Here is a 54,273-nt window from a genome sequence, read left to right as displayed (position 1 = left end):
AGTCGTTCCACTTTGCCTGAGGAAACGGAGATTTGATCGCGGCGCCGATTACCTGCCAGACCTTCAAATTTGCCGCCATGTCGTACCGGCTGAGGAAACCGGCGGGAGCAACATCGGTCAGATGCTTCTTCCAGTGGCGGACCAGCGAAAACTCGGTGACCAGAAATCGCTGGTCAGGCCGAAGCCGTTGCAGCACATAATCGACGAAAGGCCGGGAGTCTTCGATCGAAGCCACATGGGGATGGATGTCCACGCCCCTTATGTCCGGCTCACTTGCAGCGTAGCGGACCCAGCGGTCGGTTGCAGCGGTGTGATTCTTTGCCCTCTGCAGACCATTGAGCGCACCAAGATATAGCTGCGTCGAACAGTTGGCCCCGCAACTGTCGCGACGGAAGGCTATTACTTGCTTGGTGATGTATTCGTAGAACGCGTTCAAATTCTCGTTGCGGTCCGTGCGGCGGCTCTCGATGAACGGTTCGTTTCCGATGACCAGAATGTCCACCCGGCCCATCACCGCATTCAGCAGTTTCGTCACCCGCCGCATCTCCCGGGCCATTTGAGGTGTTCCAGGCTTGGGAAAGGCCCGCCTCTGATACGGGAATTTCATGTTGAGCACGACTCCATAACCGCGTTCCCTCGCCTGCAGAAACTTGCGAATTCCGGGATCGTCCATGGGCGCTTTTTTGTCGGCCAGCGGCATCGCATAGAAGCCGCGCACCCATTTTGTCTGACCTAGCTCCAACTCGTCGAACCGCAAATCCGCGAGATGCTCATTGAAATTCGCCCCGAGCGCGCCTTGCGGGTCTTTCGCCTCCGCTCCCCCGAGACTTACGGCCAGCAGCAAGCCGGCAATGAGCGTTCTGATCCGTAGCGAGCGCCACATAGGAGTCTTTCCTGTCGCCTCAACTGTGTTCAACGAACATCCCAGAGAAAAGTTGCCCCATGTTTAAGCCGCGCAAATACCGGGAACCGGTCCCCGAGCCTTCCATCGAAAGAGGAACTGCATTATAGGCCCAAGCAAACAATCGGCAGCGCCCGTTGGGCCGAACGAAGAAGAAACCGGACAGAATGACCATTCGCAACGACATCGCCATCACGCCTGACCTGATCGCCGCCCATGGCCTGAAGCCGGATGAGTATCAGCGCATTCTCGACCTGATCGGCCGCGAGCCTACCTTCACGGAGCTCGGCATTTTCTCGGCCATGTGGAACGAGCATTGCTCCTATAAATCCTCCAAGAAATGGCTGCGCACGTTGCCCACGTCGGGGCCGCAGGTTATCCAGGGGCCGGGCGAGAATGCCGGCGTCGTCGATATCGGCGATGGCGATTGCGTGGTCTTCAAGATGGAAAGCCACAACCACCCCTCCTATATCGAGCCCTATCAGGGCGCGGCGACAGGCGTCGGCGGCATCTTGCGCGACGTGTTCACCATGGGCGCGCGTCCCATTGCTGCGATGAACGCGCTGCGCTTCGGCGCGCCTGATCATCCCAAGACCCGGCATCTCATCTCCGGCGTGGTTTCCGGCATCGGCGGCTATGGCAATTCCTTCGGCGTTCCGACGGTCGGCGGCGAAGTGAATTTCGACAAGCGCTATAATGGCAATATCCTCGTCAACGCCTTTGCTGCCGGTCTCGCCAGGACCGACGCGATCTTCTATTCCAAGGCCGAAGGCGTCGGCCTGCCGGTTGTCTATCTCGGCGCCAAGACGGGCCGCGACGGCGTCGGCGGTGCGACAATGGCATCAGCCGAATTCGACGAGTCCATCGAGGAGAAGCGCCCGACCGTGCAGGTCGGTGACCCCTTCACCGAAAAGTGCCTGCTCGAAGCCTGCCTAGAACTGATGGCGTCGGGCGCGGTCATCGCCATTCAGGACATGGGCGCGGCGGGCCTCACCTGCTCGGCGGTAGAAATGGGCGCCAAGGGCGATCTCGGCATCGAGCTCAACCTCGACCATGTGCCGGTGCGCGAAGAGAACATGACCGCCTATGAGATGATGCTCTCCGAAAGCCAGGAGCGCATGCTCATGGTGCTGAAGCCGGAGAAAGAAAAGGAAGCCGAAGCGATCTTCCGCAAATGGGGCCTCGACTTCGCCATCGTCGGCAAGACGACGGACGATCTGCGCTTCCGCATCCTGCATCAAGGTCAGGAAGTCGCCAATCTGCCGATCAAGGAACTGGGCGACGAAGCGCCGGAATATGACCGTCCGTGGAAAGAGCCGGGCCGCCATGCGCCGCTAAGCCCCGAGAGCGTACCGGAGGTTACGGATTACGCCGCCGCGCTGCTCAAGCTCATTGGCTCGCCCGATCTTTCCTCGCGCCGCTGGGTCTATGAGCAGTATGACACGCTGATTCAGGGCAATTCGCTGCAGATTCCGGGCGGCGATGCCGGTGTCGTGCGCGTCGACGGCCACGAGACCAAGGCCCTCGCCTTCTCCTCTGACGTGACGCCGCGCTATGTCGAGGCCGATCCGTTCGAAGGCGGCAAGCAGGCCGTCGCGGAGTGCTGGCGCAACCTCACCGCCGTGGGCGCGGAGCCGCTGGCGGCGACAGATAACCTCAATTTCGGCAATCCGGAGAAGCCGGAAATCATGGGACAACTGGTCAAGGCCATCGGCGGCATCGGCGAAGCCTGCCGGGCCCTCGCCTTCCCCATCGTCTCGGGCAATGTCTCGCTCTATAACGAGACGAATGGCGAGGCGATCCTCCCCACCCCGACTATTGCGGGCGTCGGCCTCATCCCCGACTGGAGCAAGATGGCCCGCATCGGCGGGATGGAGGAAGGCGACGTGCTGGTGCTGCTCGGCGGCGACGGCACGCATCTGGGCCAATCCGTCTATCTCCGCGACCTGCATGACCGCGCCGATGGCCCGCCGCCCCCGGTGGACCTGGGCATCGAGAAGCGCAATGGCGATTTCGTCCGTTCGGCCATCCGCAACGGCCAGCTGACCGCCTGCCACGACCTCTCCGATGGCGGCCTTGCCATCGCGCTCGCGGAGATGTGCATCAAGTCCGGCAAGGGCGCGTCGGTCAATATCGGCGAAGGCCCGCGCCATGCGCTCCTCTTCGGCGAGGACCAGGCCCGCTACCTCGTCGCCGCCAAGCCCGACATGGCGCGGCTCATCACGCTCAACGCCGAAGGCGCGGGCGTACCCTTCCGTACACTGGGCACTGTCGGCGGCACCGCGCTTGCGGTCGAAGGCGTACTCAGCGTTACGGTCGAGGCGCTGACGCACGCTTATGAAGGCTGGTTCCCGGCCTATATGGGCGGCGCGGCGGAATAGCACCCAAGACACGGATTGACGCTACCGGCCATCCTCTCCATATCATGGTGAGGATGGCATTCCGCGACTCGAAGACGAGAATCAAATGCGGGATCGACCGCCTGCATGGGGAGACGACAAATGGCAATGGACGCACGCGACATTCAGAAAATGATCGAGGACGCGATTCCCGACGCGAAGGTGACGATCCGTGACCTCGCCGGCGATGGCGACCACTATGCTGCCGAAGTCGTCGCCGAAAGCTTCCGCGGCAAATCCCGCGTCCAGCAGCACCAGATGGTCTACGACGCCCTCAAGGGCAATATGGGCGGCGTGCTGCACGCGTTGGCGCTGCAGACGAGCGCGCCGGAGTAAGACGTCCCAAAGGCTGTTGCGGGACAGCGCTTCTTCTCAAGCGCCTCCTTCTCCAGCCGTCATCCTCGGGCTTGCCCCGAGGATCCATGGCTGAGTAGCACTGACGTTTTCGTCGCATCTACGCATTCCAGCAAAGGTGCGATCAATATGCCCGCCATATTCAGCGATCCTGTCGAGAGTGATAACTCCGTTTCCGCCCTTAGCCGTGGATCCTCGGGTCAAGCCCGAGGATGACGGTTGGATAGAGGAAATCGCTGATAGTCGAGCGCCGCACTTGCCAAGGCGCTTTTCTGATCAGCGATGGTCCTCTCTCAATCAGACGACAACCGCCGCTGATTTTACATCTTAAAATCCCGCTTTCAGGCTTCCCTTCAGCGCCTCCAGCACAAGGCGGGACAGTTCCGAATGAATATCCGCCCGCGAGCGCTTGCCGCTGTCTTCACAAACCGGGTCGATTTCCTTCATTGATTTCAGCAAATCGGCGCTGCCTTCCTTGCATTCGGGCAGAAAGCTGAAATGATTTGCGTCTTTCACCGTCACATAAGTCCCACGCGGCGTGAGCGAAGCGAGTTTGTCCGCGATGACACCCGGCGGTATTTCGCTCCCACTGCCCAGATTGATGAAATGCATCGGGATGGCGATTTCCTTGAGGCTTTGGGAATCATAGGCCTGGGCAAGGCCCGGATCGATCAGCACGGCCGTCTTGATGCGGCGGTCGAGGTTGGATTGCTCGAAACGGGTTCTGTCGATTTTGCGCAGGTCGACTTTGTCTACCTTGACCATTTTACCGCCGACATAGCCCTTGCCGCCTCCGAACCAGGCACAATCCCATTTCGTGTAGTTGTCGCAATAGCGGGCAAAGGCTTCGAGATTGGCCCGCGCGCCTGCGATTTCCATGGCGGCGGTTCCTCCCAGCGAGAAGCCGACCACACCAATGCGGTCCGGGTCAATGGTGTTGCGCCATTGCGGATCGGTCGTCAGCCTGTCCATGATTGCGGTCAGATCCTGCGTCCGTTCCCATATTTTGGGTGTGTCGGCAGGGGTCGAATCGCCACTGGTCGTACCGGGATGATTGGGACCAGCCACAACAAAGCCTGCTTTCGCCAGCTCTGTCGCCAGCCAGCCCATTCCCTCGGCACGGCCGCCCGATCCGTGTGACAGCAGAACCAGTGGAAAGCGCCCTTTGGCGGCGGGCGCGTCCCGGAATGCCTGCGAGCCCTTGAACAACGCGTTGTCGCCGATCAGGACCGAAGTGCCGCCGGTTTCAGCGGGATACCACACCGTAACCGCTAGTTCTTGGCCGCGTTGCGGGGCGGCTACGCCGATCTGCCGTACGCCCGCCTCGTCTGCATGGCAAGGCGCGACGGTGGCGCAAAGCAATGCCGCCAATGATAAAATATGAAGTCGCATAATTTTTTGCTCCGGGTTGATAACACCGGAAAACCCTTGCAGCCATCGCGCCTTTCCAGCGTCCTCGATCATGATCAAGGTCGCCTTCGATCGCATTCCAGGCCATGATGGACGGGTCAAACATCAGTCCGAAGCGTGCCGTGATCTTCATTCCCCTTCCCTTCGCCGTCGCCATGCTGCTTGCGATCCTGCTTGCCTCGCTGCTGCGTAACCATGGGTACGCCGGGGGCAACCGGCCGTTTCTGGCGCTGGTCGCGCTATGCGCCGTGCAGTCGGTCATCGTCGGCTTGCGCTGGGGGTATGACATCAGGGAGCTGCGTTATGTGCTTCCCGTGGTTGCCGGCTGCGTTCCGCCATTGGTGCTGGCCAGCTTTCGCAGCCTCATTCACCGCGATAAAAACTCCATACAGTGGCTTTCCATAGCCGGGCCGCCGGTGGGCATCGTCCTATTGCTGCTGCTGGCGCAGGAATGGATCGACGCGGCGCTGATCGCGCTCTTCATCGGATACGCGCTGGCTATCCTCAACCTTGGCCGCACGGGACCTGATAGCCTGGACGAGGCGCGGCTTGAAGGCGCGGTCGCGGCGCACCGGGCGCTTGTTCTCGCCGCCGCGTCGCTTTGCCTGTCGGCCTTGTTCGATCTGGCGATATTTCTCGATTTCGAATGGAGCAAGGGCAGGAATGCCGCGCTGCTGGTAGGAAACGCCAATCTGTTCTGGCTGCTTCTGCTCGGCGTCACGGCAATCATCGCCGCGCGGGCAAAAGCCGTTCCTCTCCCGGAGACGGAAGATACGGCGGCCATGGCGGCGCAGGATCAGGACGTGCTCGCCCGCATCGACCGGCTGATGACCGAGCAAAAGCTGTTTCGCGACGAGAACCTGACCCTATCGCGGCTGGCGCGGCGCGCGGGCGTTCCGGCGCGGGCGATCTCGGGCGCGGTCAATAGGCGGAAGGGCCGCAACGTATCGCAATATATCAACGACTTCCGAATCGCCGAGGCCTGCCGGTTGCTCGGCCAAACGGACATGCCGGTGACATCGGCGATGTTGGAGGCGGGTTTCCAGACCAAATCGAACTTCAACCGGGAATTCCGGCGCGTCACCTCTCTCAGCCCGGCGGCCTGGCGCGAGCAAAACCGGCAAAGGACGGCTCCCCTGTCAGGATAATCGCTTTCATCGCATTGCACCGCGGCGCGTCCTGCAATAAATATAGCTGAGCCATACTTACTTGCCGGGTTCTTCCCCGGCGCGGAAAGGAAGATCCCCATGAGCGGCATCAGCGAATTGATCGACAGCGAAGTCAAGAACAACGACGTCGTGCTTTTCATGAAGGGCACGCCCGGCTTCCCGCAATGCGGTTTTTCCGGACAGGTCGTTCAGATCCTCGACTATATCGGCGTCGATTACAAAGGCATCAACGTGCTTTCCTCGGACGAACTGCGCCAGGGCATCAAGGAATATTCCAACTGGCCGACCATTCCGCAGCTCTATGTGAAGGGTGAGTTCATCGGCGGCTGCGATATTGTGCGCGAGATGTTCCAGGCGGGCGAACTGCAGGATCTCTTCACCGGCAAGGGCATTGCCACCAAGGCAGCTTGACCGGCCGTTGAATTTCCCATTACCGGAAGTTACCGAGGCGCCGGCACTCCGGCGCCTTTCGCGTTGTTTGATTCATTACGCTTGAACGGGATATTACCGGACTGAAACGGGGCATCCCGGCGTCCCAAGCGCTTGTTTTCGTCGCATGACCCATCCGAACTGTCTGCCATTTGCCGGCGCGACGTTGGGTTCCGGATCATGCTTCAGCGGATTATGAGGACCGATTTTGCAAACGACACAATTGGAACGACCGAGGAAACAGCTCGGACGAGTGGAATTCATCGCGCTCATCGCTGCATTGATGGCGATCAACGCGCTTGCCATCGACATCATGCTGCCCGGATTGCAGGAGATCGGCGCGAGCCTCGGCGTCGCCTCGGAAAATCACCGGCAATATGTCATCTCCGCCTATTTTCTGGGCTTCGGCATCTGCCAGCTCGCCTATGGCCCGCTTAGCGACCGCTTCGGCCGCCGTCCGCCTCTGCTCTTCGGCCTTGCCATCTATATTATATCGGCGGTCGGCGCCGCGCTTTCGGACAGTTTCGCCGCCCTCCTCGCCTTCCGCGTGCTCCAGGGCGTCGGCGCGGCGGCGACGCGGGTCATAGCCGTCTCCATCGTGCGCGACACCTTCGGCGGACGCCAGATGGCCGAGGTGATGTCGCTCGTCATGATGGTGTTCATGATCCTGCCGGTCATCGCGCCCGCCACGGGGCAGATGATCATGCTCTTCGGCGAATGGCATCTGATTTTCGCTTCCATGGCCGTCATGGCGCTTGTGGTCATGGTGTGGACTTTTTCCCGCCTTCCCGAGACGCTGCATCCAGAGGATCGCCGCCCCTTCACGGTAAGCTCCATCATCGGCGGCTTCGGTATCGTCATCAGCAATCGCGTGGCGTTCTGCTATACGCTCGCCAGCTCTTTCCTGCTCGGCTCGCTCTTCGGCTTCATCAATTCGGCGCAGCAGATCTATGTCGATATCTATGAGCTAGGCAAATGGTTCCCGCTCGCCTTCGCCGGCGTGGCGGGGGCGATGGCGGTGTCTTCCTTTCTGAATTCGCGGCTGGTCGGGCGCTATGGGATGCGCCGCATCTCGCACGCCATGCTCATCGTCTTCACCCTTGTCAGCATGATCTGGCTGGTGCTGTCGCTGCGCGGGCCGGTTCCTTTCCCGCTCTTCATCACGATGTTCGCCACCATCATGTTCTGCTTCGGTTCCATCGGCGCGAATTTCAATTCGCTGGCGATGGAACCGCTCGGCGCCGTAGCGGGAACAGCGTCATCGGTGCTGGGCTTCACCCAGACGCTGATCGGCGCGACGATCGGTGCCATTATCGGGCAGACCTTCAACGGCACCACGACCCCTATCGCCGCCGGTTATTTCGTGCTTGGCGTCGTCGCCCTGATCTTCGTGCTCGCCGCCGAGCGTGGAAAGCTGTTCCAGCCGCACAATGCGCCGGTGGAGCACGTGGTGCATTTGGATTAGGAGTAAGGGAAATAGAAGAATAAGTGAGTAGGGAGATGGAGGGGAAACATACTCCCTTACTCCCTTATCCCTCATTCTCTAATTTCAGTCCCGCAAAATCGAACAATGTCCGATCCAGCAAATGGCTCGGACGGACATGGGCGAGCGCGCGGATCACGGTGTCCTTGCGGCCCGGCATGCGCTTTTCGATATCAGCGAGCATCGCTTTCATCGCGTTGCGCTGCAAGCCGTCCTGGCTGCCGCAGAGATCGCAGGGGATGATGGGAAACTGCATGGCGGCGGCAAATTTCTCCAGATCTTCCTCCGCCACGAAGCTGAGCGGGCGCAGCACCATCACGTCGCCCTCGTCGTTCAGGAGCTTCGGCGGCATCGCCGCGAGCCTGCCGCCATGGAAGAGGTTCATGAAGAAGGTTTCGAGAATATCTTCGCGGTGATGTCCCAGCACCAGCGCCGAGCACCCCTCCTCCCGCGCGATGCGATAGAGATTGCCACGCCTCAGCCGGGAACAGAGCGAGCAATAAGTCTGACTCTCCGGCACCTTGTCGGTCACCACCGAATAGGTATCCTGATATTCAATGCGGTGCGGTATGCCGTAGCGCGTGAGAAATTCCGGCAGCACATGCTTGGGAAAATTCGGCTGCCCCTGGTCGAGATTGCAGGCCAGAAGCTCCACGGGAAGCAGCCCGCGCCATTTTAAATCGAGCAGCAGCGCCAGCAGGCCATAGGAATCCTTGCCGCCCGAGAGCCCGATCAGCCAGCGCTCGCCGGGCCTGACCATGGCGAAATCCTCCAGCGCCTGCCGCGTCTGCCGCAACAGCCGCTTGCGCAGCTTGTTGAACGCCACGCTCGACGGCACATCGCGGAAAAGCGGATGATAGCTGCCGGTGTCGGATTCTGACAGGAGATCGGGGTCGTGAATTGTCATGTCCGTCGCTCATTGGCCAAACAAAAAGCCGCCCGGGAATCCCCGGGCGGCTCTTGTAAACGGTCCGAAGACTTAGCGCGAATAGAATTCGACGACCAGGTTCGGCTCCATGTGCACCGCATAGGGCACATCGGAGAAGGCCGGAACGCGGGCGAACTTCGCGGTCATCTTGTTGTGGTCGACTTCGATATAGTCAGGCACGTCGCGCTCGGCTAGCTGCGTGGCTTCGAGGACGATGGCGAGCTGCTTCGACTTCTCGCGCACCTCGATCACGTCGCCCGGCTTGCAGCGGTAGGACTGGATATTCACGCGGCGGCCATTGACGTTGACATGGCCGTGGTTGACGAACTGGCGCGCGGCGAAGATCGTCGGCACGAACTTGGCGCGGTAGACGATGGCGTCGAGGCGCGATTCCAGAATGCCGATCAAGGTCTCGCCCGTATCGCCCTTGCGGCGGGAGGCTTCCTCATAGACCTTGCGGAACTGCTTCTCGGAGATATCGCCGTAATAGCCCTTGAGCTTCTGCTTGGCGCGCAGCTGGACGCCGTAGTCCGAAAGCTTACCCTTGCGGCGCTGGCCGTGCTGGCCGGGGCCATATTCACGGCGATTGACCGGGGACTTAGGGCGGCCCCAGATGTTTTCGCCAAGACGGCGGTCGATCTTGTATTTTGCGGATTCGCGCTTGCTCATCGCATTTCCCTTTAAACAAAAGCAATCGAAGCCCTTGTGAGCTTCGATCAAGGAAACGCGCCCTCCTCTGCCCTCCGTTTTCGAGGACTGACAGGATAGCGCGCGCACGCATTGCGGCGGCCATCCACGGGACACGTCAATGAAACGCCAGAACCAAAGGCTCTTGCGCTGGCGGGTTTCTATGCAGGCGGAAGGCCGATGTCAAGCGGGCAGGCCGATTGCCTTACGCATTGTCACCAAGCGTGACGTGCCAAAACGCGGCATCATGGCAATATTGAGTTTGTCGAAAGAGGAGAGAGACCGCCCATGACCGATTTCCTCCGATTGCCGCTCGCATTCGCCGCAGCGCTCTGCCTGTTCACGTCCCCTGCTCTTGCGGCGCCGATTTCGGGGCCCGTCCCGGTCCCTCAGCCGAAGCCGGGAACGGAAGAAGAGAGCCGCCAGAAAAAGGAGCCCGCGCCGCAGGAAAAGCCGCCCGCTTCGGCTCAGCCTGAGAAACATGAAGATACACCGCAGCCGGAGGAAAAAGCCGCAAAGAAGGATGAGCGCGTCTATCAGACTGCCTGCCCGGCGCTCATGAAGGGCGACGTGCAGGGCAAGATTGTCGCGCCACTTTCAGACGGCATATGCGGGGAGCAATCCCCATTGTCGCTCACCGCTATCGGCAAGGACAATCCCTTGCGTTTCACCGCGCCGGTCACCACCAATTGCGCCATGGCCGCTACATTAGCAGAGTGGGCGGGGCATGTGCGCGCGGCGGCGTTGAAATCCTTCAACACCGAGATCGAGACCATCGGCACCGGCTCCGACTACCAGTGCCGCAAGGTGAATAACGGCTCCGCAGGCCGCACATCCGAGCACGCTTTCGCCAATGCGCTCGATATCATGTCCTTCCGCTTGAAAAACGGCCGGATAACGGAGCTTGCCACCGGCTGGAATGGCGATCCGCAGGAGAAGGAATTCTGGCGCGCGGTCCACAAGGCGAGTTGCGGCCTGTTCATGACTGTCATCGGCCCCGACGGCGATGCGGCGCACAAAACCAATCTCCACCTCGACCAAGGCTGCCACGGCAGCAATTGTACTTCACGTATCTGTCAGTAATGGAATGTCTTATTGATGTGGCATGTATTTCCGCGCGATAATGACGGTATGTCTTTCGATACGAGGAGTAATGCGATGAAGTGCGATAAATTACTGGTAATGGCAGCCGCTACCCTCATTGCCGTCGTAGGTACTGCTTACGCGGAAACGCCACCGAAAAGATCAAGCGATTTTCAACGCAACTACCAGACGCTGGTGAAGGACCAGCATGCCTCGCCGCAAGTGGCAAGCTGCATCGCCACGGGCTACGATCTCGTGGAAAGGAACAAGCGATTCGATCGCCTCGGGTTCACGGCGGAGGATATCGCCAAAGCAAAAACGAACCGCAAGGCGGGAAAGTTCAGCGCCGGCGACCCGACCAAAGTTTCCGCCGTCATCTCAATTCCCGGCGAGGCGCGGCCGCGCGCTGATACCACCAACTGGGCGACGATCACGCTGCGCTGCGGTGTCGTCAAGGGCCAGATCAAGGCCATCGAGATCAAAACCGCGAGCTGATTCTATTCGTTCTCCGCGTCGAATGCGGCTCGCGCCGCGCGCAAGGCTGCGCGATTGTGCGCCGCCCATGTGCCCAGCGTGTCGATTGGCCCGGCAAGCGAAGCGCCGAGCTCCGTCAGCGAATATTCCACCTCCGGCGGCGAGACCGGCTTCACTCGCCGCACCACCAGCCCGTCGCGCTCGAGCGAGCGGAGCGTGACCGTCAGCATGCGCTGCGAGATGCCCTCGATTGAGCGGCGCAGCGCGTTGAAGCGAAGCGCGCCTTCCTGAAGATTCAGGATCACCAGAATGCTCCAGGTATCGCCCACCCGGTCCAGTACCTCGCGGATCGGGCAGCCGCCCTCCCCGTCCGGCGCGAAGCCCGGCGAGGTGGAAAGGAGCGGCGCGCTCGCCTTTGGTTTCGTCGAGATCGTCATGCTTCAATCCTCCGAGGCGGTAACACCCATGTGCCCTGAATAGAAAAAAGTGCGTTCTTCACGGGCTTTAGCGCATCTTGTATGCAGTTACCATCGATAACCTGATTACGAAATCTACCCGAATAGATGAAAGGATCAATCATGGCGAAAATCGCCCTTATCGGCGCGACAGGCTTTGTCGGCGCCCCGCTTCTCGAAGAAGCCGTCTCTCGCGGCCATAGGGTCACGGCTCTCGTCCGTCGCCCTGAAAAAGTGCCGGCGCGGAAAGGTATCACCGCGGTAAAGGCCGATGTGCTCGATACCGACGATCTGGCGCCGGGCATGACATCGTGATTTCCGCCTATAACCCCGGCTGGGACGATCCTGAAATCCGCAAAACCCATGTGAAAGGCAGCCGCTCGATCAACGAAGCAGCGAAAAAGGCCGGCGTAAAACGCCTCATCGTCGTTGGCGGCGCGGGCAGCCTTGAAATCGCGCCCGGTCTGCAGCTCATCGACACGCCGGAATTCCCCGCCGAGTGGAAGGAAGGCGCGCTTGGCGCCCGCGACGCGCTCAACGAGCTTCGCGCCGAGACCAGCCTTGACTGGACCTTCGTCTCCCCCGCCATCCATCTGGAACCGGGCGAGCGTACCGGGCAGTACCGCCTCGGCGGCGATCAGCCGGTTTTCGATGACAAGAATGAGAGCAGGATTTCAACCGCGGACCTCGCCGTGGCGATCCTCGACGAGGCCGAACAGGGCAAGCATATCCGCAGGCGCTTCACGGCGGCTTATTGATGCTCCTGCCGGAGGAAGCTTTACTTCATCCGGCAGTTTTTTCCGTACCAGCCGTGCGCTTGCACATCGAGACCGGCATTCTCGCTTGTGGCATTGCAGATCGGAAAGCGCTCGTCCCCTGAACGCAAGATAGCCAGTTCCTTGATACGGTCGGTATCGGACTGGCCTTGCATACCGACAAGGCCTTCTATGGCCTCATTGAACTCGCGCTGTCGCTGGCGCTCCAGCTTTCGCATCTCGCGCTGGTTTCCCATGTTCATCATGCAATTGGCGAAATCTGGGGTATTGGTTCGGAAGCCATAACTTGCGCACTGCATACGATCTTGCTGAAGCTGCTCCAGGCGCCGTTGCTCCCGCCTCATGGCGCGCTCTTCCGGGCTGACGCAGCCGGAAACAACCGACAGTACAACAAGAAATATCGGCACCTGCCAATAAGCCATAGTATTTCTCCAGCCGTTATTTATATTTACCAGTATATTTATAATTATACTTAATATTTAATTACATTTAGGAATAAGACATCGGTTTCCTTCAGGTGACTTGAACACAAAAAGGTGCGTCCTTAACAAGGAGCGGGGCGCGCTCTATCTGCGAGCCAATCATTCTCACCGGAAAGGCTTGGCACGCATGGAACTCGGCATCTACACCTTCGCGGATATGGGGACGGACCCGAAGACCGGGCGCGCAATCTCCCCGGCTGAAAGGCTGAAAAACCTCATGGAAGAAATCGAACTTGCCGATCAGGTCGGGCTCGATGTCTTCGGAGTCGGCGAGCATCACCGCCTCGAATATGCCGCCTCCGCCCCCGCCATCGTTCTGGCCGGCGCCGCCACCCGCACGAAGACTATCCGGCTGACCAGCGCCGTTACGGTGCTTTCTTCCGACGATCCCATTCGCGTGTACCAGAGTTTCTCCACGCTCGATCTCCTCTCAGGCGGCCGGGCGGAGGTCATGGTCGGGCGCGGCTCCTTTATCGAATCCTATCCGCTCTTCGGCTATAATCTCAACGATTACGACGAGCTCTTCGCCGAAAAGCTCGACCTGCTTCTGGCGGTCCGCGCCAATGAGCGAGTCACATGGTCGGGCCGGCAGCGCGCGCCGATCAACGATCGCGGCGTCTATCCGCGTTCGCTGCAGGAGCCGCTGCCGGTCTGGATCGCCGTTGGCGGCACACCGCAATCGGTGGCCCGCGCCGGTTTTCTCGGCCTGCCGCTCGCCCTCGCCATCATCGGTGGGGATCCTGAACGGTTCAAGCCGCTGGTGGATCTATATCGCGAGGCGGGCGCCAAGGGCGGCCACGCGCCGGAGACTTTGCGCGTCGGCATCAACTCGCATGGCTATGTCGGCGAAGATTCGCAGAAAGCCGCCGACGAATTCTTCCCGCCCTATGCCGAAGTGATGAGCCAGATCGGCCGCGAACGCGGCTGGCCGCCCACCACCCGCGCCCAATTCGACGCCATGCGCGGCCTGCGCGGCTCGCTTCTGGTGGGCAGCCCGCAAGAGGTGATCGATAAGATTCTGCTCGAACACTCCTATTTCAAGCATGACCGCTTCATGATGCAGGCCGGGCTCGGCCATCTTCCGCATGACAAGATGATGAAGACGATCGAGCTGTTCGGTACGCGGGTGGCGCCGGAGGTGAGGAAGGCGTTGCGTTAAGCGACGTCGAGAGCCAGCCCAAACCCCTGCATCAATCTCCGCGTCGAAAAATCCGGCTGGCCGGAGGTGAAGATCGCGATGTCGTCGCCATGTTCCGGCTCGGCGCCGCTGACATTGAGCAGCGAGCAGGCGCGGCGGGCGATGGCTTCCGCGGGGTCGAGCCAGTCCACCGGCCAGGGTGCAAGGCGGCGGAAGACATTGGCCATGAACGGATAATGCGTGCAGGCGAGCACGACGATATCCGTGCGCCGCCCGTCCCGCTCGATGAAGCATGGCGCGATTTCGGCGCGCACCGCATCGTCGTCCGCCGCCTCGCCCCTGATATGCGCCTCGGCCATGCGGGCAAGATTCTGGCTGCCTACCAGATGCACATCGCATTGTGTGGCGAAGGATTGGATCAGGTCGCGCGTATAGGCCCGCTTTACCGTGCCCGGCGTCGCCAGCACCGAGACGAGGCCGGAACGCGTCCGCTCCGCCGCGGGCTTGATCGCAGGCACGGTGCCGACGAAGGGCGTCGAAGGGTAGGCGCGGCGCAGATCCTCCAGCACCAGCGTCGAGGCGGTGTTGCAGGCGATGATCGCGATTTCCGGCTGGTGCCGAGCAAGGAGATCGCCGAACAGCGCCACGATACGCCCTTTCAGCGCACCCTCTTCCCACCCGCCATAGGGAAAGCCCGCATCATCGGCCACATAGACGAAGCGCCGATCCGGCATCAGTACCCGCGCCTCACGCAAAACCGTCAGCCCGCCGATCCCGCTGTCGAACACCAATATGGGGCGGTCCGGCACCACGTCTGAGGCAATTCGGTTTAGCGGCTCGGCAAGGGTCATTCCTCTTTGTCCTTTTCGCCCTTCAATGGCTTTGGCTTCTCGCGTCCTTCCGGCGCGCCCGAGCCACGCGGTTTCTTGCGCGTGAAATAGTCGAGCGAGGTGAGAACGCCGCGCAGCAGCTTCACCTCGGCCTCGGCAAAGCCGGCGCGGGTCAGCACGGAGCGAAGGTTATGCACCATGATCTCCTTGCGCGCGGCGGGGCGGAAATAGCCGCGCACGTCAAGAGCTTCCTCCAGATGGTTGAAAAAACCGTGAAGCGTTTCCTTCTTCGCCGGCTCGAGCTCCGGCCCGCGGAAATTGGTGTCGGTCTCGTTCTCAAGCCCCGATTTCATCCATTCATAGGACATGAGCAGCACGGCCTGCGCGATATTGAGCGACGCGAAAGCCGGATTGACCGGAAAGGTCACCAGCTCGTCGGCGAGGCTCACCTCCTCATTGCTAAGGCCAAAGCGCTCGCGCCCGAAAAGGATGCCCGTCTTCTCTCCCGCCGTGAAACGGTGCCGCAGCGCCCTCCCCGCCTCCACCGGCCCGCGCACGGGCTTGAAACCGTCGCGCTCCCGCGCCGTAGTGGCGAAGACGAAATTGAGGTCCTCGATGGCCGAAGGCAAATCCGCATAGACCTTCGCCCCGTCGATCACATGATCCGCCTTGCTCGCCGCCGCTCGCGCCTTTTCATTCGGAAATTCCTCGCGCGGATTGACGAGCCGCAGCTCGCTAAGTCCGAAATTCGCCATGGCCCGCGCCACCATGCCGATATTCTCCGGCAATTGCGGCTCGACCAAAATGATGGCGGGGCCCTCGGCGATAAAGGGGCGATGTTTGTCCGTTCCGGCCATGGTAGTCTCTGAATGCGGTTGAAATGCCGCACTCACTGGCACAGCGGCAAAAAAAACTCAAATTTCGCTGCGTCCGATATGACGCTTTGCCTCGCTCGCTCCCGATGCTATAGGGGCGCGACCCATCAAAAGAGAGGCTTTTCTCCATGGCAAAGATCAAGGTTGCGAACCCGGTTGTCGAGCTCGACGGCGATGAGATGACCCGCATTATCTGGCAGTTCATCAAGGACAAGCTCATCCATCCCTATCTCGATATCGACCTGAAATATTACGATCTTTCGGTCGAGAACCGCGATGCCACCGATGATCAGGTCACCATCGACGCCGCCAATGCCATCAAGGAATATGGCGTCGGTGTGAAATGCGCCACCATCACGCCGGACGAGGCCCGCGTCGAGGAATTCAAGCTGAAGAAGATGTGGAAGTCGCCCAACGGCACCATCCGCAACATTCTGGGCGGCGTGATCTTCCGCGAGCCGATCATCTGCAAGAACGTGCCGCGCCTGGTTCCGGGCTGGACCAAGCCCATCATCGTCGGCCGCCATGCCTTCGGCGACCAGTATCGCGCCACCGACTTCAAATTCCCCGGCAAGGGCACGCTTTCGATCAAGTTCGTCGGCGATGACGGCGAAGTCATCGAGCACGAGGTCTATCAGGCGCCCGGCGCCGGCGTTGCGCTCGCCATGTACAATCTCGACGAATCGATCAAGGAATTCGCCCGCGCCTCGTTCAACTACGGCCTGCAGCGCGGCTATCCGGTCTATCTCTCGACCAAGAACACCATCCTCAAGGCTTATGACGGCCGTTTCAAGGATATCTTCCAGGAGATCTACGACGCCGAGTTCAAGGCCGAGTTCGAGAAGAAGAAGATCTGGTACGAACATCGCCTCATCGACGACATGGTCGCTTCGGCGCTGAAGTGGTCCGGCGGCTATGTCTGGGCCTGCAAGAACTATGACGGCGACGTGCAGTCCGACATCGTAGCGCAGGGCTTCGGCTCGCTCGGCCTGATGACCTCGGTGCTGATGACGCCTGACGGTAAGACGGTGGAAGCGGAAGCCGCGCACGGCACCGTCACCCGTCATTACCGCCAGCACCAGAAGGGCCAGGAAACCTCGACCAACTCCATCGCCTCGATCTTTGCCTGGACCCGAGGCCTCGCCCATCGTGCGAAACTCGACGACAATGCCGAGCTGAAGCGCTTCGCCGAGACGCTGGAGAAGGTCTGCGTCGACACGGTCGAAGCCGGCTACATGACCAAGGATCTGGCCCTGCTGATCGGCCCGGATCAGCCCTGGCTCTCGACCACCGGCTTCCTCGACAAGATCGATGAAAACCTCAAGAAGGCGATGGCTGCGCAATAAGCGCCGACGGCTATTTCCCTCCCCCTTGCGGGGAGGGTGGCCTGAAGGGCCGGGTGGGGGTGGTGACGCTTACGCTATTTTCTCCAGCAAAAGCGCGGACGTCACCACCCCCATCCGCCCGCTAACGCGGGCACCTTCCCCGCAAGGGGGAAGGAGGGTGCAGAGCCGGGTTTTCTTTTGCCGGAATCAGGCGCATCCTGTTCGAAAGAAGGAGGAAACCCCTATGGCTGAACTCACTCTTTACACAAACCCCATGTCGCGCGGCCGTATCATCAGGTGGATGCTGGAGGAGATCGGCGAGCCCTATGAGGTGGAAATCCTCGATTTCGGCCCGCCGATGAAGAATGAGGATTATTGCGCGATCAACCCCATGGGCAAGGTTCCGGCATTGCGCCATGGGTCGCATGTAGTGACCGAGGCGGCGGCGATCTGCGCGTATCTCGCCGATACCTTCCCGAAAGCCGGCCTCGCGCCGCGCGCCGATGAACGTGCAGATTATTATCGCTGGATGTTCTTCGCCGCGGGCCCCGTGGAAGCCGCGCTCACCAATCACGCGCTGGGCCTCGAGCCGCCGGCGGAGAAAAGCCGCATGGTCGGCTATGGCAGCTATGCCGCGGTCGTTGACGCGCTGGAACAGGCCGTCTCCCGTCACCCCTATATCGCCGGAGCGCGCTTCACGGCAGCGGATGTCTATGTCGGCTCGCAAATCGGCTGGGGCATGCAGTTCGGTACGCTGGAGGCGCGCCCGGCCTTCGCTGCCTATTGGGACCGGCTGAGGCAGCGCGAGGCGCTTACCCGCGCCGCTGCCCTTGACGATGCTGCCATAAAAGCTGGTGCTTGAGGCCTATTCTATAGAAAAGACTGAGCGAAACGCCTGAGCACCAGTGGGGGTAAAGGAGATCACCCGTCCTTTCTCCCGCCGCGCCCAGCCTTCTGCGATAAAATGATCGAGCAAGGCCGCGCCAAGACCGCCGGAAAGATGGTTGCGCCGCTCGCTCCAATCGAGGCAATGACGGCAGAGGGGCCGCTTGGCCTTTTCTAGCGCCGGGACATTAACTCCCATGGCGGAGAAGAAGCCTCGGCCCTTTTCCGTCAATGTCGGCTTCTCCTCGCCCTCTATCAGGCCGAGCCGGTAGGAGGCGTCTAGCATCTCGACGCCGCACTCGCCCGCCAGATGGTCGTAGCAGATACGCGCCTTGCGCAGCGCCTCATCCTTCGGCCCCGTGCGCACACGCACCGCGCCGGTGCGCTGGGCAAGACCCATCAGCCCCTCCAGCACCTCCGCCACATCCGGCCCCGACAGGCGGACATAGCGGTGCCGCCCCTGCTTTTCCATGATCGTTAGATTGGCCTCGCCGAGCTTGGCGAGATGCCCGCTCGCCGTCGGCAGCGTGACGCCTGCAACCCCGGCAAGCTCGCTGGCGGTAAGCGCGCGCCCATCCATGAGCGCGGTCAACATATTCGCTCGCGCCGGATCGCCGATAAGCGCCGCGATTTTTGCAATGACAGGACCGTCTTTCATAGTTCGATGCTAACCGAAGCATGAGCGGCGTTCAAGCGGTTACAAGGCGGGTCATCGCAAGCATGGAGTACCCGATGATTACCTGTTTCATCCGCTATGAGATCGACCCGTTCCGGCAGGATGCCTTTGCCGAATATGCGCGCAATTGGGGTCAGGCCATTCCCCGCTGCGGGGCAGAGCTGATCGGCTATTACGGCCCGCATGAGGGTTCGGCAACCGTGGCCTATGGCGTCTACAACATCGAAAGCCTGGCTGCCTACGAGGCCTATCGCGCGCGACTGGCGAACGACCCTCTCGGTCGCGAAAACTATGAATTTGCCAAGAAGGAGCGGTTCATCTTGAAGGAGGACCGGATTTTCCTGACCCGCGTCTCCGCCCCCCATGGGGAGCTCATCAAGCCATGATCGCCGTGATCTTCGAAGTCTGGCCCGCGGATGAGGCGCGCCGGGCGCAATATCTCGACGTCGCCGCCGAGCTGCGCAAGGAGCTGCTTGGTATCGACGGCTTCATCGCCATCGAGCGCTTCCAGAGCCTCACCGAACCCGGCAAACTCCTGTCGCTCTCCTTCTGGCGCGATGAGGAGGCGGTGAGGGAATGGCGAAACCTGCCCTCCCACCGCGCCGCGCAAGGGAAGGGCCGCGGCGGCGTGTTCGAGGATTATCGCCTGCGCGTCGCCCATGTCGTCAGGGATTACGGGCTCGACGCGCGTGGCGAAGCGCCCGACGATAGCCGGGCCGCGCATAGCCTCCCCTGAAATGACGGCAGGCTGGGATAACCCGGCCTGTCCCCTCCCCTTGCCCCAGATTTGCCCGGCTTCGTTCCGAGAAGAGGCGGGAGAGAGGGGAAATCAGATGATTCGTGGCATTCTGAAAATCGCCGGCCTTGCCATTGCGGCCTGTGCGGCCATCGCCTTTATCGTCAACACCAACTATCTTGCCGCCCCCGACCAGCCGAAGCCGCAAATCATCGCCCATCGCGGCCTTGGCCAGACCTTTTCGCGCGAGGGCCTCAGGAACGACACCTGCACGGCGGAGCGAATATTCCCGCCTGAGCACCCCTATCTGGAGAACACCATCGAAGGCTTCCGCGCCGCCTTCGCCGCGGGTGCCGATATTGTCGAGTTCGATGTCCACCCGACGACGGATGGCCAGTTCGCCGTTTTCCATGACTGGACGGTTGATTGCCGCACGGAGGGCACGGGCGTCACCCGAGAGAAGAGCCTCGCCGAATTGAAAAAGCTCGATATCGGCTATGGCTATACCGCCGATGGCGGCAAGACCTTCCCCTTCCGTGGCAAAGGCGTGGGCATGATGCCTTCGCTCGATGAGGTGCTGTCGGCTTTTCCCGACCGGCGATTCCTTATCAACATCAAAAGCAATGACGAGCGCGAAGGACGGCTTCTCGCAGCGCGCCTCAACGTTCTCCCCGCAGCGGAGCGGGCGAATATCATGATCTATGGCGGCGGCAAGGCGATCGACGCCTTCAAGGCCGCGAGCCCGGAGGCAACCGTTCTGGGCACTGACGGCGCAATCCGATGCTTCATCCGCCATGCGCTTCTCGGCTGGAGCGGCTATGTGCCGAAAGACTGCCGCCAGACGCTGTTCATGGTGCCGGCGAATTTCGTCCCGTATATCTGGGGCTATCCGAACCGGCTGGCTGCGCGGCTCGAAAAATACGGGACACTCCTTGTCACTATCGGCGATAACCACTGGGAGAAGTCTACGAGCGGCGTCGATGACGAAGCAACGCTGCAGCGCATTCCCGCCCGCTTCAACGGCGCGATCTGGACCAATCGCGTGGATCGGATCGGGCCGCTGGTTAAGGGATGAGAGCGGATTGGTTTGAGGGAGCCTGGCGCTTCCCAGAAGCTATTAGACGGGCTTCACAGTTTGATGGAAACGCCTAGTGTGCCCCATCCGATTGCACGCCGCGCCAAGCACCCCCTCACCGTCCGCTACGCGGCCACCTCTCCCCCGCAAAGCGGGGGAGAGGAGCGCCAGGCTTATCCAGCTTGGCGGCCAGGACAGGGGCTCTCGCGGCTCCCCTCAAAAGGTCATCGTCTGAAACACCACCGCCCCATACAGAAACGCCGACGCATCATATCGCCGGCGTTTCCTCTTCATCTCATAATAATCACCGGCTCAGCCAGCCAGCACGGCCTTCACCGCCTCGACAGCGGCATCTGCCTTTGCGCCATCAGGACCGCCTGCCTGCGCCATATCCGGACGCCCGCCCCCGCCTGCACCACCGAGCGCTGCGGATGCGGCGCGGACGAGGTCGACGGCGCTGAAGCGGCCGGTCATGTCTTCCGTCACGCCCGCCACGGCGCTCGCCTTGCCATCCTCGCCGACGCCGATGAATAGCACCACGCCGGAGCCGATCTGCTTCTTGCCCTCGTCGGCCAGCGGCTTCAGATCGCGCGGCGAGACGCCCGTCACCACCTTGCCGAGGAAATTGACGCCGTTCACGGTTTCAGCGCCATTGCCGCCGGAGGAAGATGCGCCGCCAAGCGCCAGCTTCTTGCGGGCGTCGGTGAGTTCGCGCTCAAGCTTGCGGCGCTCTTCGATCAGCGCGTTGACGCGCTCGAGCGCCTCGGCGGGGGTCGTCTTCAGCGCGGAGGCAAGGGCCTTGACCCGCTCGTCCTGCTCTTCGAGATAGCGGCGGGCCGCCTCGCCGGTCAGCGCCTCGATGCGCCGCACGCCAGCGGCGACCGCGCCTTCGGAGACAATGCGGATCAGCCCGATATCGCCGGTGCGGCGCACATGGGTGCCGCCGCAGAGCTCGACCGACCAGGCCTTGCCCGCCTTCGGGCCGTCCTCGGCCAAGCCCATCGACACGACGCGCACCTCGTCGCCATATTTTTCGCCGAAGAGCGCCATCGCGCCCTCGGCAATGGCGTCATCGACCGCCATCAGCCGAGTCGTAACAGGCGAATTCTGCAGTACGATGGCGTTGGCGGCATCCTCGATCTGCTTCAATTCCTCGGGGCCGATGGGCTTCGGATGCGAAAAGTCGAAGCGCAGGCGCTCGGGCGCGACGAGCGACCCCTTCTGCGCGACATGGGTGCCGAGCGTGCCGCGCAGCGCCTCATGCAGGAGGTGAGTCGCGGAATGGTTGGAGCGGATGCGGGTGCGGCGCGCCGAATCGACGGTAAGTTCCACCGCCGCGCCGGTCTTCGCCTCGCCTTTGGTCACACGGCCCAGATGGACGAAAACGCCGTCGCCCTTCTTCTGCGTGTCGGTGATTTGGATGGTGAAGCCTTCGCCCGAGATCGTGCCGGTATCGCCGACCTGACCGCCGGATTCGCCATAGAACGGCGTCTGGTTGACGACGACGGCAATTGCCTCGCCCTCCCCGGCGCTGTCGACAATCCCGCCGTCACGCACCAGCGCCGTGATGACACCTTCGGCCTTCTCGGTCTCGTAGCCAAGGAATTCCGTCGCGCCGACCTTGTCGCGCACGGAGAACCACACGGTTTCCGTCGCCGCCTCGCCGGAGCCCGCCCAGTTGGCGCGCGCCTCGGCCTTCTGGCGCTCCATGGCCGCGTTGAAGCCCTCGACATCGACGCCGATGCCGCGCTGGCGCAGCGCATCCTGCGTCAGATCGAGCGGAAAACCATAGGTGTCGTAGAGCTTGAAGGCGGTGTCGCCGTCGAGCTGGGCGCCCTCGCTCAAATTTTCGGTCGCCTCGCCGAGCAGCCCGAGCCCGCGCTCCAGCGTCTTGCGGAAGCGGGTTTCCTCGAGCTTCAGCGTCTCGGAGATGAGCGCCTCGGCGCGGATCAGTTCCGGATAGGCCTGGCCCATTTCGCGGATGAGCGTTGGAAGAAGACGCCACATCAGCGGCTCGCGCGCGCCAAGCAACTGCGCATGGCGCATGGCGCGGCGCATGATGCGGCGCAGCACATAGCCGCGGCCCTCATTCGACGGCAGCACGCCATCGGCGATGAGGAAACTCGAGGCGCGTAAGTGATCGGCGATGACGCGATGGCTCGCGCGGGCGCTGCCTTCGGCCTTCACGCCCGTCGCCTCCTCCGAGGCGCGGATCAGCGCCTTGAAGAGGTCGATGTCGTAATTGTCATGCACGCCCTGCAGCACGGCGGCTATGCGCTCCAGCCCCATGCCGGTGTCGATCGAGGGACGCGGAAGCGCCACGCGCTCCTCCTTCGTCAACTGCTCGAACTGCATGAAGACGAGGTTCCATATCTCAATGAAGCGGTCGCCATCTTCTTCAGCGCTTCCTGGAGGGCCGCCCCAGATATGATCGCCATGGTCGTAGAAGATTTCCGAGCACGGGCCGCAGGGGCCGGTATCGCCCATCGCCCAGAAATTGTCGCTGGTGGGAATGCGGATGATGCGCTCGTCGGAGAGCCCCGCGATCTTCTTCCAGTAATTCGCCGCGTCGTCGTCGGTGTGATAGACGGTGACGAGGAGCTTGTCCTTCGGCAGGCCGAATTCTTTCGTGATCAGCTTCCAGGCAAGGCCGATCGCCTCCTCCTTGAAATAATCGCCGAAGGAGAAATTGCCCAGCATCTCGAAGAAGGTGTGATGACGCGCGGTATAGCCGACATTGTCGAGGTCATTATGCTTGCCGCCGGCGCGCACGCATTTTTGCGAGGTGGTGGCGCGGCTATAGGGGCGCGTTTCCAAGCCGGTGAAGACATTCTTGAACTGCACCATGCCGGCATTGGTGAACATCAATGTCGGATCATTGCGCGGCACGAGCGGACTCGACGGCACGATCTCATGCCCGTTCTTCTTGAAATATTCGAGAAATGTCGACCGTATCTCGTTGACGCCGCTCATGTTCCAACCTTTGGGGGCTTTGACCTGTCCTTCTCGCGACAGGCTTCGCCTTCTTGAAATGCTCCTTCGGCGCTTTTAGCGATGCGGCCTATCCCTGTCCAGACAATCCGGAAAGCGAAAGAGAAGCGCAGTAAATGCGTCCGATATCTTCAGCAAAACAGAAGCCCGCCTCTCATCGAGGAGAGGCGGGCCGCACGAGAAAGACAGGTGATGCAGGGGCCTCAGATATCCCCGGCGTCGCCGTCGCTATCGTCATCGCCCGGACCGTTCTCCAGAAGCTGCTCGGCGATGAGGCCGGCATTCTGGCGCAGGGTCAGCTCGATCTCACGCGCCACTTCCGGATTGTCCCTCAGGAACAGCTTGGCGTTCTCTCGGCCCTGGCCCAGGCGCTGCGAATTATAGGAGAACCATGCGCCCGATTTCTCGACCACACCGGCCTTGACGCCGAGGTCGATCAGTTCGCCCACCTTGGAGACGCCCGCGCCATAGAGAATATCGAATTCCACCTGCTTGAAGGGCGGCGCCAGCTTGTTCTTCACCACCTTCACGCGGGTCTGGTTGCCGACCACCTCGTCGCGCTCCTTGAGAGAGCCGATGCGGCGGATATCGAGCCGGACCGAGGCATAGAATTTCAGGGCGTTGCCGCCCGTCGTCGTCTCGGGCGAGCCGAACATGACGCCGATCTTCATGCGGATTTGGTTGATGAAGATGACCATGCATTTGGAGCGGGAAATGGAGGCGGTCAGCTTGCGCAGCGCCTGGCTCATGAGACGGGCCTGCATGCCCGGCAGGGAATCGCCCATCTCGCCCTCGATTTCCGCGCGCGGCGTCAAGGCGGCGACGGAGTCCACCACCAGGACGTCGATCGCGCCGGAACGCACCAGCGTGTCGGTGATCTCAAGCGCCTGCTCGCCCGTATCGGGCTGCGAGATCAGCAAGTTTTCCAGATCGACGCCGAGCTTGCGTGCATAGACGGGATCGAGCGCGTGCTCCGCATCGACGAAGGCGCAGATACCGCCCTTCTTCTGGGCTTCGGCGATGGTGTGCAGCGCCAGCGTCGTCTTGCCCGAGCTTTCCGGACCATAGATCTCGATGATGCGTCCCTTGGGCAGGCCGCCAACGCCGAGCGCGATGTCCAGAGAAAGCGATCCGGTCGATACCGTTTCGATCTCGACCGCCTGCTCGTTGCTGCCGAGCCGCATGATCGATCCCTTGCCGAACGCCCGCTCGATCTGAGAGAGCGCCGCGTCCAGAGCTTTAGTCTTGTCCACTGATTTTTCCTCAACAAGCCGCAATGAATTCTGAGACATGTTACACTAGCCCCCTGTGGTGGATGAAGCCCGGACAGTCCGTTCTTGGTAAACTATTTGTATTCGTTTTGTTCCCATTTTGCAAGCACATCAAGCCATTGAATAATCAAATTATTATAAAAATGTTCCATATACGTTCCATCTAAAATACGGGCCGCTTCGTTAACAAAAATCGCGAAGCGGCAAGCGATTTTAATCCGCTCCGCTCCTGTTGACGATTCGCCCCAAACAAAACGCGGCCCCGAAGGACCGCGTCTCGATAATGTTCGATGCGAGTGGTGCGGATCAGTAACCGCCGTAGCCGCCACCCGGCGCACCATAGCCGCCGCCCTGGGCGTAGCCGCCGCCCTGCCCGCCATCGGTGAGCGGCGAGATCTGGATTTCGACGCGGCGGTTCTGCGCGCGGCCTGCTTCCGAGGCGTTGGAGGCGATGGGGCGCGTGTCGCCGAAGCCGGTGACGGCAAAGCGGCGCTGGTCGATGCCTTGGGCGCCGAGATAATTGGCGACAGACTGGGCGCGGCGCTGCGAGAGCTGGAGATTATAGGACGGGCTGCCGGTCGAATCGGTGTGGCCGTAAATGTCGACCAGCGACTGGTTGAACTTGCGCAGCACGATGGCGACGGAGTTCAGCGTCGGGTAGAACTGGCTCTTCACCTGATCCTGGTCGGTGTCGAAGGTGATGTTCGACGGCATGTTCAAGATGATGTTGTTGCCATTGCGCGTCACCGAGACGCCGGTCCCCTGCAATTGCGCGCGCAGCTCGGCTTCCTGGCGGTCCATGTAATTGCCCACGGCACCACCGGCGAGCGCGCCGAGGCCGGCGCCGATCAGCACGGCATTGCGCTGCGCGCGGCTCGATCCGCCGACCGCGAGGCCGCCCAGCGCGCCGACCGCTGCGCCCAGCGCCGCGCCGCCGGCGGTCTTCGAAATCTTCTGCTCGCCCGTATAGGGATCGGTCGTGCAGCCCGCGAGAAAAGTGACCGCGACGGCGGCAATTGTAAGCTTCTTGATCATGACAGAATCGTCCCCGGTTATATGCGGTGCCGCGATCATAGAAACGATTGCGGCGAGAAGGTGGAACTTGGTTAATGATATTGACCCCATAGTCAAGTTACGATGACATGGTCAAATCGAGGAGATGAAAATGTCTGCACACGAGAAGCCGGTGGCGGTGATAACGGGCGGCGGGCGCGGCATGGGCGCCGCGATTGCGCGCAAGCTCCATGAGCGCGGCTATCGGCTGGCTCTGATGTCGCCCTCCGGCAGCGCCGTCGAGCTGGCGGAGGAATTGGGCGGCATCGGCATCAAGGGTGCGGCGGAAAAGCTTGCCGACCTGGAAGCGCTCGTCGATGCAGCGGCAAGCCGCTATGGCCGCATCGATGCCGTCGTCAACCACACGGGCCATCCGCCGAAGGGCGACCTTCTCGACATTACCGACGAGGAATGGACACTCGGCAATGAGATGATGGTGCTGAATGTGGTGCGCATGGCGCGACTGGTGACGCCATTCATGCTCGAACAGGGCAAGGGCGCGTGGGTCAACATCACCACCTTCGCCGCGTTCGAGCCGACACTGAAATTCCCTGTCTCCTGCGCCTATCGCGCAGCGGTCGGCGCTTATACCAAGCTCTATGCCGACCGCTACGCGGCCGACAATATTCGCATGAACGCGCTGTTGCCGGGCTATATCGACAGCTACGAGCAGACCCCGGAGACGTTAAGCACCGTTCCGATGAAGCGCATCGGCACGGTGGAGGAAATTGCCGCGACGACGGCGTTCCTGCTCTCCGACGATGCCGGGTATATTACCGGGCAGAACATTCGGGTGGACGGCGGGATTACGCGGCATGTATGAGCGCCGAGCCCAACTCATGTGGCACAGGGAGCAGATTGCGTTTTGACAGAACCACCTGCGCACCCTTTTTGTCGTTGTTGTAATGGATAGGGAGAGGAATGGATCCCAGTGACAAGCACTGGGATGACGGATGGGTTGGTTGTTCTCGGTAGTCTCCAACCGTTCCGCATGCCACAATGGTTCTCCAGTTGGGCGAATCCCTCTCCACTCCGTCATCCCAGTGCTTGTCACTGGGATCCATTCCTCTACCTCTCCCCGACATCAACGGCCCAAAACGGGAAATTTGGGCGGATAAGCTTCTCTTTGCTCACCAGCGCTCAACCTCGACGCCCACCCCGCCCGGCCCGAGCTCAAGCTTTTCCACCCGCACGACCACATGCGTCACGCGCGGGTGCGCCAGGATAAAAGCTGCGATTTCTTCCGCGAGCGTTTCGGCAAGTTCCACATGTCCGCGCGCGACGATGCTCCTGATCCCGTCCATGATGAGATCGTAGGAAACGACATGGCGCATTTCAGTGGGCATGCGCGCCACGCGGCGCACATTCGCGGTCACGTCGAAGCGCACCTTCTGGGGCTTGCCATGCTCGAAACTATAGGCGCCGATATGCACAGGCAGGACGAAGTCGCGCACAAAAATCTTGTAAGTTCCGAGGTCCTCCCCCTCCTCCGGCTGAGAGATAAGAGGCTTTTCGGCGCGGCGCGTTTCTTTCTTGGGGATCAGCGCCCTGATTGCCGCCAGCCCTTCGGCATCGAACCCGCTGAATCCGAGAAAATCCGGATTATAAACCAGAAGCCGGGGAATATCAGGCGCTTCCAGTCCGCCGGCCACGCCCGCGATGAGGGAATGTTCGTGGGCATCTTCGATGAAGGCACTTATCTGCTCGAGGCTTAGATAATCGAGCAGCCGCTCGTCCGGTCTCCCTGTATCGAGCATAAGCCCATGAAAACCGGCGGCGGCGACGGCTGCAGGCAGATCAGCCGGATAGGTATGGCTGGCATGAAGCACACCGATTAGTTTCGTGCTCCTTGCGAGGCCGCGCAGCGCTTCAATTGAGGACGATAATTGCTCTGAAGGAAATAAGCCGATCCTGATATAATCGACGCCCGTTTCTGCGATTTTCTGTGCTTGCCGCAGGATTGCCGGCGAGCCCGTGGAGAGATCGCCAGACATTGCACTCACCGCCCGGAGACCTGCAACGAGCTTGACGACATCGCTGATAGTTGCCAACGTCACGGCAGCGCCGTCCCCGCTCGTGGGGTCGATGATATCGGCCCCGCCTTTCACGGCAATTTCGGCTTCCTTGCGGTCCCGCACGCTCGCCAGCATCTTGGTCATCGGCAGTCCTCTGGCCGCTCAAACATTCTCCATATGCCAAGAGCATGACGCCGAACGATAATCAAGAAGCAGCTTCGGCCGCCTTGCCGATGCGCCTATATTGAAAGCCCGTACCGCCGGTCACACTGCCCAGCCTCGCCGCCTCTTCGATCAAAGCCCCCATGCGCTGGTGCAGGGAGGATTTGATGCAGGCCGGGTCGGTGGCGGAAGCGTCACCGGCAATCGCCATGGCCTGGCAGCGGCAGCCGCCCCAATCCAGTTCCTGCCGGTCGCAGCTGCGGCAGGGCTCCGCCATCCAGCCCGTTCCCCGAAAAGCGTTGAAGGCAGGCGAATCCCGCCAGATATCGCCTAACGTCCAATCGCCAAACCGCTCGAAGGACAGCGATTTGATGGTATGCGCGGCGTGGCACGGCAAAACCGTCCCATCCGGCGCCACCATGAAGGCGTCACGCGCCCAGCCGCCCATACAAGGCTTGGGATAGATAGCAAAATAATCGGGCACGACGAAATCGATGGTGAGAATACCGCGCAACCGTTCCTGCGCCTCCTCCACGATCCGCACCTGCCATTCGACGGATTCGCGGTCCGGCATCAGGGCCTCGCGATTGAGGAGCGCCCAGCCCGCATATTGCACATTGGCGATTTCCAGCCGTTCCGCGCCGAGCGCCAGCGCCATCTCGATGAACGCGGGCACCTCGTGGATGTTGTGGCGATGGATCGGTGCGTTGATCGTCAACGGCAAGCCGGCCGCACGCACACGCTTCGCCGTCTCGATCTTCTTTTCATGCGCCTGCGTGTGGTTGCCGATTTTTGCGGTGGTTTCCGGCTTTGCGCCTTGGAAGCTCAATTGCACATGATCGAGCCCCGCTTTCGCAAATTCCTCGATCCGTCCTTCCGTGATACCTACCCCAGCGGTGATCAGGTTCGTGTAGACGCCGCGTCGCGCCAGACAGGCAATGAGTTCGGTCAGATCGCTGCGCAGCGTCGGCTCGCCGCCTGAGAGATGGACCTGCAGGACGCCTAGGTCCGCCGCCTCCTCGAAAAGCGCCAGCCAGCCTTCAGTTGCCATTTCCCTGTTGGCCTTCAAAAGCTCGACCGGGTTGGAGCAATAGGCACATTGCAGCGGGCAGCGATGCGTCAATTCCGCAAGCATGGCGATGGGGGGCAGAATGGCTTCGGTCATAGGACGACTTTTACGCAAGCCCGGACGGAAAACCGCTTCACACTTTTCCTGGGCTTGCTCCAGCGTCACCAGAAACTTGTCCGACCATTCCTGTAGAAAGGCCGTCACGTCGCCCGCTATATCGGCTTCGTCCGCGCCATATTCGGCTGCGAGCGCGGCGATCATGTCCGCAACAGTCCGCGTCCCGTCGCACAGCTGGAGAATATCGAGACTGACCTCATTCGGCCAGAAAATCCGCTCCGGCGACAGCAGCGCCCAAGCACCGCGCACCGGATCATAATGCAGCCGCGCATGGCGATTGAGCGCGGGGCGAGACTGCATCGACACGATGGCACGGGTGCGGGCGGCTTCCATTCACTCCTCCCTCATCCTGAACTTGTCGAAGGGTCGAACGCGCCGGGCGGTATATGGCCCGGCGTGCCATAGGCATAATCGAGCGCGTCGAGCATTGCCCAGAGAATATCGCATTTGAAGGTGAGCGCGTCGATAACCGCCTGCTGCTTTTCCGGCGTGGTGGCGTGCTCCATCACATAAGCGAGCGCAAAATCGGCGTCGCGCGAGGCCTGCACCGGGCGCGGCTTGAAATAGGCAAGGATATCCTCGGTCACATAATCATATTTGACCAGCATGGCGGGCACCCGCTCCCCGATGATGACGGGCGAGAAGAGCTCGGTCAGCGAGGAGGCCACCGCTTCCAGCAGGCTTCTATTGCGGCAGAATGAAAGATACGCCCCGACCGCGAAGCGCGTGGCCGGCAGCGCCAGCCTTTCGCTCGTCACCATCTGAGCGTCGAGGCCCAGCCCCGTCGCGAGCTTCAGCCAGCGGGCGATGCCGCCGCTCCAGCCATCCGCGCCATCATGATCCTCGATGCGCTTGCGCCATTCAGCGCGGAAGGCCGGGTCTTCTGCTTTCGTCAGGATCGCCGCGTCCTTGCGCGGAATGACGGCCTGATAGCAATAGCGGTTGAGCGCCCAGGCCTGCATCTGCCCTTTGGTCAGTGCGCCGCTCACCATCTTATGGTGGAGAGGATGCAGATTGTGGTAGCGCGCCGCACCCACCGCTCGCAGCGCGTCTTCAAGCTGGGAAGGCGTCAGGCCATGTTTGGCGGCGCTGGCAAAATCCGTCAAAGCGCGATCTCCATTCCGTCATAAGCCACCTCCCATCCCGCCGCCCGTACCGCCGCATGTTCGGCGGAATTCTCGTCGAGGATGGGATTGGTGTTGTTGATATGCACATAGATGCGCCGCGCGGCGGGTACATCGGCAAGCTGCTTCATCGACCCCGCCTCGCCGGCGATGTGCAGATGCCCCATGCGCGCCCCAGTCTTGGCACCGACGCCGGCGCGGATCATCTCGTCATCATGATAGACCGTGCCGTCGAAAAGAAGACAGGCGGCCCCGGCAATGCGGATTTTCAGGGGTTGATCGATGTCGGCACAGCCGGGGATGTAGAGGGCCGTTTGGGCAGTCCCTTCAGCCTTTATCGCTACCCCGACCGTATCGCCTTCCTCGGTTCCAAAACCCTCCCGCGCCTCGTTCTCCAGAAACAGCGCCACCTTCCCCGGCACGGCGAAGGCTTCCATGACGATCCCGGTCGGCTTGCCCTCGGCATCCAAAATCTCCGTGCGCTCATTCAGGGCCAGCCTGCGCCGCGGGACGATCGCCCGGTCGAGCACGTTGAAGATCGAATTGGTTTCGAGGACGTTGAGCACCCGGTCCGTCGCATAGATGGCGAAGGGCTGGCGTTCGCGTAAGGATAGAAGCCCGGCAATATGGTCGACATCGGCATTGGTCAGCACCACCGCGCGGATCGGCGTCGCGCGCAAGGGTCCATCGGCTGGCGGCTGCAATTCCGACGTGGCGGCGATCTGCTGGCGGATGTCGGGGGAAGCGTTGAACAGCACCCAGTCCGTTCCATTGGCGCTCGCGGCGAGGCTCGACTGCGTGCGCTGGCGGAAGCCCGGCTCCCCTGCCCGCGCGCCCCGGCTGAAACGATAATTGCAGTTCCACTGGGGAAAACCGCCGCCTGCCGCGGAACCGATGATCTTCAAAAGCATTCCGCGCCCTTACCGCCGCTGGGGCAATTCCGGATAAATATCCGCCCCGCGCGATATGCCGCACGGGGCGGAAAACATTACTTCTTTGCCTTCAGCTCGGCGGAAAGATAACGGGACATTTCCATTCCGGCGGCGACCTGGCACATGGTCGGCTTTGTCCATGTCTTCTTCATGATTTCTCTCCTTTGCTTCAAGATCGTCCATCTAATCTTCTGATCATCATGCGCTCGCTGCGCACGATTCATTTTTTACCGCATGATCTTATCCGAAAAGTCTGCAACTTTTCGGGATCATGCTCTGGGGTGGATATTATAGCACGGCATGGCCGTCTTCACCCAGCGAGGATTCAAGCATCCCTGAAATAGGTTTGCAACTTCTTATCAGGCGGCTTGCGCGATGCAATTTCATGTAATATGTAAAGTTACATGAAACACGACAGCCGCCTCTCCTCCGTCCTCCACGCACTCCTTCACATGGCCGCCCATGATGGTCCCATGACCTCGGAGGCGCTGGCGCAATGCATGCGCACCAATCCCGTGGTCGTCCGCCGCACCATGGCGGGCCTGCGCGAGGCGGGGCTGGTGCGCTCCGAAAAGGGGCACAATGGCGGCTGGACGCTCGCGAGGGACCTCGAAAGCGTGACGCTACGCGACATTCACCTGGCGCTGGGCGAGCCGGCAGTCTTCGCCATCGGCAACCGCCATGAAAACCCGCAATGCCTCGTCGAGCAGGCGGTCAATGCCGCGCTGGACGACACATTCAACCACATCGAAGCCTTGCTGATGGAGCGGTTCAGCCGCCTCACGCTGGCGGAACTGGCCGCGGACTTCGCCAAGCGCTTCGCCGCACACAAGCAGAACAGAGCATGATCCCGAAAAGTTGCAGACTTTTTGGATGAGATCATGCGGCTAAGAAAAGGAAACCGGGATGCAGTATGACGTGATCATTATCGGCGGCAGCTATGCAGGCATGGCGGCAGCGCTGCAATTGGCGCGGGCGCGCCGGCGGATCATGGTGATTGATGCAGGCGTGCGCCGCAACCGCTTTGCCGAAACCTCGCACGGCTTCCTTGGCCGCGACGGTCACGCGCCCGGCGCCATCGCGCAAGAGGCGAAACAGCAGCTCCTCGCCTACCCCACCCTCAGATGGATGGAAGGCAAGGTGTCGAGCGCCGCCCGTGCGGGTGAAGGCTTCCATGTGAAAACCGAGGCCGGAGGCGCTTACGATGCGAAACGGCTGATCCTGGCGCTCGGCGTCGAGGATGTGCTGCCCGCCCTCCCCGGCCTCAGGGAGCGCTGGGGAAAGAGCGTCTTCCACTGCCCCTATTGCCATGGCTATGAACTGAACGAGGGCCATATCGGCGTCCTCGCTATGGGCCCGGCCTCCATCCATCAGGCGCTGATGCTGCCGGACTGGGGCAAGACGACCTTCTTCACCAACAACGTCTTTTCGCCCGACGCCGAACAACTGGCGCAACTGGCAGCGCGCGGCGCAAGCGTTGAGCCGACGCCCGTCACTGAAATCACGGGGCATGCAGACCTCAACCTCACCGATGGCCGCGTCATCCCCCTCGCCGGCCTCTTCACCGCCCCCGCCACCCGGCCCTCGAGCCCGCTGGCGGATGAGCTTGGCTGCGTGATGGAGGACGGCCCGCTCGGCCCCTTCATCCAAACGGATGGGATGAAGGCGACCTCGGTTCCCGGCGTTTTCGCCTGCGGCGACGCCGCGCGCGGCGCGGGCAATGTCTCGCTTGCCGTCGGTGACGGCGCGATGGCCGGCGCCGCCGCCCACCGCTCGCTCATGTTCTGAATGCCGCTTTAAAACGCGCTGAGCCTCTTGTTCGGAATCGCGCGGCGGCTTAAGCCTGAAACCATGAAAATAGCCACCTGGAACATCAACGGCGTCAAGGCGCGCATCGACAACCTTCTGCGTTGGCTGAAGGAGTCGGCGCCTGACATCGCCTGCCTGCAGGAAATCAAATCCGTCGACGAGCAATTTCCGCGGCTGGAGATCGAGGCGCTCGGCTATCATGTCGAGACCCATGGCCAGAAGGGTTTTAACGGCGTCGCGATTCTATCGAAAAAATCGCCTGACGAGGTGATGCGCGGTCTTCCTGGCGACGAGACCGACGAGCAGGCGCGTTTCATCGAGGCGGTTTTCTCACGCGAGGGCGGCGGGGTCATCCGTGTCGCCTCGCTCTATCTGCCCAACGGCAATCCGGCGCATACGGAAAAATATGCCTATAAGCTTGGCTGGATGAAGCGGCTCGAGCGCTGGGCGCAAAGCCGCCTCAAGCTGGCCGAGCCGCTGGTGCTAGCGGGCGACTATAATGTGATCCCGCAGGCGGAAGACGCGAAGCATCCCGAACAATGGCTGAATGACGCGCTGTTCCTGCCCGAGACGCGGAAGGCCTTCCGCCGGCTGGAAAATCTGGGCCTCGCCGATGCCGTGCGGCTCACCAGCGATGCGGCGGATCTCTATACGTTCTGGGATTATCAAGCCGGCGCCTGGCGCAGGGACAATGGCATCCGCATCGACCACCTCCTCCTGTCGCCGGAAGCCGCCGACCGCCTCGTCTATGCCGATATCGAAAAGCACGTCCGCGCGTGGGACAAGCCGTCAGACCATGTGCCTGTCGTGGTGAAGCTGAAGATGTGAGTCGGCCGAAATTGCTGCAATAGCGGATGAATCGGCGACGATCATATTTCGTTCAGATCGTCGGATATTTCCTTGGGAGAACGCGGATCGAGCAGAGGTAGGGAAGAAACTTCCTTACCGAGGGCAAGCATTTCTTCTACCGTCATTCGCTTTCGTTTTGTCTCAGGCTTATCAGCCATGCCCAAGCGCCTTGGCTTCTTGCTCAAGCGCGGAGCGAATTAATTCCTCGGGATCGCGACCGCTTCGGTAGGCCACCAGACGGGCCAGCTTTTCGGTCTCCTTGGACAATTGCAGCATGGCGAACCTCTTCAAAGCCTCCCCAATATAGTAGACTTTGAAGCATGGCGCCAGAACCGGGTTATGCAATCAGGCCGGAGCGTCATCGCGCCAACGCCCTGTTACCCCTCTCCCTAAGCCTTCAAAAATCCCCCGTCCGCACGATATCCCCCGCGAGCGAGATCGCGGTGCGGCGGTCGGCTTCGCCGGCGACCGAGAAGGCCTGCTCCTGCATGTTGCGGATCCAGTCGCAATCCTTCGGCGTGCAGCGCTCAAAGGCGGCGGTGAGCATGGCGAGGCCGCGCACTGTCTTGCCGGCCTGGAACAGCATGTTGCCGAGCATGGCCTGCGCCTTCACATTGCCCTTCTGGGCGGCGAGGCGGAACCAGCGGGCGGCCTGCACGGGATTGCGCGCCCCGCCCTCGCCTTTCAGCAGCATCCGGCCCAGCTCGTATTGCGCAGACGGGTCGCCGAAATTGGAGGCGGCCTGGACGTAGAGGTCGCGCGCGACGCTGGGATCGGCCTTGACGGGAGAGCCGGGAATGCCGCGCCTGACATAGCCGGCCAATGCGACAAGGGCGTCGGCGACATAGATCTCGTTCTGCGAGCCGGGCTCGGCCCCGTCACGCACGATCTTCTCGAATATCTGGTAGGCCTCGTAGTCGTTTTCCTTGACACCGTCGCCATCGGCATACATGCGGGCGAGCTTCCATTTGGCGCCCTGGTGGCCCATATCGGCGGCATAGCGCAGCGCCTTCAGCGCCTCGTCCTTATGGCCGCTCTTGTAGGCGGAGAAGCCGAACTTGAACAGTTCGAAGGGATTGCTGGTCTGTTCCGGCTGGTCTTCGAGAACATCGAAAGCGCGGGCATATCCACATGCGACGGCAAGTGTCAGGGCAACTCCGAACACCGGATATGTGAATTGCTTAACGACGCGCATCAATGCATTTCTCTTGAATGTGAGCGGACAACATGTCTCGCCCTCTCCGGGTGCTACTGGTTTGTGGCGGGAAATTGGCGAAGCCCTCCGGCTCCCCGGCCATGCACTTTCATGGTGAAGCGACTGTTGCTGAATCGCCACGAAATTGGGCGTGAGACCGGCTAGGCCGGTGCGCGCAACGAGCTGGAAGAACATGTCCATTTAGCCCCCCCTGGACATTTATTTCCCTGATCTTCACGAACAGAAAGCCCGGCAAAAACCGGGCTTTCTCAACAGCTTACACTAAAACATCGACTTAGAATTTCAGCTTCGCAGAAACCGAAAGCGCACCGACGAAATCATCGTCGAAGTCGGCGATGGAGCCCGTCGGATTAGGCTTACCGTCGATAACGGTGTTGTCCTTGGTTCCCGACGTGAGCAAGCCGAGAGCGCCGGCGAGGCGAACCTCGAAGCGTTCGTTCGGCGAATAGGTCGTGCCGAGACCGAGGGTCCAGGTATCCGTCTGGGACTGCAGGCCAGTCGATGTGCCACGGTCCCAGGTGAGGCTCGTCGCCACGGACCACTGATCGTTGAACTTGTGACCGACACCACCGGTAACGGTCCAGCCATCGCGGTAGTAGAGATCGAGACCGGTGATCCGCGCACCCACGGGAATCGCGCCGAACGGCCCGGGAAGGCTCGCGCTCGTATTGAGGAAATTAATGGCATCCTGATTCGACCAATTGGTCCATTTGACCGAGCCGAACGCCAGCCAGTTCGGCGCGATGCCGGTCTGGAACTTGAACTCGACCGAGTCAGGCACCTCTGCCTCACCCACGACAGGGATCGTAATGGGGAACAGGCCGGTGATCGTGCCTTCCAGATCGTATTTCACCTTGGACTGGTAAACCAGAGACGCGCGCAGCGCATATTCCGGGATTTCATAGGCCGCACCGATGCGCCAGCCCCAGCTTTTATCTTCGACGTTGAGATAGCCCGTTCTGAACGGCAGCGCCGCGCCGAAGGGCGTTGGGAAACCCGCCGGCAGGTAGCGGGACTGATAACCTTCGACTTCCTGATAGGAAACGCCGCCGAGGATGCGGATAAAACCCTTCTCGCCCGCCGCAAAACGGTAGGAGCAGTTGAGGCCATAATCGCGCGAAGTGATCTTCTGCTCGATGGCCGTGTACATCTCGACGGTATCCGTGCCGACATCGGTGTGAATGCCGATGGGCTCGCGATATTGCGCGGCGCAGGCGAGATCATCCGTCAAATCGATCTTGGCCGAGAATTTCGGCACGGCGTAGCCCCGGGATTCGCCGGTGCTCGTCTCGTAAGGTTGCCATGTCCTGGGATCGGCCGGGTTCCCCGTCGTCGGGTTACGGCCGCCCGTGGCAGCCCCCACCGCCGAACCGCGAATATTCTTCAGCTTCCGCTCCGGCTTCACATAAGTGACGCCCGACTCGACGCGCGTGCCCGGCTCGAACAGAATGTCGAAATCCTGCGAGCTGCGCTCCAGACCGCCGGCATGCGCCGCGCCTGCGGTGCCTGCCGCGATCAGCGCTGCGCCGATGAGCGTTTTGGTTCCCCTGTCCATGAATGTCCCTCCCCAGATCATTGATCGCAATCAAATTTTGACGGAAACGTAACATGAAAGTGATGCCCGGCAAGAGGCCGCGAAACACCCTCCCCATCAGCTCAAAATGTGCCTTCGCAAAAAGCGGCCATTTTTCGCCGTGGTGGCGGGCTAATAAAGGGATTCTGCGTTTAAAGGCGCGATAAATAATCGGTTTTTACGGGGTTTTTGGCCGAGATGGCTGCGCTGTTGCCAAGAGGCAACAATGGCGGCATATTGTTCAAATCATGGCAAAAAGCGGCGACCCGGCGCCCTGTTTGGAAGGGGGCGGGGCGCGAAAAGGTGCTCGAATCGTGCTTTCTGTGAGCGTTGATGAGCGTCACAGCAGATTACGATTAGACGCCCCCTGCAGCCTCTTGTCATTGTTGCAATGGATAGGGAGAGGAATGGATCCCAGTGACAAGCACTGGGATGACGGATGGGTTGGCTGTTCTGGATAAGACTCCAACCGTTCCATTTTCCACACCGGTTGTTAGTTGGGTGAAAGCATCTCCACCTCGTCATCCCAGTGCTTGTCACTGGGATCCATTCCTCTATGGTAAAGTTCTCACAACGACGAAGATCAAGCGTCGTTGCTTCCATCTAAAAACAAAATGCTCAATCCGCCCCGCCGATCCGCTGGCGCGCCACGGCGATCTTTTCCGCCGCCTCGCGCAATTCTGCGAGCTTTTCGCGTTCGGCTTCAACGACTTCCTCCTTCGCATTGGCGACGAATTTTTCGTTCGAGAGCTTCTTCTCGATGCGCTCGATCTCGCCAGCGATTTTGCCCTGTTCCTTGGCAAGGCGCGCGTCTTCCGCCTTCAAATCGATGAGGCTTCCGAGCGGCAGGCAGGCCGTCGCCTCGCCTATGACGATCTGTGCCGAAGCCTTCGGCGCCTCGGCGGCAAAGCTTATCGCTTCCACGCGTGCCAGACGCTTGATTGCCGCGTCGTGGCGCTCGAGCCTGTCGCGGGTGAGATCGTTCGCGCCCAGGACAACGAGCGGAGCGAGCGCGGAAGGCGGAACGTTCATTTCCGCCCGCACCGAGCGGATGCCGGTGACCAGCTCGATCAGCCAGTTGAGGTCCGCTGCGGCGGCATCGTCCTCGAAATCGAGCACAGGCCACTCAGCATGCGCAAGCAAGGTCGGGCGCGTCTTACCCCCGCCCGCCGTATGCGCCCACAACTCCTCGGTCATGAACGGCATGAAGGGGTGGAGCAGCTTGTAAATTTCATCGAGGCAGTAGGCAGCGCAGGCTTGCGCCTCCTTCTTGGCCGCCTCGTCCTCGCCCATGAAGATCGGCTTCAAGAGCTCCAGATACCAGTCGCAGAACTGGTTCCAGACGAATTTATAGGCCGCGCCCGCCGCCTCGTTGAACTTATAGGCAGCGATGCCTTCGGTAACGGCCCGCGCGGCGCGCGTCAGCTCGGTGAGAATCCAGCGGTTGACGGCGAGCTTCGCCTGAGCCGGGTCGAAACTCTCGTCACGCGCGACGCCGTTCATCTCGGCAAAGCGGGTGGCGTTCCAGAGCTTGGTGCCGAAATTGCGGTAGCCGGCGATACGCGCGGGGTCGAGCTTCACGTCGCGCCCCTGCGCCGCCATGATGGCGAGCGTGAAGCGCAGCGCATCGGCGCCATATTCGTCGATCAGCTCCAAGGGGTCGAGGACATTGCCCTTCGACTTCGACATCTTGGCGCCGTTCTTGTCGCGAACGAGGGCGTGGAGATAGACGGTGTGGAACGGCTCCCGCTCCATGAAATGGAGGCCCATCATCATCATCCGGGCAACCCAGAAGAAGATAATGTCGAAGCCGGTGACGAGCACGCTGGTCGGGTAATAGGTGGCGAGTTCCGGCGTCTCGTCCGGCCAGCCGAGAGTCGAGAACGGCCAGAGCGCGGAGGAGAACCAGGTGTCGAGCACGTCGGAATCGCGCGTGAGGCTGACATCCTCGCCATAATGCGCGCGCGCCGCCGCCTTGGCCTCGTCCTCGCTGCGCTCGACGAAGCAGGTGCCGTCCGGCCCGTACCATGCGGGAATCTGATGGCCCCACCAGAGCTGGCGCGAAACGCACCAGGGCTGGATGTTCTCCATCCAGTCGAAATAGGTCTTTTCCCAATTGGCGGGGATGATCTTGGTGCGGTCCTCGCGCACCGAGGCAATCGCGGGCTTGGCCAGTTCCGCCGCGTTGACATACCATTGGTCGGTCAGGAACGGCTCGATCGGCACGCCGCCACGGTCGCCATGCGGCACCGCATGGGTGTGATCCTCGATCTTTTCGAGATAGCCGCCCGCCTCCATCATCTCGACGATGCGCTTGCGGGCCGTAAAACGGTCCTGCCCGTCGAGATCATGGATCAGCTGATCGAGATGGCTCGATGCCTGCAGCCCTTCGAGGAAGTCCTTGTTGTCTTTCAGCGTAATCGCCGCCTCGACGGTGAAGACATTGATCTGGCGAAGGCCGTTGCGCTTGCCCACTTCGAAATCGTTGAAGTCATGGGCAGGCGTGATCTTGACCGCACCGGACCCCGCTTCCGGGTCGGCATAATCATCAGCGACGATGGGGATCAGCCGCCCGACCAGCGGCAGCACGACGTTGTTGCCGATAAGGGCGTGATAGCGCGGGTCTTCCGGATTGACCGCAACGCCGGTGTCGCCAAGCATCGTCTCGGGCCGCGTCGTGGCGACGACGATATAAGTGTGGGGATTTTCGGGGTCGAACGGCACGTTTTCAAGAGGATAACGGAAGTGCCAGAGATGGCCCTTCACCTCGCGCGATTCCACCTCGATGTCGGAAATGGCAGTCAGCAGCTTCGGGTCCCAATTCACAAGGCGCTTGTCCTTGTAGATGAGGCCTTGCTTATAGAGCGTGACGAAGACTTCGAGCACCGCCTTGGACAGGCCTTCATCCATGGTGAAGCGCTCGCGCGACCAGTCGCAGGAGGCGCCGAGGCGGCGCAGCTGGTTGGCGATCATGCCGCCGGATTCGGCCTTCCACTGCCAGATGCGCTCGACGAATTTCTCGCGGCCCATCACATGGCGGTTCGGCTCCTGCCGCTCCATCAGCTGGCGCTCGACCACCATCTGCGTGGCGATGCCGGCATGGTCCATGCCCGGCTGCCACAGCACGTCCCTGCCGCGCATCCGCTCGAAGCGGACGAGAATGTCCTGGATCGTGTTGTTGAGCGCATGGCCCATATGCAGCGAGCCGGTGACATTGGGCGGCGGAATGACGATGGAAAACGGATCGGCGCCCGGCTTCGCCCCTGCCCCAGCCTTGAAGGCTCCCGCCTTCTCCCAGCGTTCGGCGATCTTCGGCTCGATGGCCGTGGCGTCGTATGTCTTCTCAAGCATGGAAAATGTCCGTCGAGGCTAATTCAAGCGGGAATGTTCAGTTGAAGGTTCTAAAATCACTTTTGGAGGGATTATGAAAGGGGAAAGACGTGGAAAGCGTGGAATACCCCTCATCCGACCGCGCTTTCGCGCGGCCACCTTCTCCCACAAGGGGAGAAGGGAGGTGCTTGGCGCTGGCCTAGCTGCCACCTACTGGCGCACGCAATTGGCTCAAGAGGTGATGCAGTGCGCCAGCCTTCTCCCCTTTGTGGGGGAAGGTGGCCGCGCGAAAGCGCGGTCGGATGAGGGCTGACTAGCGCCCCCGCACCACGCGCTCGATCTCCTCGCGCACCAGGCGCTCGACGAGCGAGGGGAGATTGTTGTCCAGCCATTCCTGCAGCATGGGGCGCAGCATTTTCTCGGCCATTTCGTCGAGGGAGCGGCGCTGTTCGGCACGCATGGCGGCGGTCAGGTCTTCGAAGGCGGCGGCGACCTGCCGCCCGGTCGTCGGCGAGATGAGCGGGGAAGCCTCGCTTGCCGCATAGGGCGCCGGGGCTTCCTCGAAAGCGGGCGCGGCGGGCTCCGGTGCTGGCTGCGCAGCTTGGGCCGGTTCCGGTGCTTTCGCGACTGAAGGTTGCGGCTCTACGGGCTCCGCCCGCTTCTGCTCCACCGGCTCCACAGGCTTCGGAGGTACGGCGGCGGGCGCGGGCTTCAAGGCCACGGGCGCTTCCGGTATAGAAACGCTCACGGGGCGGTCGTCATTGACGGGATCGAGGATCGGTTCCTCGTCCTCCTCGTCCATAACTGGGTAAGATGGCGGTACGGGCGCCGGGGCGACGGCGGCGCCGCGCGCGTCCAGCGTGCCGCGCAGGCCGATGCGCGCGGCAAGGGCGTTCATCGCCTCGTCGGTTTCCTGTGCACGCCGCTCTTCGCGCTTCGGCTCGGTCTCGACGGGCCTCGGCGCGGACTGAACGGGCCGCAGCACGGGCTCGGGATCGCGGCGGAATTCGGCGATCTCGCCGCGAACCGGAGCCATTTGCGGGCGCTCCGGCTTGGGCGGCACGCTCTGCCGCACCACATCACTGTCCTCGATGATCCGACGAATGGAAGCCAGAATCTCTTCCATGGAGGGCTCACGCGCCGCGCTCGATGTCTGTGCCATATTCCGCCTTGTGATGATTTAAGCCTGCCGCCTGCAGGCGAATCCATAGACTTTAGGGTATCGGAGGAAACCGGGTTTGAGAATCCCCGGGGCGCATCCTCGAAAGCCAACTCACAGAATTATCCAATCGTAAACCATAAGGCGATGCAGCGCGCGTGATCACTTTGAACGGAGCCTGCAACCAAAGAAACACATCCGCATTTAACAGTTTGACATAGTTCCGGCCGCAAACTGCCACGCTTGCGCCACGGAACACGCCGGGAAAGCCATGAAGAAGACAGATTTAGAGCCGAATAACCAACCCATCGAGCAACAAAAAGGGCTCCAACGGGGGTTAAAACCTCGTCACATCACGATGATCGCCATGGGCGGCGTGATCGGCGCCGGCCTCTTCGTCGGCTCCGGCGCGGTCATCGGAAGCGTCGGGCCGGCGGCTTTCATCTCCTATGCGCTGACCGGCCTCATCATCATTATGGTCATGCGCATGCTGGGCGAGATGGCCATCGCCAATTCCGTACAAGGCTCCTTTTCCCAATATGCCCGGCTGGCGCTTGGCGACTGGGCGGGGTTCACCGTGGCGTGGCTCTACTGGTATTTCTGGGTGATCGTCGTCGGCGCGGAAGCCGTGGCAGGCGCGGGCATCCTGCAGAAATGGCTGCCCGACCTGCCGCTCTGGGCGGCCTCGCTGGGGCTTATCGTGCTGATGACCGCGACCAATCTTTATTCCGTGCGCTCCTATGGCGAGTTCGAGTATTGGTTCGCCAGTATCAAGGTCGCGGCCATCATCGCCTTCCTCGCGCTGGGCGCGGCCTATGTTCTTGGGCTCTGGCCCGGAAAATCCATGGATTTTTCAAACCTCCACCCCGCAGAGGGCTTCCTGCCGCATGGGCCGGGCGCGGTGTTCACCGGTATCGCGGTCGTCGTGTTCTCGATGGTCGGCGCGGAAATCGCAACGGTCGCGGCGGCGGAAGCCAAAGACCCCGAACAGGCGGTGCTGAAGGCCACCCGGTCGGTCATCTTAAGAATCCTGGTCTTCTATGTGGGCTGCGTCCTCCTGCTGACGGCGATCCTGCCGTGGAACGGGCTTCCGCCCAACACCTCGCCCTTTGTCGACGCGCTCGACAAGATGGGCATTCCCGGCGCCGGCGACGTCATGAATGTGGTGGTGCTGACCGCCGTCCTCTCCTGCCTCAACTCCGGCCTTTACACCGCCTCGCGCATGCTGTTCGTGCTCGCCAAACGCGGCGAAGCGCCCGCCGCGCTCGCCAACACGACGGAAAAAGGCGTGCCGATGGGCGCGATCCTCGCCTCGACATTGGTCGGCTATCTCTGCGTCATCGCCGCCTGGCTTGCACCGGAAACGGTGTTTCTGTTTCTCCTCAATTCCTCCGGCGCGATCATTCTCTTCGTCTATCTGTTCATCGCCGTCTCGCAGCTGGTGCTGCGCCGCCGCACACCGCCAAAGCGCCTGCGGGTGAAGATGTGGCTCTATCCCTGGCTGACCCTCGCCACCATTGCCGCAATGGGAGCGGTCATCGTGATGATGCTGTGGGAGCAAAGCACCCGTTCGCAGGTCACGCTCAGCCTCATTTCCGCTCTCACGATTGTGGTCATGTGGTTTTTCCGGACGCAGATCAGCAGCGTTTATGGGGTGCTTTTCCAGCGGGAACGATGACGGCGGCGAGATGAGGCGTTTCGGCATAACGCAAAAACGGCGCCCAAGGCGCCGTTTTTAAGAAACAGATAAGCGATTACCGTCCCATCAGATCAGACCACGGCGATTCTCAGGACAAGCCCGAGAATGACGGCCGGAGGAGATGCCCTGCCCTTTGACGGCCAGAGCGGCCCTTTACCGGCCGTCAGGCGTGCGCAGGCCGATCCACTTGTCCTTCACGGCCTCGTAATGCTCTTCCGGCCTTTGCTCGGCGACCTTGAGGCCCATCTGACCCACCGTCAGGCGACCGACAGCCGAAAGGATGGCGTAGCTCGCCTGGACCATGTTGTGTTCCGCTTGCACAAGCGCGATCTGCGCCGCCACCACTTCATTCTGTGCGTTCAACACATCGAGCGTCGTGCGCTGGCCGACATTGCGCTCTTCGATGACGCCCTGCAGCGCCAGCTTGGCTGCGGAGACCGCCTCGCGCTGAGCGGCAACCGACGCGCGGGCGCCCTCATATTGCGACCAGGCCGAGGCAACCGCCTGCCGTACGTCATTACGCGCCCCATCGACTTCGATCCGCGCCTGCCCCAGCTGCTCCTTGGACTTGCGTACCTGCGCGGAGGTGAGTCCCCCCGAATAGATCGGAATCGTCACCTTCACACCGACGGAAGCCGAATTGCCATCCCCGAAACTCTCTTCGCCGGCGAATGTCTCGGACTTGCTGGCCGACGCGTTGAGCCCGAAGGTCGGCAGCAGTGCCCCTTCCTTTGCCTTCACATTATAGCTGGCGGAATCAACAGCATATTTCGTCGCGAGGATCGCCGGGTGAGACGCATCGGCAATCTGGAAAGCCTGATTGACGGAGCGCGGCAGCTTCGGCGCGACGGGCGGTGTCTTCAGCGTGCCGGGGTCGGCACCGATGACCTGCCGATAGGTCGCCTCGGCCGACTTGACGTCGGCGCGCGCCTGGTTGAGGTCCGCTATCGCCGTCGCTCGGGATGCTTCGGCCTGAGCGACGTCGGTCCGGGTGTTTTCGCCCACATCGAGACGAGCCCTGGCAGCGCGCACCTGCTCATTCAGGGCGGCAAGGTTGCGCTCGCGCAAAACGGCGATCTGACGGGCCTGATAGAGGCCCATATAGGCCTGGACCGCCTTGAAGAGCGTGTTCAGTTCCGTGTTGCGGAGGTTTTCGCGCTGGGCGAAGACATTGGTTTCTGCCGCGGCAACGTTGTTCTTGGTCTGAAACCCATCGAACAGCGTCTGGTTCAATTCAATACCGACGCTGCCGACCGTCGAATTGGCGTTTGTCTGTCCGTTGCGGCTGCGCGCGAATTGGCCCGTGCCCTGAATGGTGGGGCGATAGGCCGACTTGGCGATTGCCACATCCTCATCCGTGGCGCGGAGGCCGGCGCGCGTGGAATTGAGCGATGAATTGAACTGATAGGCCTTCGCCAGCGCGCCCGCGAGCGTATCGGCCAAGGCTGAGTTGCTCGTCAGAACCGTGCCCGAAAGTAATACCGCAGCCAACCATCCCTTGCGTACTTTGAACACAGTGAACCTCATATGAATCATTCGAATCCGCCAACCGAACCGAGCGGTTCGGGCAAGCCTTAATAACCAGTAAAATCCCCCTTTGCCAATCCACCCGCCGAACAATTTAAGCGGCGTTGCAGATATGTTACCATATGCGAAAAATCAGAATTGAAACTCGGGCGCGCGGGCAAAACCGGGGAGCGGCTTGACCGCCAAGTTGAAGACGGCGCGTCCCGAGACGATACCATCATCCTTGACGTAAAGCCTTGTAACTCCAGCGTTTCCGTGACCTTCGACCGCAATGAGGCGACCGCGGTCGGCGAGCTGGGCGAAGAGCGCATCGGGAACGAAATCGACAGCGCCTTCGAGGAGGATCACATCGTAAGGTGCACGGGCGGCATCGCCTTCCGGCAGCGGCGCGGTGGCAATCACGACATTGTTAAAACCGAGCTCGGCCATTTTCGCGGTGGCTTGGGCTGCCAGTTCGGCATCGCTTTCCAGCCCGACGACCGGGCCGGCGAGCTTGGAGAGAATAGCGGCGGAGTATCCGGTCCCGGTGCCGATGACGAGAACGCGGTCGCCCGGATTGACGGAGGCGAGCTGCACGAGCTTGGCGAAGGGCGAAGGCTCCATGAGATATCGCGCGGGCTCCCCGGCTGCGGTCGCCGGCTTCAGGAGCACATCCTCATCGATATAAGCGAGATCGCGCCATGCCGCCGGCACGAATGCCTCGCGCGGCACGCTCAGGAAGGCATCGAGAACAGCAACATCCGTCACATCCGTCGTGCGGATCTGGTTGTCGACCATTTTGGTGCGCAGATCTTGGAAATTGGCGGTCATGGTCCGAAGGCTTTCCTTTTCACGCGCGAATAACGCGGGATCAGGGCGCGCTGGATAATATGGACACCCGCGACGAACGATTCTGCTGGAGGCCTCGCCCGGAATCGAACCGGGGTGCAAGGATTTGCAGTCCTCTGCGTAACCACTCCGCCACGAGGCCTTCCGCACAAGCGTTCGTGAGGCTCAATAGGTGATGCGTTCCGGCCCGTCAAGCATGATCCAGCCAAGATGCTGCGGGCACAACAAAAATTTCATTTCTTTCGCCATTTCCGCCCGTAGCGCACTTCGAGCTTGCGGCGCCAGCGCCGGATGCCGGCGGAATCATGCGACAGCACCAGGAGGCCCAGGGGAATCATCCAGAAACCGAGCACGGGAAGAAAGCCCAAGAGGCCGCCGCAGACGAGCAGCCCGCCCAATATCCGCCGCGCAAGCCGGGTCCGGGGAATCGGAATGCGCCATCCAAGCGCGTTCAGGGCGCTTCCGGGGCGGCTGCTGGCGTGTGGCTGATCCATTCATTCCTCTCCGTACCGGTTCCAGTGGGCCCGCGAACCTATATAATTGTCATGTCCCGGCTAAAAAGATGAAAAAAACGAAGAAGGCCCCTTGGCAAACGCGAAATCCTTTTGCTATAGGCCCCTCATCGCTGACGAATGAGCGCCCGTTCCCCGGTAGCTCAGCGGTAGAGCAACCGGCTGTTAACCGGTTGGTCGCTGGTTCGAATCCGGCCCGGGGAGCCACTCTTTTCTTCAAATTGCGCCTGATATGCCCGGTTTCCGGGCTTTTTTTGTTTTTAGGCGCTTGGAATGTTGCGTGCTGGCCGCGCCGAGATTCACGTCGCGGCCAAGCGCCGATTCCCTGGAGCGATTCGCTTTTGACGGAATCGCGGGACACCCCCCTCTGCCCTGCCGGGCATCTCCCCCTCAAGGGGGGAGATTACGCTTCATCGATGCGCGGCACCCATCGCAAACGTTGCAGGACGAAGGCGGAGGGTAGCGTCAGCCAATCTCCCCCCTTGAGGGGGAGATGCCCGGCAGGGCAGAGGGGGGTATTGTCCCGCCGATGCTTCCGTTTAAGAACAAAAACTCTAGTCGAACAAATCCTCAAGCCAGGATTTGCGGCGGCGTCCGTGGCCGCCGTAATGGTGCCCGCCATAGCCTTCCTTGTAATGGCCCTGAGGCTGATAGGGCTGCGATTGCGGGGCAGGCTGCGGGGGGACATGGGTTTGCGGCTGGGCGGCGCGCGGCGCCTCGCCCACGCTGCGCTCGATGATCTTGTCGAGCTCACCGCGATCCAGCCAGACGCCCCGGCATTTGGGGCAATAGTCGATCTCGATTCCCTGGCGCTCGCTCATGACCAGATCGACCCTGCAGGCCGGGCAAAGCATGCCCGCCGGACCGGTGTGTTCAACAGCTGTCATCCATTATCTCCTCGTGTTCGCGTGGGTTCACGTCAAAGCGCGAGGACCGCCATCGGTCCCCTGTCGCATATGGCGATCACGAGAGGAGATTCAAGGAATGGAAGCAAAAAGCAGGCGAACCGCTATTCGCCGGAGTGGGATACCTATACGGGCATCACGCTCTAACTCTTTGTTTTGCCGCATGATCTCACCCGAAAAGTCTACAACTTTTCGGAATCATGCTTCAGTGTCTGTCAGAGTATCGGAAGCGGTTTTCCCTAGTCGTCATTCTCGAGCTTGTCCCGAGAATCTGCGGCGGTACGGTTTTCAGGACGGTCATCGCTATTCTTCGCTCTTATGGCAGATCCTCGGGACAAGCCCGAGGATGACGGCAGAGGCATACTCCGGAACGAAAGCCACTATGCCGGCGTTGTACTCCTCATCGAACAGAGGAGGAAAGCATGCTACGCGCTGGAATTTTATGGATGATGGGTGTTCCGCTCTTCGTGGTCATTCTGCTCTGGTATTTTTTCTTCTGACCATCGGCTTGAGACGGGTCAAGCCGTCTCAAGACCCTCCGGCGGAATCACGCCCTTGGTGAAGAGGAAGCAGCCATAGAAGCGGGTCTCGCCGGTCGTGATGACGCAATAGGCCTTTTTCGCCTCTTCGTAAAAGGCGAAGCGCTCGATGCCGTACATCGGCGCGGACTTTCCCTCCGCCCGGTCGATTTCAGCCTGCACCTCCTGCTGCACGAGCGGAATTTCGTCCGGCGCGCCCATCACCTCCATGCGTCCGGCGGAGGGCTGCAGGGGCGTGTCGAGCGGCAGAACCGACAGGATAGCCCTGACGGCGCGGGCAGCCGATACATTGTCGATGGAAAGAAGCCTGCCGAGGCGTGTCTGCCGGGCGATGGAATCGGAGGGGAAATTCGTGTCGGTAATGACGAGCGTGTCCCCATGTCCCATCGCGCGCAGCGCATGAAGCACATCCGCGTTCAGCGCCGGATCGATATTCTTCAACATTCTAATGCCTCCCTGATATTTCAAAATTACGATCCGCCGGCGGCAGGATCAGGTCTTCACGCCCAGCTCCGCCAGCCGCTCGATGCAGGCTTCCTCGATCTGGTCGAGTTCGCTCAGCGTTTCCTCGATATCCCTGCGCTTCTGGCGCAGATCGACGCGCTTTTCTTCGACACGCTTCATCAGAAGCCGCAACTGCCCGGATTCTCCCGGCGGCTCGCGATACATCTGGATGATCTCGTGGATTTCCGCGATGGAGAAGCCCAGGCGCTTGCCGCGCAGGATCTGCTTCAAAAGGTGACGGTCGGACGGGCGGAAAAGCCGCGTGCGTCCGCGCCGCACCGGATGAATCAGGCCCTCGTCCTCATAAAAGCGCAAGGTCCTGGTCGAAATCCCGAACTCGCGGGTGAGTTCGGTGATCGTATAGTACTCGCGCATCCAACCGCATCCTGCTTCTTCAAAATCAGCTCAACGGTTTGTTCTGTCCATGGTTTACGTAAAAGTCAATTGCAGCGGCATTTAATCGGTTAACAACCCCTGCCCTAGTGGAGAAGACCGAACCACCAGCTGGCGAGCCCGAGAAAGGCGAAGAATCCGGTCACGTCGGTCACCATGGTGACGAAAACCGAGGAGGCGATGGCCGGATCGGCGCCCACACGATGGAGAAGCAGGGGGATGAGAATGCCGCCCAAGGCCGCGGCGAGCATGTTGATGACCATTGCAGCGGCAATAATGCCGCCCAGATGCAGGCTGTGGAACCATCCGCCCGCGACGAGGCCGATGAGGATCGCGAAGATGATGCCGTTCAGGAGCCCGATGACCGCCTCGCGGCGGATGATGCGGCTGGCATTGTAGATGTCGATGTCGCGCGTCGCGATGGCGCGCACGGTGACGGTCATGGTCTGCGTCGCGGCATTGCCGCCCATCGACGCGACGATGGGCATCAACACCGCGAGCGCCACCATTTCCTGAATGGTCGCCTCGAACAGGCCGATCACGGAGGCCGAGAGGAAGGCGGTCAGGAGGTTGACCAGCAGCCAGGGCACGCGCGAGCGGGAAATGTGGAAAACCTTGTCCGACAGCTCTTCGTCGCCGACGCCGCCCAGGCGTAAGATATCCTCCTCCGCCTCGGCCTTGATGACGTCGACCACGTCATCGATGGTGAGGACGCCGACCAGCCGCTCATTCTCATCGACCACGGCGGCGGAGAGAAGGTCGTACTGCTCGAAGATCTGCGCCGCTTCTTCCTGGTCCATCGTCGCAGGGATCGCGTGGCGCGTTTCCTGCATGACGTCCTCGACCTTGGTGGCGCGGCCTGAGCGCAGGATGCGGTCGAGATCGATGGCGCCCAGCAGACGGAAAGTCGGGTCGATGACGAAGACCTGCGAGAAACGGTCCGGCAGGTCATTATCCTCGCGCATATAGTCGATGGTCTGGCCGATGGTCCAGAAGGGCGGCACGGCGACGAATTCTGTCTGCATGCGCCGGCCGGCGCTTTCCTCGGGATATTCGAGCGAGCGGCGGAGCTTTACGCGCTCGATGAAGGGCAGCTTGGCGAGGATGTCTTCCTGGTCTTCCTCGTCGAGATCTTCCAGAATGTAGACCGCGTCGTCGGAATCGAGCTCCTGGACGCCCTCGGCGATCTGCTCATTGGGCAGTGCATCGACGATTTCGAGACGGACAGCCTCGTCCACCTCGGTAAGCGCCTCGAAATTGAACTCTTCGCCCAGAAGCTGGACCAGCGCCTGGCGCTGCTCCGGCTGCAAGGCCTGCAGCACATGGCCGAGCTCGGAGGCATGGAGCGTGCCGACGTCCGAGCGCAGGAAAAGGACATCGCGATCGGCGATGGCTGCGCCGACACGGGCGAGAAAGGACGAGCGCACCGCGCCATCCTCGCCATAGATGTCGGTCTCATGGCTCTGCGCCGCCTCATGCCTGTCTGGGGTCTCGATATCGGCCATCGGATTTCCGAATTAATGAGCGTCCATGTCTTCGGTGTGGCCTAACGCATATTCCCGCAAACCGAAATCGCTTTCACGATAATTTTCGCCGCACGGCTTGCGTTATCAGGCTTGCGAACGCAATGATCCCGGGCATGAGCCGCCAGAAGAAAATCCTCCTTGCCGCGGGGTTCGCCGTCCTCGCCCTTTTCCTTGCCCTTAGCCAATGGACGATGGCGAAGGGGCACAAGGCGCTCTATGCGCTTGCCAAGGAAGGCGGGTTCTGCAAGACAGAGGGCTGCGAGGAAGGCATGGCCTATGCGTCCGACTATCTGGGCACCGAGTTCGGGCATTCGCCGCGCATGGTCCGCTGGTGCATGGGGGTCGATGCGATCGCCGAGGAGAAGCTCGCATTCGGCAATTCGCTGAAGGGCGCCTTGACCCATGTGCTCTATATTCCATGCGGCGATCCCAATGTCGACGTGACCGAAGAGTGAAAACGGCATGAATTTTTATTTGCGCTGCCTCGCCTGGCTTGTGCTGATTGCCATATTGATCGTGACGGTGGGGCCGATCCGCTTACGCCCCGTGACGGGCGAGCCGGTCGATCTGGAACGTTTCTTCGCCTTCTTCATCGTGGGAACGCTGTTCGCCCTCGCCTATCCCAGACATTGGCTTTCGGTCCTGGTGCTGGTCGTCGGATCGGCGGCATTGTTCGAGCTGCTGCAGCGCCTTGCGCCCGAGCGGCATGGCGAGGCCGCCGATTTCGTCATCAAGGCGGCGGGCGGGTTTATCGGCGTCGGCCTCGGCTCGCTGGCCCGACGCCTTATCCGCTCGCCCTGACAACCGGATGGCAAAATATGCAGCCAGACCCCATTAAAGCCTTCATCATCCACCTGCCCCGCGCGACGGACCGCCGCGCGCAGGTGGAGACGCTCATCCACGAACTGCCCGTGCCGGCTGAGATCATCGACGCGGTGGACGGGCGCACGCTGGCGCAAGCGGAGATAGACCGCGTCTATCGCCGCCATCTGCACAAGCCGCATTATCCCTTCCGGCTCAGCGTCAACGAGATCGCCTGCTTCCTGTCGCACCGCAAGGCCTGGCAGGCGATTGTGGATCAAGGGCTTGCCGGGGGCCTCGTGCTGGAGGACGATGTGGCGCTGAACGGCGATTTCCCCGCCGCCTTCGCCGCTGCGCGCGATTTTCTTGCGCCCGACCGTTTAATCCGCCTCCCCTTCCGCCCCGGCAAGGAGAGTGGCGCCGAACTGTTTCGCACGGAAAATGCGCGTATCATCCAGCCGGTGCCGGTGGGCCTCGGCATGGTGGCGCAATTGATCGGCCGTGACGCCGCAAGACGGATGCTTGCGCTCACCGAGCAATTCGACCGCCCGGTGGACACAACGATGCAGATGACCTGGGTAACCGGCATCACGACGCTGTCGGTTCATCCCGGCGGTGTGGAGGAAGTCTCGGCCAATCTCGGCGGCAGCACGATCAAGCAGAAGCGCTCCCTCGCACACCGGCTCTCGCGCGAAATCCTTCGCCCCATCTACCGCATGCGTATAAGATCGCTCTCGCAAAACCGGGAGCGGTCATGAACATCCCTATCCTGCTCTATCACCAGATCGACATTCCCTTGAAGCGGAAAGCGCCCTTTCGCAGCATGACCGTGCATCCGGACCGCTTCCGCAGCCAGATGCGATGGCTGAAGCGGCTGGGCTACAAGGGTTTGTCGCTGCGTGATGCCCTGCCCTATATCGAGGGGCGCGAACGCGGCAAGGTCGCGGTCATCACCTTCGATGACGGCTTCCGCAATGTCTATGAAAACGCCCTGCCCGTGCTGCAGGAACTGGGCTTTACGGCCACGAATTTCTTCGTTTCCAATCAGGTCGGCAGGCGCAACGAATGGGACATTCCCATAGGCATCGCGCCCGCTCCTTGCATGTCGGCGCCGCAATTGCGCGAATGGGCGGCGCTCGGGCATGAAGTCGGCGCGCACACGCTCGACCATGTGCATCTTCCCGACGCTCCCTTCGACGAAGCGAAGCGGCAGATCGCGGGCTCGCGCGAGGCATTGCAGGATATTCTCGGCGGTCCGGTCACCGCTTTCGCCTACCCATATGGCGATGAAAATGCGCGGCTGCGCAAAGCGGTGCGGGAAGCCGGGTTCACCCACGCACTGACGACGGAACGGCGCAAGACGAGGCCGGAAGACGATCCCTTCGGCCTGCCGCGCCTAACCATCCGCCGCAACGACACGGCGGTGCATTTTTTGAAGAAGTGTTTGTTTTAAGCCGCCGCCAGCGCCAGGGCCTCATTGCGGGCGGTTTCTCTGATGGCGTCGAGATGGATGGTGCGCAGGAGGGATTGCAGATCGCTGTTTGCGGCGCTGAAGCGGGTTTCGTCGTCCGCGCGGGCGGCGGAAAGCATGATCTCAGAGATTTCCCGCGGACCGGCGATGAGCTTTCCGTCTGCCACCTTTCGCCAGGCGTGAAGCGCGGCGATGAGCAGGCGGTGGGTTCCTTCCGCCAGCCCTGCACTGCGGAACAGCGCCACAAGCGCTGCATCGCGGCCCCGGCCAAGGATCGCGCCGACGCGGTGGCCCGGCTGGCCGGACAGGGAGACAAGGATCGCGCCGAAAAAATCGATCCTGCCATGGGCGACGGCGCGGATGATGAAGGCGGTGGTGAGACTGCCCCTCGCCCGCAAATGCTCGACCAATGCGGCGTGATCCGCATGGGGAGATTGGTCCGCGATTTCCAGCGAAACTTTTGTGCAGACTTCATGGGCGACTCGCTCCGCCCTGCCTTTGCCCATCGTCGCGGCGACGAGGGGCATCTCCGCCAATGCCTCGCCGATGCGCACCGCCAGGAGATGGCGGGCGTCGGCGGGCAGGTCCATACGCTCCAGCAGGACTTCGCGGAGATCGGCGTGACTTCCCAGCCGCTCTGCCATGCGGCGGAGGGCTGAAGGCGCGATCTCAGCGGCGCTGTTGCGCAGAAGATCCACACAGGCCGCGGGCGCTGCGACTTCGGCTATCGCCGCCGAAAGCGCGAAGGAGACTTCAGGGCGCATGGCGATGAGGCGCTGCGCCGGCTCGTCCCCTGTCGCCACGCGATCGATCAGGTCGATGTCGCGCAATAGCGGCGAGCGTGCGATGATAAAGCCGGAGATTTCCACCTGCTCATTGGCAAGCGCCAGCACGATTGGCAACGGCGCGTCATGGCTCAGGGAAAGCGCTTCGGCCAGCGCAGCGCGTACCTTTGGCGAGGGATCGTCGAGGAGCAGCGTCAAGGCGGCCTCCGCCGCCTGCCGCTCACCTGTTGGCAGCGTGGACTGGAGATAGGTGCGGGCCAACGCGCTAGCCGCCGCACGGCGCTGCGCCACGGACGCCTCGCCCATCCACTTCAGAAAATGCCGGATAATCATTACACCCGCCCGCAACGCAACAACCCCGTGGAGAGGTGTAGCGCGAAAAAGTTTACGGACGGTTCACCATATAAGGGAGTAAGGGAGTAAGGGAGTAAGGGAGTAAGGGAGTAAGGGAGTAAGGGAGTAAGCTTCATCTATCGCGATTTGGCAATAACATACTCCCCTATTCCCTTACTCCCCTATTCCCTTCCGATTAATACCACCCCACCGCGACCTGGGCCTCCTCGGACATGCGGTCCGGGGTCCAGGGCGGATCGAAGGTCATGTTGACCTCGACATGGGACACTCCTTCAACGGCGCCGACCGCGTTTTGCACCCAGCCCGGCATTTCGCCGGCGACCGGGCACCCGGGCGCGGTCAGGGTCATGTCGATCTTGACCGTGCGGTCGTCCTCGATATCGATCTTATAGACGAGGCCGAGCTCGTAGATATCGGCGGGGATTTCAGGATCATAGACCGTCTTCAGGGCGGCGATGATGTCGTCGGTCATCCGCGCCAGCTCATCCTGCGGGATCGCGGAGGCGGAGAACACCGTATCCGCCGCGCCTGCCGCATCCGGGAGGGTTTCGGGCTCTGTCGTCTCAGGCTTGTTGTCCATCATGGTCATCCGAAAAACTTCCTGGCCTTTTCCAGCGCCTCAGCGAGAGCGTCGATTTCGGCTTTGGTATTATACATGGCGAAGGAGGCGCGGCATGTCGAGGTGACGCCGAACCGTTTGAGCAGCGGCTGCGCGCAATGCGTACCAGCGCGTACGGCAACCCCTGCCCGGTCGATCACCATCGACACGTCATGGGCGTGGATACCTTCCAGACTGAAGGAGATGATGGCGCCCTTGTCCGGCGCATTGCCGTAAATGCGCAAGGAGTTGATCTTCCCGAGCTGCTCATGCGCGTAATCGCGCAAGGCTTCCTCATGAGCCAAGATCGCCTGCCGCCCGACCCGCTCCATATATTCCAGCGCCGCGCCAAGGCCGATGGCCTGCACGATCGGCGGGGTGCCCGCTTCGAAGCGGTGCGGCGGGTGGTTGTAGGTGACGTTTTCTTCCGTCACCTCCGCGATCATCTCGCCGCCGCCCTGGAACGGGCGCATCTTCTCCAGCATTTCCGCCCGGCCATAGAGAACGCCAATTCCGCTAGGCCCATAGACCTTGTGGCCGGTGAAGACATACCAGTCGCAGCCGAGTTCCCGCACATTAACAGGCAGATGC

At 61.4% G+C, this 54,273-nt stretch carries 54 protein-coding genes, 2 tRNA genes and 2 pseudogenes (2 of these 58 only partly in view); 24 read left to right on the top strand and 34 right to left on the bottom strand.

What is annotated here, in order from left to right; genetic code table 11:
• Positions 1 to 883, bottom strand: the 5' portion of a protein-coding gene (locus ACOWVG_RS10170; protein ID WP_420961908.1) for a hypothetical protein. It extends 269 nt beyond the left edge of the window; 883 of the gene's 1,152 nt are visible here — the first part of the coding sequence; the start codon lies at positions 881 to 883; its stop codon lies beyond the left edge, outside the window.
• A 185-nt stretch (positions 884 to 1,068) separates the two neighbouring features.
• Between ACOWVG_RS10170 and purL the strand changes: the two genes are divergently transcribed.
• Positions 1,069 to 3,282, top strand: a complete 2,214-nt coding sequence (purL, locus tag ACOWVG_RS10165) for a phosphoribosylformylglycinamidine synthase subunit PurL (RefSeq protein ID WP_420961907.1) — start codon at positions 1,069 to 1,071, stop codon at positions 3,280 to 3,282.
• 120 nt (positions 3,283 to 3,402) lie between these two features.
• Positions 3,403 to 3,636, top strand: a complete 234-nt coding sequence (locus ACOWVG_RS10160; protein ID WP_068881667.1) for a BolA/IbaG family iron-sulfur metabolism protein — start codon at positions 3,403 to 3,405, stop codon at positions 3,634 to 3,636.
• A 345-nt stretch (positions 3,637 to 3,981) separates the two neighbouring features.
• Here the strand turns inward: ACOWVG_RS10160 and ACOWVG_RS10155 are convergent, their stop codons facing one another.
• On the bottom strand, positions 3,982 to 5,046 hold the full coding sequence (locus ACOWVG_RS10155; protein WP_420962406.1) for an alpha/beta hydrolase family protein: 1,065 nt from the start codon (positions 5,044 to 5,046) through the stop codon (positions 3,982 to 3,984).
• A 140-nt stretch (positions 5,047 to 5,186) separates the two neighbouring features.
• On the opposite strand from ACOWVG_RS10155, the gene ACOWVG_RS10150 reads away from it, so the two are divergent.
• The 3 genes from ACOWVG_RS10150 (at position 5,187) to ACOWVG_RS10140 (ending at position 8,127) form a co-directional block, all read left to right on the top strand.
• Positions 5,187 to 6,212: a helix-turn-helix domain-containing protein gene (locus tag ACOWVG_RS10150; RefSeq protein WP_420961904.1), complete on the top strand. Its 1,026-nt coding sequence runs from the start codon at positions 5,187 to 5,189 to the stop codon at positions 6,210 to 6,212.
• Between the two features lie 99 nt (positions 6,213 to 6,311).
• The gene (gene grxD, locus ACOWVG_RS10145) at positions 6,312 to 6,644 is read left to right on the top strand and encodes a Grx4 family monothiol glutaredoxin (protein WP_420961902.1); all 333 of its coding nucleotides are present in this window, start codon (positions 6,312 to 6,314) and stop codon (positions 6,642 to 6,644) included.
• Positions 6,645 to 6,867: 223 nt separating this feature from the next.
• On the top strand, positions 6,868 to 8,127 hold the full coding sequence (locus tag ACOWVG_RS10140) for a multidrug effflux MFS transporter (protein ID WP_420962405.1): 1,260 nt from the start codon (positions 6,868 to 6,870) through the stop codon (positions 8,125 to 8,127).
• Positions 8,128 to 8,191: 64 nt separating this feature from the next.
• On the opposite strand, the gene ttcA is transcribed toward ACOWVG_RS10140, so the two are convergent.
• Entirely contained in the window at positions 8,192 to 9,052 is an 861-nt protein-coding gene (gene ttcA, locus ACOWVG_RS10135; RefSeq protein WP_420961900.1) for a tRNA 2-thiocytidine(32) synthetase TtcA, read from the bottom strand.
• A gap of 72 nt (positions 9,053 to 9,124) precedes the next feature.
• Positions 9,125 to 9,742 (bottom strand): 30S ribosomal protein S4, encoded by a 618-nt coding sequence (rpsD, locus tag ACOWVG_RS10130; RefSeq protein WP_420961898.1) that lies wholly within the window; start codon positions 9,740 to 9,742, stop codon positions 9,125 to 9,127.
• 306 nt (positions 9,743 to 10,048) lie between these two features.
• Between rpsD and ACOWVG_RS10125 the strand changes: the two genes are divergently transcribed.
• Both ACOWVG_RS10125 and bspC read left to right on the top strand, forming a co-directional pair.
• Positions 10,049 to 10,843 (top strand): extensin family protein, encoded by a 795-nt coding sequence (locus ACOWVG_RS10125; protein WP_420961896.1) that lies wholly within the window; start codon positions 10,049 to 10,051, stop codon positions 10,841 to 10,843.
• A gap of 75 nt (positions 10,844 to 10,918) precedes the next feature.
• Positions 10,919 to 11,338: a type IV secretion system effector BspC gene (gene bspC, locus ACOWVG_RS10120; protein WP_420961895.1), complete on the top strand. Its 420-nt coding sequence runs from the start codon at positions 10,919 to 10,921 to the stop codon at positions 11,336 to 11,338.
• Positions 11,339 to 11,340: 2 nt separating this feature from the next.
• On the opposite strand, the gene ACOWVG_RS10115 is transcribed toward bspC, so the two are convergent.
• Complete coding sequence (locus ACOWVG_RS10115) at positions 11,341 to 11,754, bottom strand: winged helix-turn-helix transcriptional regulator (RefSeq protein ID WP_420961894.1); 414 nt, start codon at positions 11,752 to 11,754, stop codon at positions 11,341 to 11,343.
• Between the two features lie 141 nt (positions 11,755 to 11,895).
• On the opposite strand from ACOWVG_RS10115, the pseudogene ACOWVG_RS10110 reads away from it, so the two are divergent.
• A pseudogene (locus tag ACOWVG_RS10110) lies at positions 11,896 to 12,530 on the top strand (NAD(P)-dependent oxidoreductase).
• A gap of 20 nt (positions 12,531 to 12,550) precedes the next feature.
• On the opposite strand, the gene ACOWVG_RS10105 reads toward ACOWVG_RS10110, so the two are convergent.
• Complete coding sequence (locus tag ACOWVG_RS10105; protein ID WP_420961892.1) at positions 12,551 to 12,970, bottom strand: hypothetical protein; 420 nt, start codon at positions 12,968 to 12,970, stop codon at positions 12,551 to 12,553.
• Positions 12,971 to 13,157: 187 nt separating this feature from the next.
• Here ACOWVG_RS10105 and ACOWVG_RS10100 point away from each other — a divergent pair, with 187 nt between their 5' ends.
• On the top strand, positions 13,158 to 14,189 hold the full coding sequence (locus ACOWVG_RS10100; protein WP_420961891.1) for an LLM class flavin-dependent oxidoreductase: 1,032 nt from the start codon (positions 13,158 to 13,160) through the stop codon (positions 14,187 to 14,189).
• Here ACOWVG_RS10100 and murI read toward each other — a convergent pair.
• Complete coding sequence (gene murI, locus ACOWVG_RS10095; RefSeq protein WP_420961889.1) at positions 14,186 to 15,019, bottom strand: glutamate racemase; 834 nt, start codon at positions 15,017 to 15,019, stop codon at positions 14,186 to 14,188. The two genes, ACOWVG_RS10100 and murI, sit on opposite strands and share 4 nt — an antisense overlap.
• Entirely contained in the window at positions 15,016 to 15,855 is an 840-nt protein-coding gene (locus ACOWVG_RS10090; protein ID WP_420961887.1) for an RNA methyltransferase, read from the bottom strand. Before ACOWVG_RS10090 ends, murI begins: the two co-directional genes overlap by 4 nt.
• 146 nt (positions 15,856 to 16,001) lie before the next feature.
• Here ACOWVG_RS10090 and ACOWVG_RS10085 point away from each other — a divergent pair, with 146 nt between their 5' ends.
• Both ACOWVG_RS10085 and ACOWVG_RS10080 read left to right on the top strand, forming a co-directional pair.
• The gene (locus tag ACOWVG_RS10085; RefSeq protein WP_420961885.1) at positions 16,002 to 17,219 is read left to right on the top strand and encodes an NADP-dependent isocitrate dehydrogenase; all 1,218 of its coding nucleotides are present in this window, start codon (positions 16,002 to 16,004) and stop codon (positions 17,217 to 17,219) included.
• A 223-nt stretch (positions 17,220 to 17,442) separates the two neighbouring features.
• Positions 17,443 to 18,060, top strand: a complete 618-nt coding sequence (locus ACOWVG_RS10080) for a glutathione S-transferase family protein (protein WP_420961884.1) — start codon at positions 17,443 to 17,445, stop codon at positions 18,058 to 18,060.
• A gap of 3 nt (positions 18,061 to 18,063) precedes the next feature.
• Here the strand turns inward: ACOWVG_RS10080 and ACOWVG_RS10075 are convergent, their stop codons facing one another.
• Entirely contained in the window at positions 18,064 to 18,741 is a 678-nt protein-coding gene (locus ACOWVG_RS10075; RefSeq protein WP_420961882.1) for an ArsR/SmtB family transcription factor, read from the bottom strand.
• A 74-nt stretch (positions 18,742 to 18,815) separates the two neighbouring features.
• Here ACOWVG_RS10075 and ACOWVG_RS10070 point away from each other — a divergent pair, with 74 nt between their 5' ends.
• From ACOWVG_RS10070 to ACOWVG_RS10060, 3 genes are all read left to right on the top strand, one after another.
• Positions 18,816 to 19,145: an NIPSNAP family protein gene (locus tag ACOWVG_RS10070; RefSeq protein WP_420961880.1), complete on the top strand. Its 330-nt coding sequence runs from the start codon at positions 18,816 to 18,818 to the stop codon at positions 19,143 to 19,145.
• Positions 19,142 to 19,495 (top strand): antibiotic biosynthesis monooxygenase family protein, encoded by a 354-nt coding sequence (locus tag ACOWVG_RS10065; protein ID WP_420961878.1) that lies wholly within the window; start codon positions 19,142 to 19,144, stop codon positions 19,493 to 19,495. Before ACOWVG_RS10070 ends, ACOWVG_RS10065 begins: the two co-directional genes overlap by 4 nt.
• Before the next feature lie 97 nt (positions 19,496 to 19,592).
• Positions 19,593 to 20,570 carry a glycerophosphodiester phosphodiesterase family protein gene (locus tag ACOWVG_RS10060; protein ID WP_420961877.1) on the top strand — a complete coding sequence of 326 codons (978 nt, stop codon included), beginning with the start codon at positions 19,593 to 19,595 and terminating at the stop codon, positions 20,568 to 20,570.
• Between the two features lie 312 nt (positions 20,571 to 20,882).
• On the opposite strand, the gene alaS is transcribed toward ACOWVG_RS10060, so the two are convergent.
• From alaS to ACOWVG_RS10040, 4 genes and pseudogenes are all read right to left on the bottom strand, one after another.
• On the bottom strand, positions 20,883 to 23,543 hold the full coding sequence (gene alaS, locus ACOWVG_RS10055; protein ID WP_420961875.1) for an alanine--tRNA ligase: 2,661 nt from the start codon (positions 23,541 to 23,543) through the stop codon (positions 20,883 to 20,885).
• 221 nt (positions 23,544 to 23,764) lie between these two features.
• Positions 23,765 to 24,853: a recombinase RecA gene (gene recA / locus ACOWVG_RS10050; RefSeq protein ID WP_420961874.1), complete on the bottom strand. Its 1,089-nt coding sequence runs from the start codon at positions 24,851 to 24,853 to the stop codon at positions 23,765 to 23,767.
• 53 nt (positions 24,854 to 24,906) lie between these two features.
• Entirely contained in the window at positions 24,907 to 25,173 is a 267-nt protein-coding gene (locus ACOWVG_RS10045; RefSeq protein WP_420961872.1) for a hypothetical protein, read from the bottom strand.
• 43 nt (positions 25,174 to 25,216) lie between these two features.
• Positions 25,217 to 25,867, bottom strand: a pseudogene (locus tag ACOWVG_RS10040) (OmpA family protein); the annotation flags it as partial.
• Positions 25,868 to 25,997: 130 nt separating this feature from the next.
• On the opposite strand from ACOWVG_RS10040, the gene ACOWVG_RS10035 reads away from it, so the two are divergent.
• The gene (locus tag ACOWVG_RS10035) at positions 25,998 to 26,708 is read left to right on the top strand and encodes an SDR family oxidoreductase (RefSeq protein WP_420961871.1); all 711 of its coding nucleotides are present in this window, start codon (positions 25,998 to 26,000) and stop codon (positions 26,706 to 26,708) included.
• A gap of 307 nt (positions 26,709 to 27,015) precedes the next feature.
• Here ACOWVG_RS10035 and ACOWVG_RS10030 read toward each other — a convergent pair whose 3' ends face one another.
• From ACOWVG_RS10030 to pqqB, 4 genes are all read right to left on the bottom strand, one after another.
• Positions 27,016 to 28,044 carry a (5-formylfuran-3-yl)methyl phosphate synthase gene (locus tag ACOWVG_RS10030; RefSeq protein ID WP_420961869.1) on the bottom strand — a complete coding sequence of 343 codons (1,029 nt, stop codon included), beginning with the start codon at positions 28,042 to 28,044 and terminating at the stop codon, positions 27,016 to 27,018.
• 61 nt (positions 28,045 to 28,105) lie between these two features.
• Positions 28,106 to 29,581 carry a pyrroloquinoline quinone biosynthesis protein PqqE gene (gene pqqE / locus ACOWVG_RS10025; protein WP_420961868.1) on the bottom strand — a complete coding sequence of 492 codons (1,476 nt, stop codon included), beginning with the start codon at positions 29,579 to 29,581 and terminating at the stop codon, positions 28,106 to 28,108.
• Between the two features lie 11 nt (positions 29,582 to 29,592).
• The gene (gene pqqC, locus ACOWVG_RS10020; RefSeq protein WP_420961867.1) at positions 29,593 to 30,354 is read right to left on the bottom strand and encodes a pyrroloquinoline-quinone synthase PqqC; all 762 of its coding nucleotides are present in this window, start codon (positions 30,352 to 30,354) and stop codon (positions 29,593 to 29,595) included.
• Positions 30,351 to 31,283 carry a pyrroloquinoline quinone biosynthesis protein PqqB gene (gene pqqB, locus ACOWVG_RS10015; protein WP_420961866.1) on the bottom strand — a complete coding sequence of 311 codons (933 nt, stop codon included), beginning with the start codon at positions 31,281 to 31,283 and terminating at the stop codon, positions 30,351 to 30,353. The genes pqqC and pqqB overlap by 4 nt, the downstream gene beginning before the upstream one ends.
• 425 nt (positions 31,284 to 31,708) lie before the next feature.
• Between pqqB and ACOWVG_RS10010 the strand changes: the two genes are divergently transcribed.
• From ACOWVG_RS10010 to xth, 3 genes are all read left to right on the top strand, one after another.
• Positions 31,709 to 32,152: an Rrf2 family transcriptional regulator gene (locus ACOWVG_RS10010; RefSeq protein ID WP_420961864.1), complete on the top strand. Its 444-nt coding sequence runs from the start codon at positions 31,709 to 31,711 to the stop codon at positions 32,150 to 32,152.
• 58 nt (positions 32,153 to 32,210) lie between these two features.
• The gene (locus ACOWVG_RS10005) at positions 32,211 to 33,092 is read left to right on the top strand and encodes an NAD(P)/FAD-dependent oxidoreductase (RefSeq protein WP_420961862.1); all 882 of its coding nucleotides are present in this window, start codon (positions 32,211 to 32,213) and stop codon (positions 33,090 to 33,092) included.
• 63 nt (positions 33,093 to 33,155) lie between these two features.
• Positions 33,156 to 33,941 carry an exodeoxyribonuclease III gene (gene xth, locus ACOWVG_RS10000; protein WP_420961861.1) on the top strand — a complete coding sequence of 262 codons (786 nt, stop codon included), beginning with the start codon at positions 33,156 to 33,158 and terminating at the stop codon, positions 33,939 to 33,941.
• Between the two features lie 41 nt (positions 33,942 to 33,982).
• On the opposite strand, the gene ACOWVG_RS09995 is transcribed toward xth, so the two are convergent.
• From ACOWVG_RS09995 to ACOWVG_RS09970, 6 genes are all read right to left on the bottom strand, one after another.
• Positions 33,983 to 34,120, bottom strand: coding sequence for a hypothetical protein (locus tag ACOWVG_RS09995; protein WP_420961859.1), 138 nt, complete (start codon positions 34,118 to 34,120; stop codon positions 33,983 to 33,985).
• Positions 34,113 to 34,238, bottom strand: coding sequence for a hypothetical protein (locus tag ACOWVG_RS09990; RefSeq protein WP_420961857.1), 126 nt, complete (start codon positions 34,236 to 34,238; stop codon positions 34,113 to 34,115). Before ACOWVG_RS09990 ends, ACOWVG_RS09995 begins: the two co-directional genes overlap by 8 nt.
• Positions 34,239 to 34,359: 121 nt before the next feature.
• Positions 34,360 to 35,157, bottom strand: coding sequence for a tetratricopeptide repeat protein (locus tag ACOWVG_RS09985; RefSeq protein ID WP_420961855.1), 798 nt, complete (start codon positions 35,155 to 35,157; stop codon positions 34,360 to 34,362).
• A 295-nt stretch (positions 35,158 to 35,452) separates the two neighbouring features.
• Complete coding sequence (locus tag ACOWVG_RS09980) at positions 35,453 to 36,733, bottom strand: OmpP1/FadL family transporter (RefSeq protein ID WP_420961853.1); 1,281 nt, start codon at positions 36,731 to 36,733, stop codon at positions 35,453 to 35,455.
• 636 nt (positions 36,734 to 37,369) lie between these two features.
• Positions 37,370 to 40,102, bottom strand: coding sequence for a valine--tRNA ligase (locus ACOWVG_RS09975; RefSeq protein ID WP_420961851.1), 2,733 nt, complete (start codon positions 40,100 to 40,102; stop codon positions 37,370 to 37,372).
• A 292-nt stretch (positions 40,103 to 40,394) separates the two neighbouring features.
• Entirely contained in the window at positions 40,395 to 41,243 is an 849-nt protein-coding gene (locus ACOWVG_RS09970) for a PopZ family protein (RefSeq protein WP_420961850.1), read from the bottom strand.
• A gap of 268 nt (positions 41,244 to 41,511) precedes the next feature.
• Here ACOWVG_RS09970 and ACOWVG_RS09965 point away from each other — a divergent pair, with 268 nt between their 5' ends.
• Positions 41,512 to 42,918: an amino acid permease gene (locus tag ACOWVG_RS09965; protein WP_420961848.1), complete on the top strand. Its 1,407-nt coding sequence runs from the start codon at positions 41,512 to 41,514 to the stop codon at positions 42,916 to 42,918.
• Positions 42,919 to 43,092: 174 nt separating this feature from the next.
• Here the strand turns inward: ACOWVG_RS09965 and ACOWVG_RS09960 are convergent, their stop codons facing one another.
• The 4 genes from ACOWVG_RS09960 to ACOWVG_RS09945 all read right to left on the bottom strand — a co-directional run bounded on the left by ACOWVG_RS09960 (position 43,093) and on the right by ACOWVG_RS09945 (position 45,788).
• The gene (locus ACOWVG_RS09960) at positions 43,093 to 44,466 is read right to left on the bottom strand and encodes a TolC family outer membrane protein (protein ID WP_420962404.1); all 1,374 of its coding nucleotides are present in this window, start codon (positions 44,464 to 44,466) and stop codon (positions 43,093 to 43,095) included.
• A gap of 132 nt (positions 44,467 to 44,598) precedes the next feature.
• Positions 44,599 to 45,276: a protein-L-isoaspartate O-methyltransferase family protein gene (locus ACOWVG_RS09955; protein WP_420961846.1), complete on the bottom strand. Its 678-nt coding sequence runs from the start codon at positions 45,274 to 45,276 to the stop codon at positions 44,599 to 44,601.
• A gap of 86 nt (positions 45,277 to 45,362) precedes the next feature.
• Positions 45,363 to 45,436, bottom strand: a tRNA-Cys gene (locus ACOWVG_RS09950).
• Between the two features lie 91 nt (positions 45,437 to 45,527).
• On the bottom strand, positions 45,528 to 45,788 hold the full coding sequence (locus ACOWVG_RS09945; RefSeq protein WP_420961845.1) for a hypothetical protein: 261 nt from the start codon (positions 45,786 to 45,788) through the stop codon (positions 45,528 to 45,530).
• Between the two features lie 150 nt (positions 45,789 to 45,938).
• Here ACOWVG_RS09945 and ACOWVG_RS09940 point away from each other — a divergent pair.
• A tRNA-Asn gene (locus ACOWVG_RS09940) sits at positions 45,939 to 46,013 on the top strand.
• Positions 46,014 to 46,360: 347 nt separating this feature from the next.
• Here the strand turns inward: ACOWVG_RS09940 and ACOWVG_RS09935 are convergent.
• From ACOWVG_RS09935 to mgtE, 4 genes are all read right to left on the bottom strand, one after another.
• Positions 46,361 to 46,693, bottom strand: coding sequence for a zf-TFIIB domain-containing protein (locus ACOWVG_RS09935; protein ID WP_420961844.1), 333 nt, complete (start codon positions 46,691 to 46,693; stop codon positions 46,361 to 46,363).
• Positions 46,694 to 47,229: 536 nt separating this feature from the next.
• Positions 47,230 to 47,694: an RbsD/FucU family protein gene (locus ACOWVG_RS09930; RefSeq protein WP_420961842.1), complete on the bottom strand. Its 465-nt coding sequence runs from the start codon at positions 47,692 to 47,694 to the stop codon at positions 47,230 to 47,232.
• A gap of 48 nt (positions 47,695 to 47,742) precedes the next feature.
• Positions 47,743 to 48,129, bottom strand: a complete 387-nt coding sequence (locus ACOWVG_RS09925; protein WP_420961840.1) for a MerR family transcriptional regulator — start codon at positions 48,127 to 48,129, stop codon at positions 47,743 to 47,745.
• Between the two features lie 104 nt (positions 48,130 to 48,233).
• Positions 48,234 to 49,652: a magnesium transporter gene (gene mgtE, locus ACOWVG_RS09920; RefSeq protein WP_420961838.1), complete on the bottom strand. Its 1,419-nt coding sequence runs from the start codon at positions 49,650 to 49,652 to the stop codon at positions 48,234 to 48,236.
• Positions 49,653 to 49,786: 134 nt separating this feature from the next.
• Here mgtE and ACOWVG_RS09915 point away from each other — a divergent pair, with 134 nt between their 5' ends.
• Genes ACOWVG_RS09915 through ACOWVG_RS09900 form a run of 4 tightly spaced genes read left to right on the top strand, consistent with a single transcriptional unit; the run spans position 49,787 to position 51,927 of the window.
• Positions 49,787 to 50,128: a hypothetical protein gene (locus ACOWVG_RS09915; protein ID WP_420961837.1), complete on the top strand. Its 342-nt coding sequence runs from the start codon at positions 49,787 to 49,789 to the stop codon at positions 50,126 to 50,128.
• A 7-nt stretch (positions 50,129 to 50,135) separates the two neighbouring features.
• The gene (locus ACOWVG_RS09910) at positions 50,136 to 50,474 is read left to right on the top strand and encodes a VanZ family protein (RefSeq protein WP_420961835.1); all 339 of its coding nucleotides are present in this window, start codon (positions 50,136 to 50,138) and stop codon (positions 50,472 to 50,474) included.
• 17 nt (positions 50,475 to 50,491) lie between these two features.
• Positions 50,492 to 51,232, top strand: a complete 741-nt coding sequence (locus tag ACOWVG_RS09905; RefSeq protein WP_420961833.1) for a glycosyltransferase family 25 protein — start codon at positions 50,492 to 50,494, stop codon at positions 51,230 to 51,232.
• The gene (locus tag ACOWVG_RS09900; RefSeq protein WP_420961832.1) at positions 51,229 to 51,927 is read left to right on the top strand and encodes a polysaccharide deacetylase family protein; all 699 of its coding nucleotides are present in this window, start codon (positions 51,229 to 51,231) and stop codon (positions 51,925 to 51,927) included. Before ACOWVG_RS09905 ends, ACOWVG_RS09900 begins: the two co-directional genes overlap by 4 nt.
• On the opposite strand, the gene ACOWVG_RS09895 is transcribed toward ACOWVG_RS09900, so the two are convergent.
• The 3 genes from ACOWVG_RS09895 to ACOWVG_RS09885 form a co-directional block, all read right to left on the bottom strand.
• The gene (locus ACOWVG_RS09895; RefSeq protein ID WP_420961831.1) at positions 51,924 to 53,063 is read right to left on the bottom strand and encodes a DUF2336 domain-containing protein; all 1,140 of its coding nucleotides are present in this window, start codon (positions 53,061 to 53,063) and stop codon (positions 51,924 to 51,926) included. The two genes, ACOWVG_RS09900 and ACOWVG_RS09895, sit on opposite strands and share 4 nt — an antisense overlap.
• Before the next feature lie 196 nt (positions 53,064 to 53,259).
• The gene (locus tag ACOWVG_RS09890; protein WP_420961829.1) at positions 53,260 to 53,673 is read right to left on the bottom strand and encodes an SUF system Fe-S cluster assembly protein; all 414 of its coding nucleotides are present in this window, start codon (positions 53,671 to 53,673) and stop codon (positions 53,260 to 53,262) included.
• Positions 53,670 to 54,273, bottom strand: the 3' portion of a protein-coding gene (locus ACOWVG_RS09885; protein WP_420961828.1) for a cysteine desulfurase. 641 nt of this gene lie beyond the right edge of the window; the window shows 604 of its 1,245 coding nt (coding positions 642-1,245); its start codon lies beyond the right edge, outside the window; the stop codon is at positions 53,670 to 53,672. The genes ACOWVG_RS09890 and ACOWVG_RS09885 overlap by 4 nt, the downstream gene beginning before the upstream one ends.

This window comes from Brucella sp. IR073 (genome assembly GCF_049065735.1).
In the GTDB taxonomy this organism is placed as follows: domain Bacteria; phylum Pseudomonadota; class Alphaproteobacteria; order Rhizobiales; family Rhizobiaceae; genus Paramesorhizobium.
Note: the sequence above shows the minus strand (reverse complement) of the source record. Positions and strands in the feature narration are given on the sequence as shown.

What these genes read in the sequence shown, in the direction of transcription:
- purL (WP_420961907.1), top strand. Translation starts at nt 1,069, where the DNA reads ATGACCATTCGCAACGACATCGCCATCACGCCTGACCTGATCGCCGCC.
- ACOWVG_RS10160 (WP_068881667.1), top strand. Translation starts at nt 3,403, where the DNA reads ATGGCAATGGACGCACGCGACATTCAGAAAATGATCGAGGACGCGATT.
- ACOWVG_RS10155 (WP_420962406.1), bottom strand. Translation starts at nt 5,046, where the DNA reads ATGCGACTTCATATTTTATCATTGGCGGCATTGCTTTGCGCCACCGTC.
- grxD (WP_420961902.1), top strand. Translation starts at nt 6,312, where the DNA reads ATGAGCGGCATCAGCGAATTGATCGACAGCGAAGTCAAGAACAACGAC.
- ttcA (WP_420961900.1), bottom strand. Translation starts at nt 9,052, where the DNA reads ATGACAATTCACGACCCCGATCTCCTGTCAGAATCCGACACCGGCAGC.
- rpsD (WP_420961898.1), bottom strand. Translation starts at nt 9,742, where the DNA reads ATGAGCAAGCGCGAATCCGCAAAATACAAGATCGACCGCCGTCTTGGC.
- ACOWVG_RS10125 (WP_420961896.1), top strand. Translation starts at nt 10,049, where the DNA reads ATGACCGATTTCCTCCGATTGCCGCTCGCATTCGCCGCAGCGCTCTGC.
- bspC (WP_420961895.1), top strand. Translation starts at nt 10,919, where the DNA reads ATGAAGTGCGATAAATTACTGGTAATGGCAGCCGCTACCCTCATTGCC.
- ACOWVG_RS10115 (WP_420961894.1), bottom strand. Translation starts at nt 11,754, where the DNA reads ATGACGATCTCGACGAAACCAAAGGCGAGCGCGCCGCTCCTTTCCACC.
- ACOWVG_RS10105 (WP_420961892.1), bottom strand. Translation starts at nt 12,970, where the DNA reads ATGGCTTATTGGCAGGTGCCGATATTTCTTGTTGTACTGTCGGTTGTT.
- ACOWVG_RS10100 (WP_420961891.1), top strand. Translation starts at nt 13,158, where the DNA reads ATGGAACTCGGCATCTACACCTTCGCGGATATGGGGACGGACCCGAAG.
- murI (WP_420961889.1), bottom strand. Translation starts at nt 15,019, where the DNA reads ATGACCCTTGCCGAGCCGCTAAACCGAATTGCCTCAGACGTGGTGCCG.
- ACOWVG_RS10090 (WP_420961887.1), bottom strand. Translation starts at nt 15,855, where the DNA reads ATGGCCGGAACGGACAAACATCGCCCCTTTATCGCCGAGGGCCCCGCC.
- ACOWVG_RS10085 (WP_420961885.1), top strand. Translation starts at nt 16,002, where the DNA reads ATGGCAAAGATCAAGGTTGCGAACCCGGTTGTCGAGCTCGACGGCGAT.
- ACOWVG_RS10080 (WP_420961884.1), top strand. Translation starts at nt 17,443, where the DNA reads ATGGCTGAACTCACTCTTTACACAAACCCCATGTCGCGCGGCCGTATC.
- ACOWVG_RS10075 (WP_420961882.1), bottom strand. Translation starts at nt 18,741, where the DNA reads ATGAAAGACGGTCCTGTCATTGCAAAAATCGCGGCGCTTATCGGCGAT.
- ACOWVG_RS10070 (WP_420961880.1), top strand. Translation starts at nt 18,816, where the DNA reads ATGATTACCTGTTTCATCCGCTATGAGATCGACCCGTTCCGGCAGGAT.
- ACOWVG_RS10065 (WP_420961878.1), top strand. Translation starts at nt 19,142, where the DNA reads ATGATCGCCGTGATCTTCGAAGTCTGGCCCGCGGATGAGGCGCGCCGG.
- ACOWVG_RS10060 (WP_420961877.1), top strand. Translation starts at nt 19,593, where the DNA reads ATGATTCGTGGCATTCTGAAAATCGCCGGCCTTGCCATTGCGGCCTGT.
- alaS (WP_420961875.1), bottom strand. Translation starts at nt 23,543, where the DNA reads ATGAGCGGCGTCAACGAGATACGGTCGACATTTCTCGAATATTTCAAG.
- recA (WP_420961874.1), bottom strand. Translation starts at nt 24,853, where the DNA reads ATGTCTCAGAATTCATTGCGGCTTGTTGAGGAAAAATCAGTGGACAAG.
- ACOWVG_RS10045 (WP_420961872.1), bottom strand. Translation starts at nt 25,173, where the DNA reads ATGGTGCGCCGGGTGGCGGCTACGGCGGTTACTGATCCGCACCACTCG.
- ACOWVG_RS10035 (WP_420961871.1), top strand. Translation starts at nt 25,998, where the DNA reads ATGTCTGCACACGAGAAGCCGGTGGCGGTGATAACGGGCGGCGGGCGC.
- ACOWVG_RS10030 (WP_420961869.1), bottom strand. Translation starts at nt 28,044, where the DNA reads ATGACCAAGATGCTGGCGAGCGTGCGGGACCGCAAGGAAGCCGAAATT.
- pqqE (WP_420961868.1), bottom strand. Translation starts at nt 29,581, where the DNA reads ATGGAAGCCGCCCGCACCCGTGCCATCGTGTCGATGCAGTCTCGCCCC.
- pqqB (WP_420961866.1), bottom strand. Translation starts at nt 31,283, where the DNA reads ATGCTTTTGAAGATCATCGGTTCCGCGGCAGGCGGCGGTTTTCCCCAG.
- ACOWVG_RS10010 (WP_420961864.1), top strand. Translation starts at nt 31,709, where the DNA reads ATGAAACACGACAGCCGCCTCTCCTCCGTCCTCCACGCACTCCTTCAC.
- ACOWVG_RS10005 (WP_420961862.1), top strand. Translation starts at nt 32,211, where the DNA reads ATGCAGTATGACGTGATCATTATCGGCGGCAGCTATGCAGGCATGGCG.
- xth (WP_420961861.1), top strand. Translation starts at nt 33,156, where the DNA reads ATGAAAATAGCCACCTGGAACATCAACGGCGTCAAGGCGCGCATCGAC.
- ACOWVG_RS09995 (WP_420961859.1), bottom strand. Translation starts at nt 34,120, where the DNA reads ATGGCTGATAAGCCTGAGACAAAACGAAAGCGAATGACGGTAGAAGAA.
- ACOWVG_RS09990 (WP_420961857.1), bottom strand. Translation starts at nt 34,238, where the DNA reads ATGCTGCAATTGTCCAAGGAGACCGAAAAGCTGGCCCGTCTGGTGGCC.
- ACOWVG_RS09985 (WP_420961855.1), bottom strand. Translation starts at nt 35,157, where the DNA reads ATGCGCGTCGTTAAGCAATTCACATATCCGGTGTTCGGAGTTGCCCTG.
- ACOWVG_RS09980 (WP_420961853.1), bottom strand. Translation starts at nt 36,733, where the DNA reads ATGGACAGGGGAACCAAAACGCTCATCGGCGCAGCGCTGATCGCGGCA.
- ACOWVG_RS09975 (WP_420961851.1), bottom strand. Translation starts at nt 40,102, where the DNA reads ATGCTTGAGAAGACATACGACGCCACGGCCATCGAGCCGAAGATCGCC.
- ACOWVG_RS09970 (WP_420961850.1), bottom strand. Translation starts at nt 41,243, where the DNA reads ATGGCACAGACATCGAGCGCGGCGCGTGAGCCCTCCATGGAAGAGATT.
- ACOWVG_RS09965 (WP_420961848.1), top strand. Translation starts at nt 41,512, where the DNA reads ATGAAGAAGACAGATTTAGAGCCGAATAACCAACCCATCGAGCAACAA.
- ACOWVG_RS09960 (WP_420962404.1), bottom strand. Translation starts at nt 44,466, where the DNA reads ATGAGGTTCACTGTGTTCAAAGTACGCAAGGGATGGTTGGCTGCGGTA.
- ACOWVG_RS09955 (WP_420961846.1), bottom strand. Translation starts at nt 45,276, where the DNA reads ATGACCGCCAATTTCCAAGATCTGCGCACCAAAATGGTCGACAACCAG.
- ACOWVG_RS09945 (WP_420961845.1), bottom strand. Translation starts at nt 45,788, where the DNA reads ATGGATCAGCCACACGCCAGCAGCCGCCCCGGAAGCGCCCTGAACGCG.
- ACOWVG_RS09935 (WP_420961844.1), bottom strand. Translation starts at nt 46,693, where the DNA reads ATGACAGCTGTTGAACACACCGGTCCGGCGGGCATGCTTTGCCCGGCC.
- ACOWVG_RS09930 (WP_420961842.1), bottom strand. Translation starts at nt 47,694, where the DNA reads ATGTTGAAGAATATCGATCCGGCGCTGAACGCGGATGTGCTTCATGCG.
- ACOWVG_RS09925 (WP_420961840.1), bottom strand. Translation starts at nt 48,129, where the DNA reads ATGCGCGAGTACTATACGATCACCGAACTCACCCGCGAGTTCGGGATT.
- mgtE (WP_420961838.1), bottom strand. Translation starts at nt 49,652, where the DNA reads ATGGCCGATATCGAGACCCCAGACAGGCATGAGGCGGCGCAGAGCCAT.
- ACOWVG_RS09915 (WP_420961837.1), top strand. Translation starts at nt 49,787, where the DNA reads ATGAGCCGCCAGAAGAAAATCCTCCTTGCCGCGGGGTTCGCCGTCCTC.
- ACOWVG_RS09910 (WP_420961835.1), top strand. Translation starts at nt 50,136, where the DNA reads ATGAATTTTTATTTGCGCTGCCTCGCCTGGCTTGTGCTGATTGCCATA.
- ACOWVG_RS09905 (WP_420961833.1), top strand. Translation starts at nt 50,492, where the DNA reads ATGCAGCCAGACCCCATTAAAGCCTTCATCATCCACCTGCCCCGCGCG.
- ACOWVG_RS09900 (WP_420961832.1), top strand. Translation starts at nt 51,229, where the DNA reads ATGAACATCCCTATCCTGCTCTATCACCAGATCGACATTCCCTTGAAG.
- ACOWVG_RS09895 (WP_420961831.1), bottom strand. Translation starts at nt 53,063, where the DNA reads ATGATTATCCGGCATTTTCTGAAGTGGATGGGCGAGGCGTCCGTGGCG.
- ACOWVG_RS09890 (WP_420961829.1), bottom strand. Translation starts at nt 53,673, where the DNA reads ATGACCATGATGGACAACAAGCCTGAGACGACAGAGCCCGAAACCCTC.